The 55,186-nt window shown below is 48.3% G+C and carries 51 protein-coding genes; 10 read left to right on the top strand and 41 right to left on the bottom strand.

Features of this window, described 5'->3' with window-relative positions:
• The 4 genes from ACQY6I_RS19985 to ACQY6I_RS19970 all read right to left on the bottom strand — a co-directional run.
• Window positions 1-5,871: beta-ketoacyl synthase N-terminal-like domain-containing protein (locus ACQY6I_RS19985; RefSeq protein WP_428243276.1), on the bottom strand; the 5,871-nt coding region annotated here is incomplete at its 3' end.
• A gap of 22 nt (window positions 5,872-5,893) precedes the next feature.
• Window positions 5,894-6,286, bottom strand: coding sequence for a hypothetical protein (locus ACQY6I_RS19980; protein WP_428243275.1), 393 nt, complete (start codon window positions 6,284-6,286; stop codon window positions 5,894-5,896).
• 84 nt (window positions 6,287-6,370) lie between these two features.
• A complete protein-coding gene (locus ACQY6I_RS19975) occupies window positions 6,371-7,765 on the bottom strand; it encodes a PfaD family polyunsaturated fatty acid/polyketide biosynthesis protein (protein ID WP_428243274.1) in 1,395 nt (464 codons plus the stop codon).
• Complete coding sequence (locus tag ACQY6I_RS19970) at window positions 7,758-8,690, bottom strand: sterol desaturase family protein (protein ID WP_428243273.1); 933 nt, start codon at window positions 8,688-8,690, stop codon at window positions 7,758-7,760. Before ACQY6I_RS19970 ends, ACQY6I_RS19975 begins: the two co-directional genes overlap by 8 nt.
• Window positions 8,691-9,424: 734 nt before the next feature.
• Here ACQY6I_RS19970 and ACQY6I_RS19965 point away from each other — a divergent pair.
• The gene (locus ACQY6I_RS19965) at window positions 9,425-10,156 is read left to right on the top strand and encodes a sterol desaturase family protein (RefSeq protein ID WP_428243272.1); all 732 of its coding nucleotides are present in this window, start codon (window positions 9,425-9,427) and stop codon (window positions 10,154-10,156) included.
• A gap of 246 nt (window positions 10,157-10,402) precedes the next feature.
• Here ACQY6I_RS19965 and ACQY6I_RS19960 read toward each other — a convergent pair whose 3' ends face one another.
• From ACQY6I_RS19960 to ACQY6I_RS19950, 3 genes are all read right to left on the bottom strand, one after another.
• Window positions 10,403-11,020 carry a hypothetical protein gene (locus ACQY6I_RS19960; protein WP_428243271.1) on the bottom strand — a complete coding sequence of 206 codons (618 nt, stop codon included), beginning with the start codon at window positions 11,018-11,020 and terminating at the stop codon, window positions 10,403-10,405.
• A gap of 1,059 nt (window positions 11,021-12,079) precedes the next feature.
• A complete protein-coding gene (locus ACQY6I_RS19955) occupies window positions 12,080-12,493 on the bottom strand; it encodes a RidA family protein (protein ID WP_428243270.1) in 414 nt (137 codons plus the stop codon).
• Between the two features lie 690 nt (window positions 12,494-13,183).
• On the bottom strand, window positions 13,184-13,735 hold the full coding sequence (locus ACQY6I_RS19950; protein WP_428243269.1) for a GNAT family N-acetyltransferase: 552 nt from the start codon (window positions 13,733-13,735) through the stop codon (window positions 13,184-13,186).
• Window positions 13,736-14,069: 334 nt separating this feature from the next.
• Between ACQY6I_RS19950 and ACQY6I_RS19945 the strand changes: the two genes are divergently transcribed.
• Window positions 14,070-14,312: a hypothetical protein gene (locus ACQY6I_RS19945; protein ID WP_428243268.1), complete on the top strand. Its 243-nt coding sequence runs from the start codon at window positions 14,070-14,072 to the stop codon at window positions 14,310-14,312.
• A 244-nt stretch (window positions 14,313-14,556) separates the two neighbouring features.
• On the opposite strand, the gene ACQY6I_RS19940 is transcribed toward ACQY6I_RS19945, so the two are convergent.
• Window positions 14,557-15,525, bottom strand: coding sequence for a GlxA family transcriptional regulator (locus ACQY6I_RS19940; RefSeq protein ID WP_428243267.1), 969 nt, complete (start codon window positions 15,523-15,525; stop codon window positions 14,557-14,559).
• Window positions 15,526-15,640: 115 nt separating this feature from the next.
• The gene (locus ACQY6I_RS19935; RefSeq protein ID WP_428243266.1) at window positions 15,641-15,928 is read right to left on the bottom strand and encodes a DUF6150 family protein; all 288 of its coding nucleotides are present in this window, start codon (window positions 15,926-15,928) and stop codon (window positions 15,641-15,643) included.
• A 63-nt stretch (window positions 15,929-15,991) separates the two neighbouring features.
• On the opposite strand from ACQY6I_RS19935, the gene ACQY6I_RS19930 reads away from it, so the two are divergent.
• The 6 genes from ACQY6I_RS19930 (at window position 15,992) to ACQY6I_RS19905 (ending at window position 20,149) form a co-directional block, all read left to right on the top strand.
• Entirely contained in the window at window positions 15,992-16,417 is a 426-nt protein-coding gene (locus tag ACQY6I_RS19930; protein WP_428243265.1) for a hypothetical protein, read from the top strand.
• 407 nt (window positions 16,418-16,824) lie between these two features.
• The gene (locus tag ACQY6I_RS19925; protein ID WP_428243264.1) at window positions 16,825-17,109 is read left to right on the top strand and encodes a DUF6968 family protein; all 285 of its coding nucleotides are present in this window, start codon (window positions 16,825-16,827) and stop codon (window positions 17,107-17,109) included.
• Window positions 17,110-17,207: 98 nt separating this feature from the next.
• A complete protein-coding gene (locus ACQY6I_RS19920) occupies window positions 17,208-17,525 on the top strand; it encodes a MazG nucleotide pyrophosphohydrolase domain-containing protein (RefSeq protein WP_428243263.1) in 318 nt (105 codons plus the stop codon).
• Window positions 17,526-17,588: 63 nt separating this feature from the next.
• A complete protein-coding gene (locus ACQY6I_RS19915; RefSeq protein WP_428243262.1) occupies window positions 17,589-18,074 on the top strand; it encodes an ankyrin repeat domain-containing protein in 486 nt (161 codons plus the stop codon).
• A gap of 871 nt (window positions 18,075-18,945) precedes the next feature.
• Window positions 18,946-19,581, top strand: a complete 636-nt coding sequence (locus ACQY6I_RS19910) for a hypothetical protein (protein WP_428243261.1) — start codon at window positions 18,946-18,948, stop codon at window positions 19,579-19,581.
• A 1-nt stretch (window position 19,582) separates the two neighbouring features.
• Window positions 19,583-20,149, top strand: a complete 567-nt coding sequence (locus tag ACQY6I_RS19905; RefSeq protein WP_428243260.1) for an AAA family ATPase — start codon at window positions 19,583-19,585, stop codon at window positions 20,147-20,149.
• Window positions 20,150-20,836: 687 nt separating this feature from the next.
• On the opposite strand, the gene ACQY6I_RS19900 is transcribed toward ACQY6I_RS19905, so the two are convergent.
• The 31 genes from ACQY6I_RS19900 to ACQY6I_RS19750 all read right to left on the bottom strand — a co-directional run bounded on the left by ACQY6I_RS19900 (window position 20,837) and on the right by ACQY6I_RS19750 (window position 52,889).
• Window positions 20,837-21,358, bottom strand: a complete 522-nt coding sequence (locus tag ACQY6I_RS19900; protein WP_428243259.1) for a GNAT family N-acetyltransferase — start codon at window positions 21,356-21,358, stop codon at window positions 20,837-20,839.
• Between the two features lie 122 nt (window positions 21,359-21,480).
• Window positions 21,481-21,954 carry a hypothetical protein gene (locus tag ACQY6I_RS19895; protein ID WP_428243258.1) on the bottom strand — a complete coding sequence of 158 codons (474 nt, stop codon included), beginning with the start codon at window positions 21,952-21,954 and terminating at the stop codon, window positions 21,481-21,483.
• Between the two features lie 82 nt (window positions 21,955-22,036).
• Window positions 22,037-22,396 (bottom strand): hypothetical protein, encoded by a 360-nt coding sequence (locus ACQY6I_RS19890; protein ID WP_428243257.1) that lies wholly within the window; start codon window positions 22,394-22,396, stop codon window positions 22,037-22,039.
• A gap of 108 nt (window positions 22,397-22,504) precedes the next feature.
• Window positions 22,505-22,768, bottom strand: a complete 264-nt coding sequence (locus tag ACQY6I_RS19885) for a hypothetical protein (RefSeq protein WP_428243256.1) — start codon at window positions 22,766-22,768, stop codon at window positions 22,505-22,507.
• Between the two features lie 276 nt (window positions 22,769-23,044).
• Window positions 23,045-23,389, bottom strand: coding sequence for a cupin domain-containing protein (locus ACQY6I_RS19880; protein WP_428243255.1), 345 nt, complete (start codon window positions 23,387-23,389; stop codon window positions 23,045-23,047).
• Window positions 23,390-23,491: 102 nt separating this feature from the next.
• A complete protein-coding gene (locus ACQY6I_RS19875) occupies window positions 23,492-23,815 on the bottom strand; it encodes a hypothetical protein (RefSeq protein WP_428243254.1) in 324 nt (107 codons plus the stop codon).
• Between the two features lie 109 nt (window positions 23,816-23,924).
• Entirely contained in the window at window positions 23,925-24,128 is a 204-nt protein-coding gene (locus tag ACQY6I_RS19870) for a cold-shock protein (protein WP_428243253.1), read from the bottom strand.
• 506 nt (window positions 24,129-24,634) lie between these two features.
• The gene (locus ACQY6I_RS19865; protein WP_428243252.1) at window positions 24,635-25,402 is read right to left on the bottom strand and encodes a hypothetical protein; all 768 of its coding nucleotides are present in this window, start codon (window positions 25,400-25,402) and stop codon (window positions 24,635-24,637) included.
• Between the two features lie 90 nt (window positions 25,403-25,492).
• On the bottom strand, window positions 25,493-25,639 hold the full coding sequence (locus ACQY6I_RS19860; RefSeq protein ID WP_428243251.1) for a hypothetical protein: 147 nt from the start codon (window positions 25,637-25,639) through the stop codon (window positions 25,493-25,495).
• 9 nt (window positions 25,640-25,648) lie between these two features.
• Window positions 25,649-26,140, bottom strand: coding sequence for a hypothetical protein (locus ACQY6I_RS19855; RefSeq protein ID WP_428243250.1), 492 nt, complete (start codon window positions 26,138-26,140; stop codon window positions 25,649-25,651).
• 461 nt (window positions 26,141-26,601) lie between these two features.
• Window positions 26,602-27,438, bottom strand: coding sequence for a hypothetical protein (locus ACQY6I_RS19850; protein WP_428243249.1), 837 nt, complete (start codon window positions 27,436-27,438; stop codon window positions 26,602-26,604).
• A gap of 372 nt (window positions 27,439-27,810) precedes the next feature.
• A complete protein-coding gene (locus tag ACQY6I_RS19845) occupies window positions 27,811-28,698 on the bottom strand; it encodes a hypothetical protein (RefSeq protein WP_428243248.1) in 888 nt (295 codons plus the stop codon).
• Window positions 28,699-28,729: 31 nt separating this feature from the next.
• Window positions 28,730-29,680, bottom strand: coding sequence for a hypothetical protein (locus ACQY6I_RS19840; RefSeq protein WP_428243247.1), 951 nt, complete (start codon window positions 29,678-29,680; stop codon window positions 28,730-28,732).
• 25 nt (window positions 29,681-29,705) lie between these two features.
• Window positions 29,706-30,746 (bottom strand): GNAT family N-acetyltransferase, encoded by a 1,041-nt coding sequence (locus ACQY6I_RS19835; protein ID WP_428243246.1) that lies wholly within the window; start codon window positions 30,744-30,746, stop codon window positions 29,706-29,708.
• A gap of 100 nt (window positions 30,747-30,846) precedes the next feature.
• Window positions 30,847-31,587, bottom strand: a complete 741-nt coding sequence (locus ACQY6I_RS19830) for a hypothetical protein (RefSeq protein WP_428243245.1) — start codon at window positions 31,585-31,587, stop codon at window positions 30,847-30,849.
• A 48-nt stretch (window positions 31,588-31,635) separates the two neighbouring features.
• The gene (gene tssA, locus ACQY6I_RS19825; protein ID WP_428243244.1) at window positions 31,636-32,745 is read right to left on the bottom strand and encodes a type VI secretion system protein TssA; all 1,110 of its coding nucleotides are present in this window, start codon (window positions 32,743-32,745) and stop codon (window positions 31,636-31,638) included.
• Window positions 32,746-32,754: 9 nt separating this feature from the next.
• Window positions 32,755-36,570, bottom strand: coding sequence for a type VI secretion system protein (locus ACQY6I_RS19820; RefSeq protein ID WP_428243243.1), 3,816 nt, complete (start codon window positions 36,568-36,570; stop codon window positions 32,755-32,757).
• A 2-nt stretch (window positions 36,571-36,572) separates the two neighbouring features.
• A complete protein-coding gene (locus ACQY6I_RS19815) occupies window positions 36,573-37,289 on the bottom strand; it encodes a DotU family type IV/VI secretion system protein (protein ID WP_428243242.1) in 717 nt (238 codons plus the stop codon).
• Complete coding sequence (gene tssK, locus ACQY6I_RS19810; protein WP_428243241.1) at window positions 37,286-38,638, bottom strand: type VI secretion system baseplate subunit TssK; 1,353 nt, start codon at window positions 38,636-38,638, stop codon at window positions 37,286-37,288. The genes ACQY6I_RS19815 and tssK overlap by 4 nt, the downstream gene beginning before the upstream one ends.
• Window positions 38,635-39,111, bottom strand: coding sequence for a hypothetical protein (locus ACQY6I_RS19805; RefSeq protein WP_428243240.1), 477 nt, complete (start codon window positions 39,109-39,111; stop codon window positions 38,635-38,637). Before ACQY6I_RS19805 ends, tssK begins: the two co-directional genes overlap by 4 nt.
• A 4-nt stretch (window positions 39,112-39,115) precedes the next feature.
• Window positions 39,116-39,508, bottom strand: coding sequence for a DUF4150 domain-containing protein (locus ACQY6I_RS19800; protein WP_428243239.1), 393 nt, complete (start codon window positions 39,506-39,508; stop codon window positions 39,116-39,118).
• 3 nt (window positions 39,509-39,511) lie between these two features.
• On the bottom strand, window positions 39,512-40,057 hold the full coding sequence (locus ACQY6I_RS19795) for a DUF3540 domain-containing protein (protein WP_428243238.1): 546 nt from the start codon (window positions 40,055-40,057) through the stop codon (window positions 39,512-39,514).
• The gene (locus tag ACQY6I_RS19790) at window positions 40,054-41,124 is read right to left on the bottom strand and encodes a pentapeptide repeat-containing protein (RefSeq protein WP_428243237.1); all 1,071 of its coding nucleotides are present in this window, start codon (window positions 41,122-41,124) and stop codon (window positions 40,054-40,056) included. The genes ACQY6I_RS19795 and ACQY6I_RS19790 overlap by 4 nt, the downstream gene beginning before the upstream one ends.
• Window positions 41,121-43,676 carry a DUF2169 family type VI secretion system accessory protein gene (locus tag ACQY6I_RS19785; protein WP_428243236.1) on the bottom strand — a complete coding sequence of 852 codons (2,556 nt, stop codon included), beginning with the start codon at window positions 43,674-43,676 and terminating at the stop codon, window positions 41,121-41,123. The genes ACQY6I_RS19790 and ACQY6I_RS19785 overlap by 4 nt, the downstream gene beginning before the upstream one ends.
• A 1-nt stretch (window position 43,677) precedes the next feature.
• Window positions 43,678-46,386 carry a contractile injection system protein, VgrG/Pvc8 family gene (locus ACQY6I_RS19780; RefSeq protein ID WP_428243235.1) on the bottom strand — a complete coding sequence of 903 codons (2,709 nt, stop codon included), beginning with the start codon at window positions 46,384-46,386 and terminating at the stop codon, window positions 43,678-43,680.
• Complete coding sequence (gene tssG / locus ACQY6I_RS19775) at window positions 46,373-47,386, bottom strand: type VI secretion system baseplate subunit TssG (protein ID WP_428243234.1); 1,014 nt, start codon at window positions 47,384-47,386, stop codon at window positions 46,373-46,375. Before tssG ends, ACQY6I_RS19780 begins: the two co-directional genes overlap by 14 nt.
• Window positions 47,374-49,158, bottom strand: coding sequence for a type VI secretion system baseplate subunit TssF (gene tssF, locus ACQY6I_RS19770; protein WP_428243233.1), 1,785 nt, complete (start codon window positions 49,156-49,158; stop codon window positions 47,374-47,376). The genes tssG and tssF overlap by 13 nt, the downstream gene beginning before the upstream one ends.
• Before the next feature lie 73 nt (window positions 49,159-49,231).
• Complete coding sequence (locus tag ACQY6I_RS19765) at window positions 49,232-49,564, bottom strand: GPW/gp25 family protein (RefSeq protein ID WP_428243232.1); 333 nt, start codon at window positions 49,562-49,564, stop codon at window positions 49,232-49,234.
• A 4-nt stretch (window positions 49,565-49,568) separates the two neighbouring features.
• Window positions 49,569-50,135: an Hcp family type VI secretion system effector gene (locus tag ACQY6I_RS19760; protein WP_044619247.1), complete on the bottom strand. Its 567-nt coding sequence runs from the start codon at window positions 50,133-50,135 to the stop codon at window positions 49,569-49,571.
• 18 nt (window positions 50,136-50,153) lie between these two features.
• On the bottom strand, window positions 50,154-52,604 hold the full coding sequence (gene tssC, locus ACQY6I_RS19755) for a type VI secretion system contractile sheath large subunit (RefSeq protein ID WP_428243231.1): 2,451 nt from the start codon (window positions 52,602-52,604) through the stop codon (window positions 50,154-50,156).
• Window positions 52,605-52,619: 15 nt separating this feature from the next.
• Window positions 52,620-52,889 (bottom strand): hypothetical protein, encoded by a 270-nt coding sequence (locus ACQY6I_RS19750; protein ID WP_428243230.1) that lies wholly within the window; start codon window positions 52,887-52,889, stop codon window positions 52,620-52,622.
• Between the two features lie 555 nt (window positions 52,890-53,444).
• Between ACQY6I_RS19750 and ACQY6I_RS19745 the strand changes: the two genes are divergently transcribed.
• Both ACQY6I_RS19745 and ACQY6I_RS19740 read left to right on the top strand, forming a co-directional pair.
• A complete protein-coding gene (locus tag ACQY6I_RS19745; protein ID WP_428243229.1) occupies window positions 53,445-53,945 on the top strand; it encodes a hypothetical protein in 501 nt (166 codons plus the stop codon).
• 63 nt (window positions 53,946-54,008) lie between these two features.
• Complete coding sequence (locus ACQY6I_RS19740) at window positions 54,009-54,722, top strand: hypothetical protein (protein WP_428243228.1); 714 nt, start codon at window positions 54,009-54,011, stop codon at window positions 54,720-54,722.
• A 275-nt stretch (window positions 54,723-54,997) separates the two neighbouring features.
• Here the strand turns inward: ACQY6I_RS19740 and ACQY6I_RS19735 are convergent.
• Window positions 54,998-55,186: hypothetical protein (locus tag ACQY6I_RS19735; RefSeq protein ID WP_428243227.1), on the bottom strand; the 189-nt coding region annotated here is incomplete at its 5' end.

Here is a 55,186-nt window from a genome sequence, read left to right as displayed (position 1 = left end):
GTCGGTAGCTTTACAACGACCGGTCAGAATCTCCGGCAGAGCCTGCAAAGTGGCTTCCACCAGTTCAATCCGGGCGCGCTGGTTGGGATCGGCCAGCCAGTGCTCACGCTGAGCACGCCATTGCGACCAGCAGTCTTCCAGACTTAGCGGTTGCAGTTCAGCGCGACGGGCCTGCAACTGACGCAGACTTTCCGCCAGCCAGCGGTCATAGTATCCCGACAGGCTGCCGGTGATGCGCAGTTCACTGCCGGCAGTATCGTCTGCAGGCGCGATCACACCCAGCTGGCGGACAGTGGCCCAGAGAAATTGCAGCAGGATCGGTTCGATCTCGTGTTCCTGCCGATAGATCTGGCTGATGTCCGTGGGTAATTGGCGGGCTGTCGGCACCCCGACAGAGGAATGCTGGTGAGCATCGGCAACCCGCGTTTCAGCGTGTGCCTCAGAATCACTCACTGCCGATATCCAGTAGTGCCCACGGGCAAATGGGTAACCCGGTAATGTCAGTCGCCGGGGCAGATATTGCTGCCAGCCCAATGTCCAGTCTATTTCGCCGCCACTGACCCAGTAATGCGCCAGCTTGTCCAGGTCCCGCTGGATGAACCAGCGTTTCATCAACAGTGCTGCGTCTGCAGCATCGTCTACAATCGACCCCAACCGGTCTTTGTCCCGTCTGGTCTGGCCAGTGAACCAAGGCTGTGAGTCGTGCGTCTCCGTGCTCTGCACGTATTGCTGCAACCGCTCGCAAGCTTGTTCCAGCGTCTCTGCCGTGAACGCGAGCCGGTAATTCATCGGCTCGCGTGCAATCTGCAAGGTGTAGGCAAGCTCGATCAGCTGCAGCTCGTTGCCGGCTCGTAAAAAAGCCAGCAGATGTTCGGCACGTTGATGCAATTGGGTTTCGGTTTTGGCCGACAATACCAACAGCTGAGGGGCTGTCTTCAGCTCATCTGGCAATGCATTTTCGGTGTTTGCTGGCGCTGAATACTGTTCTAAAACAACATGTGCATTGGCACCGCCAAAACCGAATGAACTGACGCCGGCCCGACGCGGGTGTTGCCCTGGTGGCCAACTGCCTGACTGGTTGACTATGAAGAAAGGTGTCTGTTGTGCCCAGGGGATATGTGCGTTGCGGGTGTTAAAGTTGAAATTGGCAGGTAATTTGCCGTGTTTCAGACACAACATGGCTTTGATGACCCCGGCAATACCGGCGGCACCTTCGAGATGGCCGATAGTCGATTTCACTGAACCCAGGCCGCACCAGGACGACTGCGGCTGCGCTTCACCCTGTTGCTCCAGCAGCTGATTGAAGGCCCGTTGTAAACCGTCGATCTCAATCGGGTCACCCAACGCGGTACCGGTACCGTGAGCCTCAATATAACCCACGGACAATGGCGATACCTTTGCATTTTGATAAGCCTTCACCAGCAAATTCGCCTGGGCCTGGGGGGATGGCGCCGTCAATGAACTCGCCTGGCCGCCGTGATTGACCGCCGAGCCGCGAATCACAGAGTGAATGTTATCACCGTCCTGCTGTGCCTGGGCCAGCGGTTTCAGCACCAGCATGGCGGCGCCTTCGCCACGCACAAAACCATTGGCCTGTTGATCAAACACCTTACAGCGACCATCTTGGGAAAGCATACCGGCCTGATAAAACGCCACCGTATTGGTGGGACTGCACATCAAATTAACGCCGCCCACCAGGGCGACTGAACACTCTCCACTGCGCAACGCTGCCAGCGCCTGATGGATGGCCACCAGGGAGCTGGAACAGGCGGTATCCACGGTGACGCTGGGACCGTGAAAATCATAAAAATAGGACACCCGGTTGGCCAGCAGTGCAGCATGGGAACTGGTGGTGAGCATGGGATCATTTTTGGGTGCGTGTTTCTCAAGCAGTTCGCGATAGTCGAAATGGCAGGCGCCGACAAACACGCCAGCATCGCTGCCGGACAGACTGGACGGACGATAGCCGGCATGTTCCAGCGCCTGCCAGCTCAGCTCTAGCAGCAACCGTTGTTGTGGATCGAGCAATTCCGCTTCTGCTGGGGTCATCCGGAAAAAAGCCGGATCAAAGGTATCGATATGATCGAGGAAACCGCCGAAATCAATGCCTTTATGGCGATCGTTGACATCGATGTGCTCCGGCCAGCGCCAGCGTCCAGGTGGCATCCGGGTTATGGCCGACGTGGATGAGGTCAGCAATGACCAGAACTGTTCTTCGGTCTGGCAGCCACCGGGAAAATTCAACGCCAGCCCGGTGATGGCGATAAGCTGATCATCCGGTGTTTCGGGTTCTGCTGTCTGCACCGGCCGGGGATCAGGACCCACTTTTGAATCGCCCGTTTGCGTGACGGTGACCGCCTCCGGCGCGTGGTTTTCCGTCGGCGTATCACGGTTGATGACACTGGCAAAATAACGTTGAACTTTGGCTTTGGTATTGTGCTCGAACAGAAATGGCGCGCTCAGTTCGTGTCCGGTTTGGCGTGCTAACAATGTGCGGATTTCCAGCAATTCAATGGAGTCGATACCGGCCGCCATAAACGGTGTATCTTCATCGATTGCCTGGGCGCGGCTTTCACCTAAAATTTTGCTCATCACCGACTCGATGATGTGGGCCATGTTCGGCTTGTTTGATGCAGTCATAGGATAACTCTTCACTGACGAATTGGATGACATTGAGGTGGCCATCACCTCTTGTTCAGGATCGATGTTTGGATGTTGCAGACGCGCGCTGTGTACCGGCTTAAATGCCACCACCAGACTCTGACGAAAGGCCTGCGCCTGGTCGATAAATGGCAGGCCGTAGAGTGCTGTGCGGCTGAAGCCGGCTTTATCAAATACCTGTCGCCATCCTGGCGCACTGATTAAACAACTGTTCGGCAGCCGGTTGTGCTCATCGGCATAAATGAGAAAACCATGCAGAAAGCCACCGGTGTAATTCAGGTAGTCTTTCACGGCGGTAAATTCATTGAGTACGGCAATTCCGCCGGGTTTTAATAACTGTTTGACCCGTACCAAAGTATCGACGATATAACGGGTGTCATGGAGGACATTTCCGGCACATACAATATCGAACTGCTGAGGCTCAAAGCCCTGCTCTTCCAATGCCTGTTCAATGTTCAACCGTTGAAATTCGACAAACTCATACTCACCGCCAAAACGGCTTTCGCCATAACGGGTAAACGCGCTGGAGATATCGCTGTAGCAGTAATGCACGTGAGACCGGAACGGTGCCAGTCGCGGCAGGATGGCCTGGGTGGAGCCACCGGTACCAGCACCGATTTCGAGAATAGTGATGTGGGCATCACCGTCCTTGTCTAACTTTGCACGGGTATATTCCGTAATAGTGGCCGCGGCCAGATCATTGAAATAATCGGCCACGGGATTACCCAGAAAAATACCGGAAAACGTCGACATATCACCATCGGGAAACATCACATCGTTAATAGCGACCTTACCCTGCAACAATTCCGGCATGAGTTGTAAGCTGGGGAAAACAAAATCGATACAACTCTGATACGCTGGAAAGCGTGAACCAAAACGATAGCGAAAATACACTCTGGCCTGATCAAAATCTTCTGGAATCTGCTTTTGACTATTCGGGTTAATACGATAACCATTGTGGTCAGGAATGATGAGTTCGTGAGCGACCAGCATTTCGATGAAATAACCGAACAGGCGATGATATTTAGGGATAATATCGAGTTGTCCGATCAGGGCCTCGACATTTGGATATTTCTTTGTTTGATCGACGAATACACCCAGGCGCTGCATATTTTTCATTAACCACAAACAGCAGAAATCATTCAGCTCCTGTTCGACCAGAGCGTCATCATCATGTTCAGTTAACCCGGAATCATTGACGACCTGCTCGACGGCCGAGGTAACTGTATCGAACAGATCACCGTCGGGTTCGATGCTCTGAATGACTGCCGAAACAGAATCGGGGGATTCGTTCTGCAACCCGTCGAGGCAGGCCTGATCACCGACAACAGTTTCCACACCAGCAGCCAGTTCCAGGTAACAGCGCATAAAGCCGACCAGATCACGGGCGATAGCGACGGCTGATGGATCTGTCACAGCGACGCCGATAATTTCGGCCACGCTGCCATCCTGCTGATGTCGCCAGCGAGTCGTAGTATCGTTCGTGTCTGCATAACGTTGACATAACACCGCCGCGACAACCTGACCCTCGTTGACCGCCACCCATTGACCGGTACTGAACTCATCCATGATGCGAGCGATGGATGTCTCCTCAAACAATGCACTCTGATCGTTATCATTCAGTGGCCGGAACGGCATCGTTTCCAGCAACGCCAGATCATCCGGCCCGGCAAGGCGAAAGTGCCAGGACCGACGCCGAAAATAATTCAACGTGATACGTGAAAATGGCTGCACATGCGGGTAGCGTCGTGCAAACGCCGGATCCAAAATAAGCCCGCAATAAGCGGCGGCAGCAATAAAGTCACCGGCTTGCACCAGCAATTGAGATGAGAAGCGATGGTAGGCGTCAAAATGAAGGCTTTCCGTCAACGCGCGATACTGCTGGATCACCCCGGCATCCAGACAGTGGACTTCCAGCAGCAACATGCCATACCGCGAAGGAATGGCAGCCCAGCGCTGCAGATGCTCTAGTAACCCCTGCCAGGCATTAGCCGGGTCAATCATCCGACCATCGGGTCGGGTAAACACACCATGAACATGATCCGCATAATGCTGGGGCGCGTTGACTGGAGCAATCCAGGGTCGGTCATGATCGAGAAAGGAGCGCACATGAAGGATATTTTCCGGGTCATTGATGCCGTTCTCCGCCAACAGTGAAATCATTTGTTCCGGATCACCGATATCGGCTTTGATCACCATGAACGCTTCGTCGTTCAATGTCGCCGCAGTTTCGACCAGGGCTTTATCGTTGTAGTCCAACCCAATCAATAACAAAGGGTATTGCTCAAGCTGTTTGCCACGCAGGGTTTTTTGCTTGATCACCGTGATCAGCTTTAACAGCAATTGACCATCACCACAGCCCATGTCTGCAATATATCGGGGCTGTTCTGCGAGCGGTTGTTGGTTAAAAATCTGGATAATCAATGCCTCCAGATCAGCAAAATATTTCTGATGCTGAAAGCCACTTCCCAGCACATTGAGGGCGCGATCAATGTGAGTCTCGTGGCCCTGTTCGTCGCGCTCGAACACTGGCTCGCAATCGCCGAAAATCACCGATTCAATCTGCGCGAACATCGGCAGATATGAGGCCACAGATGCGACAATAAAAATCCGCCGGGCAATAAATTCACCGGTACCCGTCAGTACCGGAGCTACGCCTTCGGATACCAACCAGCTGCGATTCAAAAACAGCTCCAGCAGTTCATCACCGGCCGCCAGGTGTTGTTGGGTAAAACTTAAGGTTTGTTGTTCCGGGTCGATGGTCAGCAGACCGCGCTGTTGCATGTTCAACAACAACGGTACCAGCAGGCAGCCATCGACATACATGGCCAGCTCTTCGTCAGGCAGTCCCCATCGTTGCGTTAACCGCGAAATCCACGGAGCCAGTGATAACTGTAATGATTCCTGAGTCAGATAATGATCGTAATCAATCGTCAACAATGACAACAGATCTTCAGGCAGGGAAGCGACCGGATGATCCGCGTGATACTGTATTTTGTCTGCCCGAACACCACGGATGTAACCCATCGCTTCGGCCAGCACCAGAGCAGTTTTCAAATGGCCGGGATTGGCACCGGCAAAATCAACCAGCTCATCAAAACAGCAATTCGGATGCTGCTGAAGATAATCGACGATGGCGTGTTTTTTTAGCGCCAGATAAACAGGAACTGCAACCAATCCATGGGCATAATTATTGATTACCGAAAGCATGTCACACCTCTGTTTAAAACACTCATAAATTGCCCAGGCGGAACACTTGCCCGGATATATACCCACTCATGAAACACGTAGCAGTTAGACCCGGCCCCAATTGCGGCCAGGACATCTCCAACCAACCCAAATATGCACCCACATCGAATGCATGAGGAACTTCTGATTTGTCCTGACAACGTGCCGTGACATAGTCAGACAAAGGACAATTTCGTTTCTGCCTGTCGAGATAACTCAAGGCATTGAAGGTATGAATGAAAGACAGCGAATATCGTGTCTGATGCAATTGAAACATGAGCACATAGATACCGAATGGCTCAATGGAACAACACAGCGCGTCATCTGATTCAACAAATGCCTGCCCCATTCCATAACACTGCTCTACCTGGCGGGGACATATATAAACTGGTTTCATCTTTCACCTCATTGATAGAGATAGAATTCGCTGTTTATGTCAGCAGAGCACGTAGTACTGTCAGCCCGGCATTAGTGTTGCCGGCTAATAACCTGAAGAGAATTGCCGGAATCTTTTTGACAAAAGGCGCGCGGCACCGTTCATCAGATACTCACACAACCAGACCACACTCCGGTTCTGCCAATGTTCCTGAGCAGTCCCCTGCAATAACTGATTGAGTGCGCCCAGTGCAGGTCCACAATGAACCTGATAGTCAACCTTGTTGTGTTCATCACCACGCAGAGCAAGTCGGGTTGTTTGGATAAAATACCAACGGAAAACAGCTGCCATTTTTTTTCTTGGATTGGTTTCGATTAACTTCAGCTGGGCAGGTCGGCTGTTTTGCATATAGGTGCGGGTTTGCTGCCAGATTTCATCAATGCTGCATTTGAACAGGCTACGTTCCAGTTGCCGGATAACATCCTCGGGCATGTCATCAAGAGATTGATACTGATTGTATAAACGATAGAGTTTATTGGCTCTGGACGGAAAAAAAACACCTTTCTTTAAGACCTGAACTGTCGCACCGGTTTCAAACATGTCACCAGCAGGCGCATAACCGGTGTCTTTGATATTTATGGTTTGAAGCAGGTCCTTAACAGCGGAACTGGTGGCGGCTTCCACAGAACATTGGTTGATGGAACCGGTCGTAATAAAATCCGCCCCCAGAAAGAATGCGGTCATGACGGCTTCCGGAGTACCGATGCCACCAGCCAGCCCAACACGAACAGGTTGCCCATATTGCTGTTGAGCCTGTAACTGCTCCTTTAAATGCATGATGGCGGGCAATAATACGTAGGCGTTCCCACGGTCAGTATGACCTCCCGAATCCGCCTCAACACAAATATCCTGTGCTAATGGAACCTGCGAGGCCAGCTCAGCCTGTTCCGCTGTGACCAATCCCTGCGATAACAATTTATTAACCATGGAAGTCGGTGCTGGCCGCATGAATATCTCTGCGACGTCCGAGTGAGACACTTTTGCCATCACAGTATTGCTACATTGAACCTCGCCGCGTTCATTCCGGTGGAGCCCCTGTAATCGGTAACGCACGACAGCTGGCGTCAATTCTATATAGGCCGCGGCTTCAACATAACGCACATTGTGCCGAAGCAGAATATCCACCCGCTTCATTTCTTTTTCGGGTGTTGCGTAGTCCGGTAGTAAATTGACCCCAAATGTCTCACCTTCAGTCAACGCCGCCTGAATATCCACAATGGCCTGTTCGAGCACAGTGTTGGATAAGCCTCCCGCACCCAAAAAACTCATGAGTCCGGCTTTCGCCATTGCCACCACCATTTCAACCGAAGCAATTCCTTTATACATGGCTCCAGCGACATAAGCGTATTTCACCCGATAGTCCCGTTTGAACATTTCATTACCAAACTTATCGGCTGAAAAAGCGCCATCGTGTCCATGCATATTCGATGCTTCAATCATGGTCACCCGATACCTTTGACGCAACTGTATCGTCGCTGGAGTACGCCAACCGCTTCCAGGTAAACGGTGCCAGCACCTGGCCAATATAGTTTTGCGGATATTCGCGAATCGCTCCGCCAATACCGAGTTCCGCCGGACCCTTTCGATCTGGCAGGTAATATGAACCAAACACGATGTCCCAGATGATCAGGTTATCGCCATAATTAAGCGCTTCCTTGACGATCTTGGAATGATGCCAGCGATGCAGATCTGAAGTACTGAACACCCGATTAAAGACACCATAGTGAATATCGATATTGCAATGTTGCAGCAGGCTCGTTACCCCAATAAAGCAGGTGAACATGGCCATGAGCTCTACAGGAGCACCCAATAGCACCATCGGTGCTGTTTGCGCGACATAAAACAGTATTGTTTCGAATGGATGAACCCGGACAGAGTTGAACGAATACAGGCGACTCACTGAGTGATGCACGGAATGGATACGCCATAGAAAATCAATGGTGTGCATGAACCGATGCACCCAATAGGTAAAAAAGTCGACCAGAATAACCATCAGCACAAACTGAATCAGCAGCGGCCATTTTGCCGGCCACAACGAAAATGGAATAACTGAAGATATATAGCTCGCCAACATAAACAGCGGCATATATAACAAAACCCTAATTAAGGAAACCGTCACGCCCGCTGAAAAAAAGAAATGTGCAATATCGGTTATGACATCCTTATGAGGTTTGACCCAGTCGCGGTTAACCGGCATCCACCACTCCAACGCCAGAATGACACCACAGGACGCAAAAAAGAATAAAATGACCGTTGTCGCTTCTGGGAATCCAGAAACAATCATGGCATACGAACCCAAGACGGTTAGCAGCAGCCAGAATGGATAAAAGAATCGTGAAACTGCACTTTTCATAACTTGAACCATTCGGCTTTCCTCATCGATCTCTGAAAAAAAATGGGGGCTTACGTCATCTGTACAAAAATAGATTGGGACGTCGAAGACGCACAACTAGCATCCATCTTAGAAAAACCACACAAGACATAAACGAAACCAACAAATATCTATTTAGTTTTTTATTTTTCGAGATCCTATATTACGGAAATATACGAATCAACAAATACTATTTGTCCTTACTAAAAACCATCAAAATCATGAACAAAATTTACTGACGAATTTTTAAAAAAAAATCAGCTGTCATACTTTAGTATGGATTTAAATTTTTACAGACCTACATATAAGTGGCTGAATTCATAGAGCTTTCATTCTAATATAAGGCAAAAAACCGTATTTCTACTACTAAAAATCGGATTGATATATTTTTTAACTAATGATATTCAACAAAAAAATAAACAATAATATTCGGACAATATAGAAACTGATCAGAGCTGAAATATTTGTGTCATATAAAGATAGAAAATATGTATTTCATAAATCACTGGAATAATGCCGGTATTAAATTTTATGAACATTTAAAAATTTATTTATTTAGAGTTTTCTAAAACAGAATTAGCTTAATAAGTATTCTGAAAATAGAAATAATTTTGGTGCAGAGAAGAAGGCACCACTCCGATGGGAGCTGACAACATCCTGCGCGAAAATAGGCCAGTTGTCAGAGGTTCCTTAGAGGCTCTCTGAGCGTATCAATAGAGGCAGTCATAATGTATGTAAGTTTTTTTGTTTTCCTGGCGTTTTTAATTATTCTTGAGCGGTTTCATAAAGCCAGAAATTATCCAGCTTTGCCCTGGTGGAAAACCCGGGCAATCTGCGTAACACTATTCACCCTCACTTGTGCGCAGCTGTTTTCCATGTGGTTTGACAAAGCCATTCCCAATGTAATGCTGGTGAATACATCAGCATACCTGCCAGCCCCCCTAGCAGGTCTTGTGGGTTTCATGTGGGCCACACTGGCCGTCTATTGGTGGCACCTTGCCATGCATAAGAGCGATCTTTTGTGGAGACTTTTTCATCAGCTTCATCACAGCCCACAACGTATAGAGCTGCTCGCAACCTTTTATACCCACCCATTCAATTCCATCTCGGTAACATTCTTTGGCAGCATCATGGTGCATATCATTGGTCTGAATGCCGAAGCTGTCGGTTGGTATGCGATCATTTATTCCATGGTGTCGATATTTACTCATGTCAACATCAGCGTGCCTCGGTGGATCGGCTATTTTATCCAGACACCGGACATGCATCGGGTTCATCACGAATACCAAAGACATCGAAATAACTACGCTGAGTTTCCTCTATGGGATATGTTGTTTGGCACTTACCGCAACCCCGAGAAAGCGCCTGAGCGGTGTGGTTTTGATACCGACAAAGAATTAAAAATCTTTTCTATGTTGATGCTGAAGGACGTGCATAAACGTGCCAAGGCACCCGAATAAATGGACAAAGTCGTGTCATTACGCCGCCGGTAGTCAGGCGGCAACACTGTGACCGCACAGGTTCGCGGGTTCACTGATTTTCGACGATGTACTCAAAGACTCGCAGACCTTGCCACTGAGTCAGATGACAACCTGGATAATAGAGTCAATCACTGCATCAGGACTCAAAGTAAAAATCTGAAGGAATCGTACTATTGATAGTTTTTCAGATTCCAGTGAGTGAAGCGCACATTTTTCAATATTCTGTTAAGTATCTTGATGCATCGGAAACTTCAACATGAAATTTTCAATTTGTGGTTTAGCATTTATTGTTTCCGGGTATGTGGCTCTATATTTAAATATCCAACTACCTATATGAAAAAGATACAGCTGAGAGTTCAGTGACTGGTATTTCCCTGCAAAGTCTTCAACGTAACTGAATTCTGCGAAAAGGCCGTTATCGCGGTAGCCGCTTTGATGCAACGTGTAGTTTAGCCGGGTTACAAGCTTTGAATTTTGATGTGACAGTAAAATTTCGCGGACGGATCGTTCAAACTCATTTTCGAAGACTCTTTGCTCAGCCAAATCAATCACGTCTTTCGGAGAACCAAATGACAATACTTTCGGCTCAGGATAGATATAAAGAGTTAAGGCAATTGGCATCTCTTTGTGGTTATAGCCCACACCAATATCGTTTTCTCGTTCATCGAATTTCGTAATTGAAACGCGATAGAAACCTTCAAATTCCTCTGGAAAATTCGATCCTGAGGGTTGATGGGTATACATGCCTGTAGCGTTGACCTGCTGAGGTTGATATCGCGCAACCGAACCGAAACATCCTGATAGGACTAGGGCGAATACCATAATGAAAATTCGAAGTTTCATATTTCTCCTGAATAACAATTAGCGTCGCAGTGACCGCCAGAGCGTAGTTGGTTAAAGGGTACTATTAAGATGCAATTTAACCAACACAGCGGAGTTCCAGCCTGCCAGCACTAGTAGATTTGCATGGTTATATATTCGGTGGATATATGGATGTGAACTTATAGTTAAATACGGGTTTTCCCTCGCTAAAGCATTCGGTAGCAGTGGTTAAACGAAACTCGTTCCTGTTACCGCTGGTTTGCAGAACAGAATATTGTGGATTCACGAAATATCCCTTGCTCTTATCGAGTGTAAACGTGAATGAACCACTACTTCTAGTATGATCACTTTGTGATTGCAGATTTATTTGAGACGCAGGCTCAGACCTTGTGTAATGACAGGTAATTTCCTGGCCGACCTTTGCATTACTATAATCAAATGAAAATCCATACCAAGTGCACTTCATTATTTCGCTTTGTGATTGACATGAGCTTTGACCCGTAACATATATATCTTCGGATTCGAAGCAAACCCAACCCATATCATCTTTATTAATTCCGCACATGAGGCCAGATTTAAAGTCAGATATTTCCAGCCCCAAAACGTTTGCGCTTAACAATACGATTAAACTCATAACAATATTCCGCACAATGCCTCCTCATAAGTATGGCCATACAACGCTGCCAACAATGACCGATCTCAACAAACTCCAACACATACAGCACGCAATGCCACCGGATCTAGTGAGTATATTAAAATTCCATATATTTCGGTAGTGGGATCACAGGGTGACACTAAGGCTTCCTACACTTGAATTACCTTATCCCTGACCAACACACGTTTGTTATCGCTCCAACGGTTAACATGTTTAATAATCCAGCAGTATCGGGCAGTGGAGTTTTGTTAGTTTAACTGCGACTGGTAAAATAAGGTGATTGAAAGCACTATTAACTTGCCCAGTACTGTGCTGCTGTGATTGCAGTTAATTGCCAATTTTCCAGGTTGCTTAACGACCACAATCAGAAGAATACGATGGCCTTACTGCTGTGGAACATAATTGTTCGCAGCATAACACTTGCTTCAACTGCTCTTTTGATTAGAAATGGCAGCAATTGCCTCAATCTCCAATAGAAAGTCTGGATTCGCCAAACCGGCTACAAACAGCATAGTGACAAGTGGTGGATTAGGACGACTTCCCCATACACGCTGAAACACCTCAAAAGCCGGCTGCGGTGGTTGCCCATGGACAACATAGACAGTCCATTTAATAACGTTCTCAAGTCGCGCTCCTGCTGCAGAAAGCGCGATTTCGAGATTCTTGAAAGTCTGCTCTGCTTGCAGGGCCATGTTGCCTTTCCCAACAACTTCACCAGACGAGTTAGCCGCATTCTGACCACCGACGTAGACAGTGAATACTTCCCCCCGGGTTACAACCACTTGAGAGAAAGCGGGGTTCTTGTGCAACCCATCCGGGCTTAAGTATTCGATGTTCATTCGCTCTCCTTCTTTGCCTTGCTCTTTCTTGATGGAGTGTGGTCCATATAATTGTAAATATCACCCGTCTCAAGCATCTGGAAAAGTCGTTTTTCTTTCGTCCTCTGGAGTTTGGCTCTGGTGATCCATCCGATATAGTCATTCTGTTGATATGCCGGGCGTGCTTGGTATTCAGCCATAAAACGACGCTCTTCCAGAGTCTGCTTAACTTAGTATGGCATGGAATGTCTGGGACGTTTCAAACCCGAACTCTTTTGATCGATCTTGCTCAGACATTTCTTACGGAAGTTCGCGATTCTGTCCACGCAAAGCAGTGCGGTATTAATACACAACAGGCTTATTCGTACTGGGTTATGTGTTTGTTCGATTCCACAAGCTTCAACATCTGCAGAATCTCTACTGTCAGCGCCCCACATTCATTCCCTCTTCTGAGCGGTAAAGGCTTCTCTACGATACAGAGAAGGCCTTTAGCAATACTTTGCGTCGTTTTCAGTGTTTTAATGTCAGATTTTGGTCGTCGGTAAGAAGTTTTTGAATGTGGGTGGAAATGATCTCAAATGCGCATTCAGTATAGGAAACCAAGACGTATAGACAACGACACTTCAGGTTCAGTGTTTTCAGGACAGCCCTAACCGAATCACAGGAATGCTATTCAACACTCCACCAGGCGATCAGTTTTCACCCTCAGGACTAGTCTTCAAATACATAGGCATTGAGAATATGGTCCTGCCATTCACCATTTATTTTCAGATAGGATTCTGCATAGCCTTCACGAACAAATCCGAGTCTTTTTAGCAGATTTGAGCTTCTTTTGTTGGTAACCAGGTGATTGGCCATTACCCGGTGTAGTCCATAGCGGGTTTTGATGTATTGCATGGCATCGGTTAAGGCTTCGCGCATGATGCCTTTACCTTCCATATCGCCGTCAACCGAGAACCCCAGATGACAAGCCTGGAATACGCCTAATACAAAATTGCTGAAGTTGATACTTCCAATAATGGTACTGGCGTTTTTCTCGGTAACAATGAACGATATGCCTCGCTGGTTGGCTTCGTCTGCCATCATCGATTGTATGCGTTGTTGGATACTGTCCAGTTCATAGTAGTCATCCCCTCGTAGAGGTTCGAAAGGTGCCAGCCGTTCTTTATTACGGAGTAAAAAACTCTGAAGCTCCTCAGCCATGTCCATTGTTACGCTATACACATCCAGACGTGCTGTACTGAATATTTTGTTTTGATACATTCAAATCCTCCAAAAAATTTCAATCGACCTTACGTTTATTGTTTAAACCATCAAGTTTCTCAGTATCACAGAACATCGGCAGGATAAATTAATCTTCAACACTTCCATTCATTATCTACAGACGACTTAAGTATTCGCTACCAGAGTCGTTAGCTGTTTCCAGCAAACACGCTGGATATGTTTTTGAAATTATACTGAAGATTTCATGCTGCTTTTTAAAAAAAGGGCGCGGATAGTAGTGAAATGAAAATCGGAAATCAAACCGAAATGCCGTGTCAGATAACGTTTTTCATGGCCATGTCGTATAACACCGGTGTTGATGTCGCAAACGTCTATGAATCACCACATTTGTTCCAAAAAAACAGATCGTTTTCAAGCGGATCCCCTGGTATTTTCCTATCACGCCAAGGTATTGGTTTTGCTGTCGAAGGTTTGTCAGGTTGTTGAAATGGGTAGAGAGAATCTCATCCGGCATAACGCGATACTCAGCGTCAGCTACTCTACGGGCATTTTTAAGGGACAGGTAACCGATAAGCCCGGTTTGGCTTATGCATTCACCTCCTCTGGCATAATGTGAATGGGAAATACCATTCAGTCAGATGCCAATCACAGGCCATTATCGCTCGATGTCGGCGCGGTGAGAATATTAGGGGCCTCTGAAAAATAGGAATAGTGGTGATGCAGGCGAGCAAGCACCACTCGCAACACCGCAATTTACGGGCGTCAATGAGGATGTGAGACGGGAGCTGACAATGTCCTGCGCGAAAATAGGCTATTTTTCAGAGGTTCCTTAGGCCTCGAGCTTCTAAGCTGCACAGATATTATCCGTTAATAGGATACTCCCGGCCCTGAAATGTTCTGCGCCAATCCTGCGGGGAAACCTGGAACTGTTTTTTAAACTGTTGACGATAGGTCACCGCGGAGTTGAATCCGGCCATTCCGGCGATGATTTCGATAGAGTGACTCGTGGTTTCCAGCAACCGCTGGCTAAACTGTAAACGTTCGGCATTCAGCCAGTCATTCACACTCATGCCGGTGGCACGTAAAAAATGGCGAGTGAAACTCCGCCGACTCATACAAACGTGTTCCGCCAGAGAGTCGATGGTATGAGGGTCTTGCAGATGACGGCGCAGATGATCAAGCAGGCCGTTGATGAGACTATCTCGGGTGGTAACGGGTATTGGCTGCTCAATAAACTGCGCCTGCCCGCCTTCACGGTAGGGTGGAACGACCATGCTGCGGGCAATTCCATTAGCCACCTGCGAACCGTAATAGCGCCGCACCAAATGCAGACAACAATCAAGGGCGGCAGCGGTACCGGCGGAGGTTACAAGATTGTCACCTTCGACGTACAACGCATGGGTGTCCAGTTGAATGGTTGGAAAACGCCGACTGAAATCCGCTTCGAACTCCCAATGGGTGGCCGCTTTATGACCGTCCAATAATCCACTATAGGCCAACACATACGTGCCCAGACATAAGCCAACGATCATTGCCCCACGTTGATGGGCGCTCCGCAACGCATCCTGCATCCGTTGTGAGGGCAACTGATCCGGATCCGGCCAGTAAGGGACGATAATCATATCGGCATCGGCGAGCCCTTCCAGCCCATGCTCCGTGTACACGGAGAAGCCACTGTCAGATGCCACCTGCCCTGCCACTTCGGCACACAACCGCAGGCGAAAACGGCCAGCCGCATAACGTTCATGACCAAAGATGATGCTCGGTATCGATAAGTGAAACGGGCTGAACTTGGGGGTAACGACAACAGCAACAGCGACTTCCGGCATGAATAAGACTCCAGAGCTTAACAGCCCGATATTGATAACTCAGCAAGCAGTATAAAAAGGTCACGATGCTTAAAACAGTGGCCCGTGGCAATAAAACGATTATATCGGGCCAAAGTTACCCTAATCGCGAGAAGGTAGCGCGACAGTGATGGCGGGTCAGCCAGCCGGCCTGACCACGGTCAGAGACAAAACAGACCTTAAACTGGGCGATGCCGATCGAACCAAAATACAGCCAGAGATTGGCATCCTGCTTATGACGGGTGATGTACCAGAGCCCATCACCATGGGCCTCACCCCAACTGCTCACCCGGTAAACAGCGAGATCCGCCTGGCCGGGATGATCAACAATGGCCACCCGAAAATGAGCCTCTCCCATCACGGTGGTTTGAAAAATGCGCGCCATATTCTTGTGAACCTCGGTGTAAGGGTTAATACTGAAACTACCAGTATTGCTCAGGATTCAGCCATGAACTTTCATCTCGGTCTCCGCTACAACCGCCATCAGGTCTCGCTCATGAAGCAGGCAGACCGTAGTCGTGAGGTACTCGGTGTAGCCTATCCTGAAGAGAGTGACCGTCGTGCCCGGATTCTGGAACAATGGGGACGCTCTCCCTGGTCTCCCCGGCATCAGTCCGCCGCCACTATCGACATGCCACTGTCGAGCCGGGCACAGGCTATTTTATCCTATCAACTGGCCGGCGATGTTCGTACCCGCCTGAACGGTGGCATGGAGCCGCAGATACAATCGCGTCATCAACTCGAACCCGGCATACAGCAACGCATGCACCTAGGCAGCCAGGGCGCGCGATTCGATCTACAACCGATGCACGCCTCCCGGCCCAAGGACATATCTGCCACCCCAGACAGGCGTGCCAGTCATTCCTCCGGTTAACGTCACTTTAATTTCTTCTTCCCCCTCGTGTCCATCAATGACGGACTGGTGGTAGCTCTGTAGTTATTGATTCCGTAGTCAACCTGATTCAGCCGAAATTTTCTTGAAAACCGACACCTATGTGATCATGACAAAATCACCTGCAGTTACCTCTTACTACCAAAAATAAACGCGAAACAGAGCCTCAACTTTACTTGAACTGAGGACTACCCAAAAAATACCAAACTACCCGCTATAAATTACTGGTGGAAAATTGGCGCTAGGGAATGAAAATTTTCAAGATTAACGAAACGACCAGAGTTTATAAAAATGAGTGTTGATAATAAAAAAAGAATGTCTCGACTTTACTCAATTTATATCTACTTAAAAGTCACTACTTTGAGCATTATGTATAAGGATCGTTTCTGGTGATTCCTAAAATTGAAAAGATAGAAGAAGTTATCGCGACAAGAAATCTGGTATATATTTCGGATTCAGGACAACGTGAACAAGCAGCAGTTGAAATTGGAAAGCCTTTTAGACTTGCGAATGAGACATTTATCTGCCCATACCGAGTAGCATCTTCCAGCTACGAAAAACTGTTCGGGATAGTTGGTATAGTTGAATTACAGGCTTTATCGTTAACATTGAAAACCATCGAATCTGAGCTCATCTACTGGAAACGGAAGAAAGGTGGTTCATTCGAGTTTTAAGTGAACCCGGAACCGGACTAGAGAGCAACACATAACAAATGCGGGTACAGAACTTGTTTTTCGCCCGCGCTACAAACGATATGGATTAAGGGATGCAAATGCCAATACTTAAAGAAAATGCCCGACTAAGTGATTTTCAAGAATATGTCGCCGAATTAGAAGTCGAACGAGGTTTCTCTGAGCAAAGCGCAAAAGATAAATGCCTGTTGCTTGGTGAAGAAGTTGGTGAACTCTTCAAGTCAGTTCGAAAAGCAGAAGGACTTGGAGTAGACCGCAACTCTAAGATCGGAGAGATCAACGGTGAACTAGCAGATGTATTCATATATTTATGTGCCATCGCAAATCGGTATGATGTTGATCTGGAATCTGCCTTCTTAGAGAAAGAAGAGAAAAATAAGCAGCGGCAATGGTCATAAACCATACAGACTCCTTCACGAGCCTATACACTCACCCGAGAACAAAAACGTTACGAATGACCTATGAATATAGAAATTGAGTTTCTTAAAGCCTGTGAAAGAGGAGATTTAGAAAAAGCAAAAGCTTTAGCGAACGGAACTCTCATTGATACTTCAGCTTTTGATAATGGTTGGACTCCCTTGATGCGTGCTTGTTCTTTCGGCTGTCATCCAGAACTCGTGAAATACTTGATCTCCTTAGGTGTATTGGTTGATGAGCTTGAACCAGAAGATGGTTCTACGGCATTGTTCGAAGCTGCATCGGAAGGGCAACCGGAGATTATTGAAATTCTCCTTGAAAATGGTGCGAACATTAACCATCAAGATTTCGAAGGTTATACGGCAATCATGTATGCGGTGATTTCACCAGAGCCAAAATCTATTGATTGTCTGCTACGGAATAATGCTAATACTGAATTGTTAACTAAAGATGGTCAGAAATTTATCGATATCGCTAGAGGATTTGATAACGAGAGAATACTGAGTGTTCTGTCTAAGTTTAATTTGTAACAAGCGATAAAAAAGCCCACATCTCTGCTGGCTTGGTTTTATTCAAGGTATGAACTGGAATTGAATTGCCCCAGTGACACGTAGCTTTTAAATACAATGTTTTTCGAAGACGATGAAAGGCTTTCAGAGTTGTAGCCAAAGCATCAACTCGCGGTTCCTATTAAGGCCTGCTCCATAATAATTAGAGTTCTCGAATGACGAGCAATATTTCAACCAATCCAAAATGCAGCTCTGGAACGGGTTTGGATAAGTACCTCCCGGACGAAAAAATCACTCAGGGAGAGACCGAAGCCTAACATGCTCTTGACGCGCAAATTGTTATCCGCCCTGCTCATGAAACCGGGGCCTCGTGCCTGCCGTGGCATAGCCACTTTTGGTATTGATCGTGTTCATCGAGAATGTCAAACGGATGAAGCCTGGGCAAGCGCCAACGTGCGCGAGGACTCTTTCTATTTAACACATGACGATAGCACAATAACCAGAATAAAATGGATAAACAACTGCGCGAAATGATGAAGAACTACATCAACGGATTTCCCAAACGAATTGAAACGGTTAACCGCAAAATGGCGACGGCATTCGGGATTGACGGTTAGTTATCAGACCATAACAGAATATCCATAAAGCTCATCAACAGCATGTATAAAAAACACCTGTTTTGTGTAGTAAATGCTACAAAACATCGATCTTTTAAGACTCAGTATCCTGATATTTGATGTGCGAAATTGACAGAAATCGACTGTTTGCCTATGTTGATATGGATTGAGGACACTGAGTGAGTTTGGCAGCTCAGGAAAAAGCGTCTGCTGGGTATTTTATCTGGTGATGTGGGATAACTGTTAGGTCTAGTGGTCAGTAAAAAGGAGTTGGCGTGAGTAATACTATCAAAAGTCAGGACTACATATATATTGAAAACTTCCTCGACGATGAAAGTTGTGATGAAATTATTCGACAATTCAAAAATGCAGAGCAAGGCGGATTGCCAAAAAGCAGTGCAGGCCTTAATGACAGTACAGATGAATTTAATGAAGTGTATGTGTCTTCTAGGTCGCCTCTGAGATATTGTTACGTTAAAACAGATAGGACTCAGCGAATAAGTTCTAATGGAATCGATCAATTAAATAGACTAACAGGCCTAGACTGGTCGGGAAACATAAACGATGTTTGCTTTCCTGTCTTTGAATATGGTGAAGATGGATATATTGAAACGCACCGCGGCAGAAATGTTGGTTATGGAGCAAATGACTACGTTGCCGTACTAATGCTTACCAAATATGGTAGTGATTTTCTCGGTGGCGATTTCTATTTAAATACGGATGCAAAAGCATCTGAAGATGGAAAAGTCATATATAATGAAAACGAAAGCTCAAGAGTATTCATCAGGCAGAAAAAAGGGAGTCTTTTGATATTCAATAATAGAATCCATGTTCATGGAACTACGCCTGTAAAAAAATCAGATAAGGGTTCTTCAATTAGGATGACTACATCTTGGAGGATGACAGAATAAAATGAAAATAGCAATTGTTGGAGCACATGGTTCCGGAAAATCCACCATTTTGTCTTCAGTTTACTCTGAGCTAAAAAAGAACAATATTAGAGTATCACTCGCACCAGAAGTCGCCCGATCCAGTTTATTTTTGGCTGCACACGAAAATATTCCCAAAATGCAAATGGATTTATTTGGCAGGCAGATTTCCAGTGAAATGACCAATAGTCGAAATTGCGATGTTTTACTTTGTGATAGAAGCCTTTTTGATATCCTAATGTATACGAGAATGTTTTTTAATAATAATAATGAAGCAATGAATTTTGCACATTCAATGGAAAGCTTCTGCAAACATTATGCACATACATATAACCACATATTTTTGACAACAAAACTTTATAATCCATCTATTGTTAAAGATGACATAAGACCTATAAACGTTGAAGAACAAAAAAAAGCAAGTGTAGAGTTAAAGAAATTGCTTGATAATCTTTCTATTGGATATACGGCGTTAGGAACCGATCCAGTTAATGAAATAGCGAACTGGATAAAGGCAGACTTAACAAATGCGGGCACGGCGATTCGTTGACGCTCGCGCGTGCTACAGGCGTTATGCCACACAAGTAGTAAGTGTGTACCAATGTCATCGAGAGATGGAATTCAAAAATCAAAGAGGGTAGAAAAATGGTTCAAAAACGATGTGTCCCCTATGGAAGTGATGTTTCTGCTGGCACCTATAAGTGCGGAGACTGCGGTTATGAATACTCCAATCAGTCGAAAACTTCTTTGCCTCCATGCCCTAAGCGTAATCAGTCTACTCACGTCAAAAACTGCTGGCATATTTTGAGCGGACAAGGTGATGACCCGAAAGATCCGTATCCCAACCGTTAAGAGGCATAACACCCCAAGCAGCGGATGCTTCGCACCGCTGCTTGGGGTGTTATGTAATGAATGGAATTTCGGAGGTTCATGGATAAAACCCGTTTCAAAAAGGCTGGAAATTACGCTCTGATAATTCTAGGGTAACTCTGAAAAATACAAAAAATCTGCGATAATCCAGCCATGATCGATCCATAGAGGAATGCATGATGTCCCAACCCAGTTTTTCAGATGCGGAAGGCCAAGCGAAACGTAAACAGACCCGACGTGAAAAGTTTCTGGCTGATATGGACACATTTTATCGATGTTTTTTTATTATTCTACAGCTTGAACGCCCTTATTCAATGGCGAGAGGCTGTTTCCGAGTCCATTGCAATGGATTGTTAACATTACTAACTTAACCGTGAACATGATTTTCTTTGTTTAATCGCATGATGAGTATTTCTCTATAGGGGTCTTCAGCCTCATCATCGATAATTTGATCTACCAGATTGAATCCTAGCTTAGAGTACAAAGCAATTCCCCTTTCATTGAATGGAAATACTTCCAATTCAACTACCTCTAGATCAAGATCACCAAAAGCAAAATCTAACAGAATTTTGGTTGCTGAGAATCCAATACCACCTGAGAAATTTCTCTTATTAAATATAGCTATTCGAAAATGACAGTTTTTTCCATTTATGTCCGATAGTACCGCCTCACCAACTATTTCATCCCCTTCAGAAATCAGAAAATCATATCGAGTTGTATCCTCCGAAATTTTGAGGATATATGACTCAATCTGCCCTTTAGTGAATTGCTCTGTCGTACCTGTAAAGTATCTTGTTTCTTCTGAGATATCATTGAAACCAAAATAGTAGTAGGAGTCTAAATCCTTAGGTTGAATAAGCTTCATTTGATAATTTTTAAATTTAAACATGCAATTCAAATTTCCTACCTTGCTGAGGTTAACGTCGTTGTAAATTGCAGTTTTGGAGGAGCCCGTTTGTGCTATTATGCGCAAAAAGGAGCGACGGAAAGACTGTCAATTTGACAACCTTGTTATGGCTGGCCGCCGAGTACTTGTTGCAATAGTTCATATTTTCTGCCAACCGCTTTACCTATTGAGTTTATGGATGCCAAGAAATCCCCATGTTTCTTTAGGTATTCCTTGAATTCAGAATTCACGACTTTTTCATCAATGAACTCTCCACCTGAATTCGTGTTGATGCCACAATAGAATGAAATACAATACATTGCTTCGAATGCTAACTCAGGATTTTTTGATTGCGCCATTTCAAGAATGATATCCTGAGCAATTCTGCCATATGCTGGATACAAAATACTAACTAGGCAGCTTTGCCATTGTGCAGTTTTTTCTCGCCAGCACGCCCTCAGTTGCAACCAATCGTTTTCATTAAAATCAGCAAGATAGCCTTCAGCAACTTCATATTCTCCACCATCACACCAATCCATTGATTCGTGATCATTAACAGAAAGAAAACTATCCAGACTGTTGAATATGCTCAAATTCATTCAGATCTCATTGGGCCATAACGTTCACATATGGAGCGTCCCGGTGAGGGATGGCGAACAACTTGATGTGCTTATCAATGCGTTACCTCAACAACGCTCCAACCGCACTATAATTGAGACAAACCCACTCGCCAGTGGTTGTATCATTCTTGAGCGAGATCGTGCAACTTACACCCTCAGTAAATAGGCTACTAGCCACCTCTATTGAAGCGTCCATCCAAACCTTCTCCTCTTCCCACCACCATTTGTCATGCTCTGTAATTTTGGTAAAGGGAACTGACTCAAGAGTACAAAGCACAACTTGTGTTGTCGTAAATTTCGGTATTTCCCTAACAGCATTATTGATCTGATAAACGTGATAATGGAACAGCGCCACGTACACTGCAAAGCAAGCAAAAACCAAAGAAACAAGTGTAAGGGTAAATCTCTTTACTTTACTCATGATCGATATATTTAACGCCTTGCACACGGGCCGGAGTAAGCGAAGCTTACGAAAGTCCGAGCCGCGTAGCGGCGATTTGCGTGCTGTAATTTGTTAGGTGCTTTCAATCTAAGGCCCAACCTTTTTCTTTAAACTAATCGCTTTTTCAAATGCTTTTGCTCTTAACTCATAATTTTCACAAGCATAGGCGTCGATTTTCTTATATAAATTGTAAGCCTCAGAATTTTCACCGACACTTTCTTTGTCCAGAGCTGAGTTGAATGTAATTTCGGCTTCTTGCTCTGACATGCAATCATTCTTTTTATATATTCCATATGCTACTAAAAGCAGTAGAGGAATCAAACAGATCAGCACAATGGTTTCGTTCTTCATCGATCTACTTCTTACACCTTACGAGGCTGCAGAAAAATTCTGAGATTTTCACATCCTCTAAAATGGATCAAAATACGACCATCCAAATGCGCTTCTACGTGAATTCTGCATAGTTTCATCCTTAACTTTCTTCGAAATTTTATGTACAGCGCGGTCAGAAAAATGCGCTGAGGTTTTCCTACAACCTGAACGCCCGGTTAAACGGCCAAATCGGTCTGGCAGCAGTTTTTCGATAGTACATTGATGACAGGTTGCTTGGTTCGCTGCAACTTCATGTTATGTGCGTTTCTCTTCGAAGTGGATGTCGAAAGGCTTATTGGTGATGAACAAGAAGATGGCGTCATTGTCATCAGTAGCACCGTGGAACATTCGCTCTCCTTCTGGGAACCACACAAATTCACCAGGCCCGAACTGCCCCTTGCTAGTGTTGAGGATTCCATCAAGAACGTACATTCCGTGAGCGCAGCTATGAGTGTGCCAGGTGTTAGTAAACCCTGCTTCGTACTTCATTTTGAGCACAGTCATTCCTGTCTCCGGATCATCGTGAAGCGGCTTTACAGGGAGTTGGTGCTCAAGTTCTGGGATGGGTATGTGAATCCACGGCATTTCATTCGTGTTCATACGCTTCTCCTTCGAGGTTTGGCGCAAGGCTCTAACGCCCTAAGCTGCGGTGTCGAAGCCGTCCAGCCCACAGGGCGACGCTGCCTTTGTTTGTTATGTATTTCACTCGGCTTTACCCATTTTATCCAGAGTATCTTTTAGTTGCTCACGAGTAAGACCGATATGGGTTTGAAAACCCCAGTCGTCTAGTGGGAAACCCGACCAAGTTACGTTTACAGCATTCTTTATTGCCGAAAACTCTTCCTGTGTTAGCAGATTTGGAGAAACCGCTTGCACAGCCCGATTTATTTTCGAAGCGACTTGCGATCGCATTGTTGTGGCAACAACTATATCGCCTGATTCTTCTAGCTCATTTAGGGCTTGAACAATTGCTTGTTCTACAACTAATTTTCCATGGTTTCTATTTACACATAACGCCAGTAGCACCAGTCCCGCTGAGGAACTTGAACTTGTGCAATAATAAGCGAAAGCGCATGCACAAGTTCAAGCGCAGCAGCCGTGGATCTGATGGCTACTTTGGTTATGTGCCTTACTCCTACAAGGCTTTTACATTTGTAGCACACGGACCTTTTTGACCCTGACCTACAACAAACTCTACTTTCTGCCCTTCATCAAGTGATTTATAGCCACCCATTTGTATTTCTGAATGGTGCACAAATAAATCCTTTCCCCCATCATCCGGAGTAATAAAACCGAACCCTTTATCTCCGTTAAACCACTTTACAATTCCTGTACTCATACTATTTCTCTCTTTAGGTGAATTGTGTTTCCTATCTACGTCCTCACCAAAACGTAAATAGTGTTTTAATCATCGTAGACACATAACGAGGCTGTAGAAAAACTCTGAGATTTTCACACCCTCTAAAATTGATCAAAATACGACCTTCCAAATGCGCTGAGGTTTTCCTACAGCCTGAACGCCTTGCTCTGGGACAAACCGGAGCGCAGCTTTGCATTATTGGAATTGGCATGACCGGGAAACTGCTGAAATTCAAATCACAATTGCCACTGGACTGAGCCAATTCCTGATTACCTGGCACCCAACTACGAAATTGAATGCCATCTGATTTTACTATTGCACTGTACCGGATTTGTCGGTGCCACAGAATGCTCACTTACAAAGTGAGGAAACAATTCTAACGCCGCTATTACCGGCGAATTGTAGTTTATTGGATTTTTGTGCTATTCATGCACAAAAACCAAGCGACGGAAATGGAGTCCGCTAGATAGCTTTGTCAAATGCGTCTAGCACGCTACTACCGATAGCGCGGAACCTAACGCATTAGCTATGCCGTTTATTATCTCTGTAGTAATTCGAGCTTTATTTAGAGCTATATCCATTAATGCAGCAAATATAATTGAGAGGTAGCCCAAATACCCAAACCCCATATAGTCATTGTACAAAATGGTATAAAACCAATCTTGGCCATATATGTAGATGCCTGAGGATATTATTGTTGCCGTAAGCAAAAGCAGTCCGGGCAAGAATAAATGCACCATGGCCTTGGGCTTCACGAAAGATACGGCCAACAGAATAAGAAACATAGTAAAATTTGACCCTAGAAATATCCGAAGATCAAATTTTAGCTTGCCCACAATTTCTATGTATTTCCCTTTTATTAAGGAGCCTAGCGTATTTTGAGCAACACTAATGCTTTTTAACCGATCCATGTAACCGGACGTAATTGACTGAGCCAATACTTTCTTACGTTCGCAATCATAGCCACACATCGCAGCAACGACACTTGCAATCTTTTCTGGCAGGTTATTATCTAAATCTTCTTGAATTTTCTCGGACTCAACCCCAAGAGTTTTGGCAATAGAAAGCGCTTTACTCGCAACGCTGGAATCCATTATAGCCTGCTGCTTTTCCTCAATTTCCTTCTCTATCTGATACTTCACAAACCCTTTTGCTGAATCTTCAATCACATGAGGAGACACAAAGGTAATTGCAAAAAGAACACCAAAAACTAGTATTCCAATTATTCCGATTGATCTTAGTGTAATACTCATAGCTTCCTTAGCATTTAACGCCGCCAACACACGCGGCTTTGTAGTGAAGGCGAAGCCGCAACGAAAAAGCCATCGCTTTGCTTGGCATTGTTAGTTCTTTTTCTCTGCCGCAGGCGCTTTTACCTTAGGCATTTCTGGTACATTCTTTGGCGGCTGTAGACCTTTTTCATCATTAACACGGAGTGTTTTGTTTTCGTTCCCGTTGGAATTACTATTATTGCCATTGCCGTTTGTCATATGGTTTTCCTATGCTGGGTAAAAGGTATTAAAGTAAGACATTGCTGAATCTTCAGCTATACCCTGAAGTTTGTTGTCAGTGGGTATTGTCGTGCGAATGTTCTTCTTCAATGCCTTTTGCTTACTTGAACGAATATCAAATCTTGCCTTATTTATCTCGCTTTCCATCATCCGCCCATCTGCTATAGCATGCCATTTAAATTCACCTTGAATCATTATTTCCTCAAGCTCATTGAGGAGCGACGAATAGGCCTTAATTCTGTTCTTATACGGCAGGTACTGAATAATAGCGTTGACGACTTGAGAGCCAGCAATTATTGCCCCCCAAACCCAAGAAAGATGGGTCCAGATTACCCAAGCGCCGATGCTAGAGCTCGACGCAATAGCCAAGAAGATCTTAAGGCCGCGATCAACTCTTTCTGAACGCTCGAGCAAGAGCTCTATAAAGGCTATGTGAACCTTTAACTGATATATCTCTTTCCAATACTGCAATTGGATCATTGCGACTATTTCTATTGAACTAACATTATTCTACATCCACTGACAAAATATCCAGAAGAGGCTTTTTCCTGAGCCGCCAAACTCACTCAGGCTCATCAAATCCCGTCAACATAGGCAAACCGCCCATTTCTGTCAATTTCACTCGCTGGATATCCGGTCTGGAGACGCAGTATCCAGAAAAGTCGGTCGCCTGCAGGCCACTGAATTCATGGCTTTATAGAATATCCATGATACTTAACCAATCAGACAAGTATCGTATTTTCAGTTCATTATTCCGGCCATAGACTGGAGCTCAGGTCGGTTCTTTGGTCGCCTGAGGTTATAAAGGCGTTTTTTATTTATTGCCATTGAAAGATCAGTACCTTTATGCCGGATGTGCTGACGCGAAACGGCACGCAGTGCACGATGAATTTAACTAGTCGTATTCTGTCATCCCCCAACTATATGTTCATGTTGTTGTGTTAATGATTCGAGGTCGTCTTACTGGCGACGTTGCGACGTTTATAAGAACTCTGCAGAACCTGCCATCCGCCCTTTGATGTCGGCTGAGCCGAGAACAGCGTGCTGGCTTCATAGGTGTCGTGACGGAATACAAAACCTCCGGTCTTTTTCGATGCCTGTTGTTCATGAAACGTATCCACCACCTGATTTCCCTGAGTCGGTGCATGCACCGTATGGCCAGGCAAACCGGTAAACTGAAAAGGGTCCTGGTGGGCCTGTTCATAACGGGAGCCTGGCAGTTCTTCTCCAGTATCCCTGGGATGGGGGCTGCGTGGTCGCGGTGTATCCGAGGGTGTGCGGGTAAATGAATTTTTGCCCTGATTCACTGTAATGGTCAGGTCGCGACCACTGCGAAAGCCATCCTTACGACCTCTGTTGGTCACTTGAAAAGTGCCGGATGAACTGTTTTGAGCGCGTTGATACATGGTGGCAAGTTCTGTGGGCAAACGTGCGTCGGATAGAGAACTCACCGTGACCTCGCTCTGTTTAACACGTTTCCGAATTTCGCTGCGGGCCTGACTCGATACATAACCACGGCCATCGGCGCCAGGGTCCAGCGGCCGCATGAATGAAGGTGTAACATCAACGTTTGAATGTCCGGAAGGTATCGTTCCTGCCTGTGCGCTCAAGTTATCCATTTCCCGCTGCCGCTTTTTCTGCAGTCGCGACGACGTTCTGGGTGCGCTGGATAAAGGCTGCAACTGTGTTCTTGGCCTCGGACTTTTTCGGGCCTTGTGAATAGTTTTTTTGACTTTAGGCACAGATGATGTCTGTTGCTTTGAAACTGATCTGCCCATTCTGCGCTCCATAAAATGATATTTTATCGGTTCTGGTGATATGCCTTGTCAGTCCCTACCCCACCAGAAAACAGTGGTGCTGTCTCTTTGCACCGTGGTACCGCTACGCCCGAGCAAACCATCAGACAAACAGTTACCACCAAAACAGTTAAAAGGAGTGCTCATAATTTCCGTTCCGGTAGTATGGCTGACTCCCCACAACCTTCGATCTTTGCGGATTTTTCCGGGTCAGGGGGCCTCTGAAAAATAGGAATAGTGTTGATGCAGGCGAGGAAGCACCACTCGCAACACCGCAGTTTACTGGCGTAAATGAGATGAGAGACTGGGGCTGACAACGTCCTGCGCGAAAATAAGCCATTTTTCAGAGGCTCCTTAGGTTTTTATACCACTGCCACCACCTACACCGCCCGGCCCGGGTCCACGGCCAGGCCCATAGCCATGGTTCATACGCTCCTCAGTTGAACAACCACCCGAGCGCCAGGTAAATGGAACAGCTTTCGCTTTTGGCTTTGCCACACGCTTCCAGTTGAGCTGGGCGGAAAACTCATCGGATGGTTTGTCGTATAAATCACGTACCTGTTCAGGGGACAGTTCAACATGTTCCATATGTCGCGAAGAAATAACTCTGCCCAGTGATCTGTAGTCCTGATCCTTACCCTGTACGTCGCGGACAAATCCGCCAGTTCCTGCTCTCGGCACTCTGATGATATGCGCCCCTTCATCCATAAAGGACTGACTGGCCAGATAATCCTGAGAACTGCCGATATCGGAACTCATGTAGAGGTTTTCCGGATTCAGTCCCTCATGCGCCGTGCGTTGCAAATTCTGTTGCAGATTGCGCTGAATCATCTGATGCAGTTCCGGAGGTTTATCACCTAAAAAATCAAGCTGTTGATCCAGTCGGGCGGCTGAAAGCCGGTCAGCGAGATCCTTGATTTCATGTCCCCAATCGGACTGGTGATTACGACCGGTTGACTCATCCAGGCCCATACCCCGCCGGGGTTGCAGGTTCCTGGGAATCAAACCGCCACTTTGCTGAATTAACTCAAAATTGGCGGGCGTGGTGACGTGGTACCAATAATTTCCACCACGCACCCGTGGCTCGTATGGCCGCAGCATCGGCAGCACTCTGCCGCCATGTTGGGGAGGCAATGGCATGGAATTTCTACGCCGTGAAGAAGGTTGAGCATGTTCATTCACAACCTGACTGAATTCAGTTTTCCTGGTTCTTCGGTGTACTCCAGAATCATCTTTAGACATAAAGCCCTCCTGATAAGTTATCCTCAGAAACTTAATTCTGTTGTTTTCTCGACATACTTGCCTTCTGCATCGCCACCAGATCAGCAAAATCGTTACCATGGGATGACGACTGATTTGACTGACTGCGTAGCTGCTGGTTTGGAACAAGCTGGTGACTGGGATTCAGCCCGCTTCCCTGCATTAAATGAGCAAAAGGGTCCTGATAGCTGTTTTGCTGAGGTGCCGTACTGGATGGACTCTGTTGAGGTTGTGGTTGAACAGAAGGTAGCACCGGTTGTGGTTGAGCTTGCAACGGCTGTGGCTGTAGCGGTGGAGCAAAAATATCATCGAGGGGCAGATGCTGAGATGGCACGGGTGCACTCATCAGCTCATCCATAATATTGACCGGCGGCTGCGGCGCCCACGGGTGCTCCTGTGGATGGGTCAGTGCATCCACCATGGAGTTACGTCGTTGCTGCGCCCATTGCTGCGCCTCCGCTTTCACAGTCGGATTGCTTTCATCACTGATATGAGTGTTCTGGTCCTTAAGCCATTCATTGGCAAATGCGGTTCTCTGAGCAGGATTTTGCAATTGATTAAACGTGCTTCGGCTATGCTGTAAATAGGCGGCCCGGCCCGTGCTGCGATACATCTGTTCATGATCATGATCGGCGGACGTCTCCGGTTGGCTTAGACTTTTATTGGTCAAATCCGGCAATGCGTGCAATGACATTTCATGAACCAGAGTGGCGGCCAGCTTTCCACGCTTGGTATCGATATTGCCGGTATGTTGATTCACATCCACCGCTATCGACTCGTGATGGCCGATTTGACTGGACTCGGCATAACTGCCCTGAATGGCTTTTTGTCGAATTTTAATTTTATGGTGACCATCCGGAAACACATTACCCATACCAGTACTGACCGCATTCGTCGCACGCTTCACATCCTCAGAAACTGCGCCGGTAAATGTCACACTTGCTTTGCGTGTTGATGAACTCATGCTGCTATTTTTCCCGCTGACAGATTTATAACACTATTTCTGAATCCATAATTCGCAGTAACTCGCTTAACTCAGCCCGTAACGCCAACTCACCTTGCGCCGGACCAAGATAAAACAGCATTTCAGCCGCGAATGGTGGTTGCGGCCGAAATGGCAAAGGCTGAAAAGCGAGCTTGTTCAAGGCCGAAATTGAGGCGCGATTGTCGTCAAATACTTTGGCATAGCAGCACCTTAAGCCGGCGTGCTTTTGCGCATGAGCGAGCAACATATTGACTGCCATCGGGCCAAATCCGTTACCCTGAAAATCCGGTCCTATCCAATAATAAAAAAAGCCGATATCGCGGTATTGCGTCAGGCTAACAACACCGATAAATCCCCAGGTACGATGCAGTACTGCGAAAGTACGGACATTAGGCTGCAGTTGTCGGTCATACCACTGATACCAGTGTTCCAGGTTACGTATATCTGGCAAACAACAACGTTGTGGAATATCGCTGTCGAGGTATTGCCATAAAAAACTCTCAGCATGCTGTTCATGCAAAGGTTCCAGCAACAGCTGCTCATATTCGAGCGATTCGTAACCACCTAGACACATTTCCAAACTGAAATGCATATGCTGATGTAAAGTCTGGAGCATTTGTTCGCCCCAATGACGGTCAGGATTGGCTAACAGCTCACGCACACATTTATCGCGTACCTGTTGATAATCGGTTGCGAGCCAGCAGGCACGAATATATTGCTGCAAAAACATATCGTGATATTTATTAGCATAAGACAAAGCAGCCTGGCTCACTTGAGACAACAATGCCCAGTCGCAGAAATATTCCGCCATGTCGGCCAGCTGCAGGTACTGCTCATGATTCAGAACCCGACCATAATCCTGCCAGTACTCCCTCAGGCTCAGCATGGTTTGAAAACGCCGTGCAGGCGACACCAGAGGATATCGAACACATAAGCGCGACAACCATTCGTGAGCCTCTTGTTCAATCCTTCGGGATGCACGGGATAAATCCGGCAATTGAACGGATGACAATTGTGACCGCGGGGCCTCTACAGCAGCATTCATAGTCTCTCTCCTCAATCATGTTCGTCCGGCCTCAATAACCACTCGACCAATGACAATTCTCAGGAACCTTTGAAAAATGGCCTATTTTTCAGAGACTCCCTCAATATTTTTGTACCCACTTACTGCGCTTGTGGGTGATCCAGTCGTCGAAACTTTTGTCTTGCCATTTCGGTTTCTGGGATGCCACTTCATCGAAATGTGTTCTCAGGCTGTCGAGATGAAATGCTTTATCAAGGGTATCAATCTGGCGTAATCGTTCGGCTCCGCCTTTCCCGGCACCCGCGAACCCCACTTTGGGGTCCAGAAACTGATCTGCCGTCATACGCCCGTGCTTTGCCAGATACATGGCACTCATGGCATTCAACAATGCCCCTTCCCCACCTCGACCCACCTCTGAGATACCTATTTCATGGCCTAGCAAAACGGCACCCTGGGCCTGACTTTCCGTGCCTTCCAAGGTTTTATTAAGGGACGACGTGCCCTTAACAACACGCATAGTATTTTGTGCCCAGTTTGGGCCAGAAGCATTGATCAGTTTGTCGTGTTTGAATGCCCCCTGATCTTCTCCTTGAGTGGAAATATTCGGATTGGGTCCCGACTGTTCATTGAACGCATGACCAAAATTGCCATGAGCATGAAAGCTGGTCATCCAACCAATATTGAAGTTACCTGGCTTACCAGATGGATGGGGTCTGAGGTAGTGACTGGTGACTGCGGTAGCGTGAGATTTAAACGTTGCCGCCGTCAGATCCTGCCATCGTTGCCCTGTCGCAGAAAGTTGTTGTACATCTCCCCTTGGAGGTGGCCGTAATGGCTGAGACTTACTTCCTGTATCAGACATTATTCACCTCCGAAGAGGCTGTCATTGGGATTGCTGGAACCGTCAACCTCATCGCGATTCCCCTTCAGCAATTCCCAGCAACTCAAAAATATTCAGCTGCCCCTGACACTGAATAAACAGCTGATGATACAACTCACCGGTGCTCATATTGCCCCACTCCACTGCGCGCCTTAGCAACGCCGGCACCGGGCTGTGGGGCTCCACATGGCTCAGGTAATCAGCAATCGCCGCGAGCTGTTGATATGCTTCCGCCCGGCCATAACCATCACCACCCTGTCCACCTGAGCCGCCACCACCGCCGAGATTGGCAGGGGGCTCCGCTGCGTCATCGGCAGCATCTTCTTCACCGTTATCGTTATCCTGCAAACGATAACCGCGCTTGCGCAGTTCACTGTCGGTAAGCTGTTGGATATTCGCCAGCAAACCGGTTAAGCCGGACAGGGACGGTGCTTCATCGCCACACAAACCCGCCAGGGTCATGCTCAATTGGTCAAAGGATGCCAGTGCCGCTTCCAACAACTGATGCTGATATTGCAGAAAGCCACTTGGGGTAGCCGCCAGAGCCGTGTGTATATCGCTGATCATCGGGCCTTCGATAGTGGCTTCTTTGCCGAGCTGGGCCTTGATGTGTTCGTTGCGATGCGCCACTTCCCAGTCTGACCAGCAATAATCCTTGCGGTTGTTTTGAGTCAGTGGGATCAGCTTGATGGCCGTGGGCAACTTTTCGTTGGCCCAGCGAAAGATATTGATCCGGTATTCCAGATCTTCATTAACGATTTTGGGAAACAGATCCGGCCAGAACTTCTCACACAATTGCTGGATCAAAAATATCGACGGCGCAATCCCTTCAAACCCCCAACGATAAATCTGCGCTTCCAACAACCACATGGCCAGTTGCAGATCCTTGGATTTTTGTTGCAGGGCCACAGTGGCGATTTCCACCACCTGATGCCAGTCAGCTTGTTTCAGGTCATGTTCCCACTGGCCCATCGGTAACGTCGGATCGTCTGCCTGACGAGCCAGTTGAATGGCATTGAACACACCGTTGCCACGTACATTGACACCGGCCGGTTGTTCGTCGCTAACGGCTTTGAGCAACGCGGCCAGCGTCACGCCGGTCTGTTGTTCCAGTTGTTCAGACAACTGCATAGTGTCCATGCTAACCTCCTAAATGGCCGGCGCCCGGCTCGGAAAAACCGCCGGCCAGCTCAGTGGAATCCAGGTTTGTTTGCCAATATCCTGAACCTGAAATGCCATGCTTAAACGCAATATGCTGTTTTGCAAATCACTGGTTTGAGTGTCGTCTGTGGCTTTTACAGGCACTGAAAAACTTAACGCCAGGCGACTACTGACCGGTGAACTGCTGTCCAGGTACTGACGAACAAAACGGATCAGCGCCCAGTTACCTTCCTGGCGAAAACTGGCGCTACGACCACTGACCGTCAGGTCAGTCTGATGGCTGTCGAACTGTGGCTGCACCGGTGAACGTTCCGCCCAGCGTGCGGTAAACTGCAAGGGTTCGCCGGACAACCAGGCGAGTTCGCTACCACCATTGGGATAGAAAATCTGTTCGGAACCATTACTGAACTGCCAACGTACAATCTGCTCACTACCAGGGCTGCGTGCCGCTGCATAACGGAACGACAACTGCAGATTAAGCGGTTTGATCTGACCATCCACCAACAAATGGTTCATCATGGTTGCCACCTGATCGATATCGCTCAGAAATTCACGTACCTGCACATTGTTCTGGCTGTCGGCCCAGGTCAGCAATCCATCACGTTCGATTTGATAACGGCTGAAAAATGCTTCGACGTCGATCGGGTCAGCATCGACCGCGCTGGCATCCGAAAACGGAAAATATCCGGCCAGGGTACGATTGAACTGCTCTTTCAAAGCCAGATAAACACTCTGACTGCCGGCTTCAATATGGCTCTGACACTGCGCTTTGGCCTGCCGGACCAGGCCCACCTGACGGGCCGCAAATAAATTAACTTCGGCAGTATCCGATGCTTGTTCTGCCAAGGTTGAGTGGCAGTGCTCATAGTCCAACGGTAACGCAACCTGATTCAGGAAATCATCCAGCTGCTGCGCCTGGCCGGTTTTATCCTTCAACGCCACCAGCCGGTTCAATTCATCTATGGTGCTGTACCAAAAACGTCTGGGATCATCTCCGGAATCGGACACTGTCGCGCCAAACCACGCGCTGTATGGAGAGGCCAGATCACTGAGCCATTGCACCCGGCTGAGTTCAGACTGAAAATAGGAGGCCGTGGTCGGGGCATCTTTCAAGCTGGGAAACAACCGTTCCTGAGCCCCCTGCCCCGCGCTGAGCTGAAAGGTTTCCCGAGCGAGACTTTTGAGTACCGTCAGGCGCTGATCGGCATAGTCATCGACACAACTAATCCAGGCAACGTGTTCATCGTTGTCGATCAATTGATAATACAGCGAACGCACCAGAATCAGATTATCCACCGCACGGTTAAACGCATAACTCTGTGGTGCCAGTTCCTGTTGCTGTAACAGGAATTTATCTGCGTCGGGCAGGGCCTGGTCCACCAACGTATCCATCAGCCGTTGAATTTGTTTATGACCTACTTTGACATACAGGGGATCGATATCGGTCAGACCTGCGGTACTGGCCAGCGCCTGTTGTTGTTGCAGAAAACTCTGATACTCACTGAGATAGACAAGTGCGGATTTGACCGGTTGATCATTCCAGCTGCTGAGTAGCTTGTCGGAGCAGTTAAAGTTGCGACGGGTTTCAACCATCATGAATTTTTTCTCAGACAGGCTTTTCAACGCTTCAAGCTCAAAGCGGAAATGATCGCTCCAGGCAACGACCTGCCGGTTGCCTTTCAGTTTGATGATAGGATCACCATTCCAGACCACCTGTAGCAGTTTACCCTGTATTGGCCGATAGCAATTCTGAGTGGAAAAAGAGGGTTCCAGCGCGGCGCTGTCCAGCTGTGGCCATTCCCTGATCAGTGTCTGTAACTTCAGTTGCAGATCGAGGCAATGGTTATCCTGATCATTTCCTCCCAGCCAGGTTGAGAAAATGTAGTCGTGCCAGCGGCGGAAAGCGCGCACTTCTTTTCTGGCAGCCTGTTCGCTGGCAAGACCGGCCAGTACCGTGACACCTGCGGCGCTCATATTGATATGCAGGGTTACCAGTTCTTCAGTACGCTGAGCCAACAACTGAGGTAAATGTTCAGTGATGATTCTGGGCATGACCAACTGATTATCACGATAATCAACCTCAAGGAGCGCGTGATAGAGCGCCCACTCGGAAGACAGATAGCGGCTTTCCAGAGAACGGTCATAAATGTACTTCACCAATGCATCAAACGCACTGACAGTTTTCATACCAATCTGATCATTCAGTGTCTGCGCCTTGTTCTTCACTGCGCGCTTCCGTAATCCCTCTGCCTGTGCAACCGGTCGGGATAATAATTCAAAGTTACTTTTTTGCACGGCAAAACCAGTCAACTGGTCCACCATATCAGACCATTGCTGTTCGGCTTGCTGGGGAGGCATCGTCAGTGTCTGAGGTAGATTACTGCTGATTTCAGCGATGCGGTGTTCGAGCTGACATTTGATGGCTGGCATGATGACTTTTTCAATCGCGCCGTTGGCCACATATCCGGCAGACAATTTGGCCGGACTACTGCTGGTGTTGAAAATGGGATAGGAATACGGAATATTCCAGTACCAATCAGATGCGCGAATCTCACCAATGAACCGCACCAGACTGAAAAACTGATCCGCTGACAGACATTCCCCCGTTGACGATGATGCCATCTGATCGCTGTGAGGATCGACGATCTGGTTGATATGCCGCAACGCCTGAGTCTGCGTCCACATGTTTTGCTTGAGAACCCAGCTGGTGCCCAGCAGAGACAAAAACAACATGGCAAAACCCGCCAGTGTGACTTTCTGGATACGCCGGATCAGTTGATTGCGTGAAAACTTTGCCTGACGGATGGGGCGGCCAATATTGCGTTCCGGGTAGATTTTGCGGCTGATCAGTTCGGTCAGGAAAATCGGTGGTGAGTTGTGATCAATACGGCCGCAGAAATAAAGGCCACGAACAGTGGCACCGGTTTTATAAACCGTTTCATGAAATAAAATGGCGGACAGAGTTTTGAGGTTACGACGCAACTGATCAAAGTGTTTGGGAAACAACACAAACCCATCGGCATCTCCCACCTGACAACCGTGAGCAATAAACTGACTTTGCAACTGGTATAGCTGCTGTTGTAGTTCATCAAACGCGGTATCGATCCAGGCCGGTAAGAAACGCGCTTCTTCGGAATCCGGGCTGGACCAGCCAAACATCTGATCATGATAACGGGTCTGGGCAGACCAGAAACTGGCAAAGCCCGGCACCTCTTCTGTCTGGGTGATCAGCAGGTAAATAGGGGTAATAAACTCCAAATGTTTTTGTAATGACCACAACTGTGTATACATGCGTCTGGCAAGAGTCTGGAGTCGGGCCGGCTCAGCTTCCAACAGGGTGGTCGCGGAAATCATCAGTACGAGGGAATCGATCGGTCGTTCCGGACGCCAGTTGTTCAGCTCAATCAAAGCATCCTGCCAGCTCTGTTTATCGCTGAGTTCGAGGTCAAGCAAGATGCCCTGGTCGTGCAGATTAACCGATTGGGATTTGAACGAGCGTCCGATGTCACGCTCCAGCAATCGCACTTTCTGACCTTTGACCATGGCCTTGACGACATCTTTTTTGCCACTGCCAGGTTCGCCGATCACCATGATCCATGGAATGCCATAACGGGCATTCGAGTGGGTGCGCAATTGCCTCAGCAGACTTTTAAGACCATCCCAACGCCGTATACCGGCACGAATGTTCAGACGCTTAGGCCATTTCAACGGCAACTGGGGCAAACGGGCACGAAATACCACTCTGATCAGGATTAACAGCAATACCAGAGCCAGCGCGGCGAGCAGATAAAACATCAGCGTCATCGTTATACCTCGGTCAGACTTCTGAAGTCATTCAACAGCCCGAGCCAGACCGCCAGGGATGCCAACAGATAAACACCGGTCAACAGCACAATGCGGGTTATCCAGCGACTCAATGGCGCCAACCGCTGCTGGCTTCCGGGTTCAATGTTTTGTAGATAAGCCTGTTCAAAGGCCTGCTCCAGAACCGCCGGTGGTACACCATCGGTCTGGCCATCAACCAGGTCCTGGAGTTTGTCAAAATAAGGTTGTAACCGCTCCTCTTCATCACGCAGCTCACCACGAAAACCAAGCTGCAAAACCATCAGGTAAATCAGCGCCAACACGGCTCTGTAGGGCAAGCCCGAATCCCTTTTTATCAATCGGTCTATGTCCCGGAACAGTTCCCAACCTGCCAGAGAGGTACTGTAAACATGCTCCTCCAGAAGATTGTTCACCCAGCTGTTTTTGCCAGCCCAATCGGTGGTACAAATCAATTGTTCATCCACCAGTGCTACCAGCGCATAGCGAACGCGTTGCAACGCGACAAGCAGATTTTCGTCGTTATCCTGGCTCTGCAGTGCACTATCGATTTCCAGCTTCAAGTTTTGACAGACACCAAGGGCGGAAGTGTCCGGGTCGTAATCCTCCTGTTGCAGCAATGTCATCCGGATACCGGTGATGGCCTCATAAGCATCCAGAAAACGATCCAGTAGTTCGAATTCTTTATCCTGAAAATTCATCCTCTACTCCCGATGTGATTACGCACATACAAAATAATTGCCGCCGGCGTAGCACCGTGAGACTCACCAATAATCTGTAGGGGTTGATCCGGCTGAAGCACATGAATATCTTTCTGATCGATCTGCAGGGTCCGGTTGTAAATGCGAAACATCATCGCACTACCGCTCTGGTTGTAGTGGAAGCGTTCGGTATCAGATAAACGTTCGGCTCTGGCTCCCGGGGAACGACGGTCTTTCAGAGCGGACAAAACCGGCACCGAACCGATGCGTGCTTTATCGAGCCATTGTTCAATATCAGCAAAGGTCTGTCCGCTGCCCGGCACCACTTCAATAACCAGTTCTTCCTGCAGCCAATCTGATTTGATTTGCAGCTCAAAGGTTTGTTCACGAAGGTAGGTGAATTCCTTATAACGGAATTTAATGACGATATCGGCAATCAGTTGTCGCAGCAAACTCAATAACGGAAAAAAACATTTAGCGGGATTATCATGGTCATAGGCGGCAATCTGCGGTGGAATGGGAGACTCTGTCAGAGCGGATGCATGTCCCAGCAACTGGGCCAGAGCCTGGTACAGGGCAAACGGATGGGTTCCGGGTGCCTGAACCAGTACTTCCAGCGGTGGCAGAGAAGAAGTCAGCGCGTACAAAAACTGTCGGCTGTGGCTGTTTGTACGCGACAGCTGTCCAGCTTTTTCCCGTATTATGGCCGCCAGTTGACGCACACAATAACGCAGTGAGCGTTGCTGCTGAAAATCAGCACCGCACAGATGCAGCAGCGGTGGATGATAACCGGTAATGCCGTACTTCTTCTTATCGATGCCCTTACGAACCACCATCAACAACAGACAATAATGGTTGCTGAGCTTCTCAAAGCTGAGACGGATGTTAGGACGCATACGAATTACAGGTACCCGCCCCTGCCCGGAGGCCTCATCCACCACTTCACCACCATCCATCTGGATAAACCGCTGCACCATCCCCTGGGAACTGGCTGCGCCTTCCAGACGATACGGCACACACAGATAGATACCCGTGGGCTTGTTGTTCTTTAACGCCTGACTGTCATCCAGATTACAGCTCAGCGCACTCGGTACGGTTTCCTCGTTCACGATAATGTGACTGCCATCCGTCATAACGGCATGCAGATTACTGATCTCTACCAACCCCTTATCAACCAGCGCCTGATTGAGATCCATGGATATCACTCCCCAATAGTAGGGCTGAACCTGAGCAATGGCCTGACACAGCTGATGCTGCCAGTAGATATCGTTTTGTTGAAAATGTTGTGGTGCCAACAGCATACCTTCATGCCAAAGCAGCGGATTCTGTTGCAGTACTGAAATGGTCATTTTTTAAATAACCTCCTGAAAAGGCTGGTGCCGGTTTCAATCACCTGAATCTTGTCCGGTTGCAGAACGATCTGCGGTATCGTAAATGCGCTGACATTAATGGGCTGTTGAGCGGCCACATTCAGATAGTTGGCATAAAGCAGTACTGCTTTGGCTTTTTTTTGCTTTCCTTTCAGTTTGGTCCTGGGAATCAGATCACCGGGCGGAATTTCAATGGACACCACATCCATTTGAGTATCGAATTTGCCTTCAATCACCGCACGATTCAAAAACCATTGCGGAGCATTATCAGGCAACTGCGCCAGTAGTTCTTTGCGGTAAATAAGCACGATATCCAGCGCGGTCGCGGTATCCTGATTGGCCTTCGGCTGGCTCACCACCTCATACCCATTCACACCGGCACGACCGGAAAATACCGAACAGGCCGGAACACTCAAGACCATGATCCACAGCAGCAGATATTTGCCCATCATATGGTTACCCCAACAGAATTACGGTATTGATACTGGGTACCAGCACCATACCCACTATGTTGTAAGAGTTGTTGGTTGTCATGCTGGTCTGTCGTGATGCCGGAGAAACACCATGAAAAACCTTGAAGCTGCCCAGAAGATACTGATCCGGACCAATGATGACGTTGGAAACCACCCCCATGGCAACGCCAGCTTCATCACCGTTGCTGATGGTGCCGAACGTCAGCAGATTATGAACCATGCCTCCGCCGATGTAGTGGTTGTAGACATTGGGAATATGCATGCTGGCCATCGCCATATTCGGAAATGGCAGCATGATAACGGCCACACCAACGATAACCTTGCAGACATCCGGAAACGCAAAACTCATAGCAATCAATTGTGTCGTTGCGAACATGGCTTACCCCATATGAATAATGTCACTGTCAACTTTGATCTCTTTTTTGGCCGTAATCAGTTGCCGCAATGCCTGCAACCGTAACAAGTGCGAAGCGCTCAGACTCAGGTCACCAAATTGGCCGATCGCGGTTTTTGCGGTCTGCACCAGTGTCCCCGCCACGCTCATAAGTACCTGAGAGGCATTGATTTTCAGACTCTGTAAGGCATTGAATTCAAGTTCACCAGCGGAGCCAATGACTGTTTTACGGCGACTGATAAGGCTGATCTGTTCGGCTTGAATATTCAGCGCCTGTCCCTGCGGCAAACGCAGATGCACTTCTCCGGTATTGGAGCGGGCCAGAATCTGAATCACCTGACAACCGGATTCACCGGCATGGCAGACCAGTACCAGGTCATCAATCATCGGCTCTATCAGACATGAAAGCGCCAGAGAGGCCGTCATGCCATTATTGAGCCGAATGGAGGTATGATTTATCTCGGTCACTCTGGCAGTCAGCAGATAGGCCTGAGTCGTCGAGGTTGGAAATGGATGGATGTTTGGGTTCATGCGGCTTGCTCCCGTTGCCGGACCGCTGCTTCGGCAGCGGCTTTGGATGAATGGGTAGTGAAGGCCCGGCGTAACCGGGCACCGCGCAACTGGGCACGACTGATATCGGCACAGTGCAGACTGGCACGGCAAAAATCCGCGCGTTTGAAACGACAATCGATCGCAGTGACATAACTCAGATCCGCCAGCAAAAAGTCCACTCGGGCAAAATCGCAATTCTGCAACTGTGCCTCACGCCAATAACTTTTCTCCAGCCGACTGCCGTAAAATTCACAGTACTGCAACTGCGCCAGCTGCCAGATGGTGTTTTCGAGGCTAGCCTCGTGCCATTGGCATTCGCTCAGTTGGGCCTGCAAAAACAGCGTATTGTGGGCGCTGACCTGATCGAATCTGCACCTCAGTAATCGCGCTTTGGCAAAACTGCTTTCATCGAGTAGTGCCTGGCTGAAATCCACCCGCTCAAAACGACAATCAGTAAATGAACAGCGACGCAGGCTGATACCGGTAAGGTTCTGATCACTAAGACAGCATTTGGGAAACATCCCCTGAGTGACGACCAGAGCCGTCATATCCACCGTGGACAGATCGGTTTCCAGACAGGCGATGTTATGCAGACGCGCATGCCGCCAGCTGGCGTGTTGCAATGTGCACTGACTCCAAACACAACTGTCTGCATAGACGCCGGCCAGCTGACAGGTACTCATGTTGCAATCCATGAACTGACAATGCGTGAGCCGGGTATCGGTAAAGTTTGCCTGACTGAGATTACACGAAACCCAACTGCAACCATCGAGCTGTGGATGATGATCAAAACGGCTGGCAGCCATACGGCAATTGACAAACTGACAGCCTTCCAGCATGGCATCCTGAAACTCGGCATTGATGAGTGTGCAATCAGAAAACACGCAATAGCTGAAGGTTGCCTGGGCAAAATGACAGGCATCAAACACACAGTTTGAAAACACCAGGTTTCTCAGCACTATGGTAGAAAAATTAAACTGCTGGAATGTCTGTTTATTAAATGGCTGAGCACTTTCAACCTGATTAAGAAACTGTTGCCGGTTCATGCGGCTTTCCTCTTGATGGCCGGTTCACAATCGCGAATATGACAGTCCTGCCAGTCAACACCGGCCAGCTCCACCCCATGCAATTGCACCCCCTGCATGGTGGCCCGTTGCAGGATCATCTTGCGCGCCAGGCTCTGATACCAGTTGCTATCGGTAAAATCGGATTCTGAAGCATCAGCACTCATGAGCAGACAACGCTGTAAAAAAGCCGACCGAAAACTGCAACGCCGCAATTCGGTCATCCCAAAATCTGACTCCCTGAAGTAACAGTTATCAAAACAGGCATCGGACAAATCCGAATACCGCCAACCCGTCTGATTACCCTCACAATGTTTAAAGCTGGCCTGATTCAATACTGATTCACCGCTAACCAGAAACCGATTAAGTCGGGCTTGATCAAACACAACTGCAGTGGCGTGGGCATTGAGCCAGGCACATTGAGTCAAACCGGCACGGGTAAAATCAGCCTGTTGCAAGTGACACTCAAGCCAGCTGCTCTGCTCACCCTTAATGCCCTGCCAGCTACTGTTCTGTAATGGACACTTGACCCAGTTGACCTGCCGAATAGTTGCCGAGGCAAAATCACTGCTGCGGAAATCCGCTTTCAGCATCATAGCCTGATCAAACACGCAGTGATCAAAGCGGCAGTCATTGGCAACACTGTGATGCCATTGGCTCTGTTGCAGGTGACTGCGAGTCAGGGTGACATCGTGAAGTTCGGCATGGCTCCAGTTGGTTTCCTGTAACCGGCTGTTGATAAAAGTACAGCGCTGAAAGCGTGCCTGAATAAAGCAGCTGCCGGTCATGTCCGAACTATCAAAACAGCAGTCAGTAAATTCCGCCAGATCCCACACCATGTCGCGCAGATCGAGACCACTGAGATTCACCTTATTCAGGCGGATACCGGCGAGGCAAAGTCCATTTAATGGCAGGGATTGCTGTCGCGCCTTGGTCAACCATTGCGCCAATGCAGCTGCAGCACTGTCACTGATCGGCTGGCAATCGGATTCCGCCGCCAGTTTCCGGCTCTGCCGTTGCTGCCGGACAATCAGGGGCACGCTGTTGAGAATTTGTTGGCGCTGCTCAGCATCGTTGCAACTGTCAGCCAGTTTCGAGAGCTGTTCAAGTTGTTGCCGGGGTACATAAATACGTTCCAGCGCCTGTGCGGTATCAAGTGTCGGATTGGCCTCGTCACCCAGCTGCTTCATCATATCGTCGAGTTGTTTCAGGGCCCGTTTACGTTCCTGATTCAGTGTGTCCGCCTTGCGTTTGGCGGCAGTCATTATTTCAGTCAGATCAAACTGTCCGGCGTCAATTTCTGCCTGACTCAGCCCTGGAAAGGTTTCCACGTCAGCCATCGCTTCAGCCAGTTGTGCATCAGATACAGGCAGTTGCTGGCTTAACTGTGTCAATAACGCGGGTGCGGATTGCGCACCTTGGGATACAGCTGGCGGCGGCGTATCGCCTGTCAACTGGGTTTCATTAAAGGCATGCATGACAGCCGTCTGGGGATCACTGCGCAGAGCCAGCACCTGCTGGTAATGTTGATGCGTTTTTGGCCGCAGTGGATGCTCCCAGGCCAACATAATGGCCTCGACATCGAGTCCATCACTGTCGCTGATGGGTATGCTGCCATGAGCGATGAGCAGACCAAGATCATGATCCGGAAACAACCACAGGGTGTCCCAATGCAGTGTCACTTCTGTCAGTGATTGCGTTTGCAGCCGCACAAAAGCTTTAGGAACAATGGTTGGCAAAATGCCTTTCAAACAGGCCTGTTGAGGATGCAGATTGTCCAGTTGATAGGCTTCGCCACCGGTAAAAAATCCATCAATCCATTGGTCTGCAGCAGCGGTATTGAAAAATTCCGGATCCAGCGATGACGGTAAACCGGGGTATTCCCGCTGTAACCAGCGTTTGTTATAACGCCCGGCTTTTTTCCGTCGCTGTGACCAGTTCTGACCCAACGCACCAAACCCGGCGGGTTGTGGTGGTCGCGTACCGAGTTTCAACTGCTCACCCGGATAACTAAGATTGGGCAGGCGGCCGTGATTGGCTTGCTGACCGAACAGCAGAGACAGCAGACGCCCATCTCCACAGCCCTCCGGATTCAGGGCGTATTTTTCGCCGCCATAGGCACGGCTGTAATCGAGAGGAACAGCGGTGATGGGTTTAGGGCGACTCTGCCGGATTAACGGCAGCCAACCCATGGACCAATGTCGGTCACCACTCACCGCCAGAGTCTTATCCACCTGGGCAATCTGCAACCGCACCTGCATTTGGGTCACCGGTTGTGGCTGATGGGGATACCCATGGCCGGCCAGTAATACTTCACCGTGAGTCTTGGGCATGGCTTCGTCGAGTATTCGGCCACTGCCAAGTGACTGACTCACTTTTGCCCACTGCCGATGCTCCGACAGTAATACCGGCTGTTCACCCAGACGGAAAAATGCCAGTGATGAGACGGATAAAAAGTGATCTCGGGCAATTGAGTACGGCTTGTGCAACAGTCCCAGCGTCATGGGTTTAACGATTTTCAGCGTCTTTTTCATGTTAGAGCACCAGTTTGATCAGTGACTGAATGGCAACATTGAGATCTTCTACCTTGGCCTCTATGCGGTTATCCACGATGCATTTAACGCCGCTGCCATTGACATCCACCATCATTGACTCCCCAGTTACACTGATGTTGGTTGATAAACCGGTGACGTTGATACTGGTGCTCTCACCAACGACGCCAATGGCACTGTGCATCCCGGTGACTGACAAACCGGAACTGACCCCCGTGATCGACATATTGCTCTGCACACCAGTCATGGATGCACCTGTGTCTATCCCGGTCATGGAACCACGGGTGCTCATACCGGTCACCGATGCCTGGGTTTGCGACAGGACTGAGTTGACAGAGGTGGAATCGGTCATGCTGGAACTGGAAACCTGCGAGCCAACCTGAGTATTACTGGAAACTGAGCTGCCCAATTGCAGTGAGCTGGATAACGAACTGCCCATATGCACAGCGCTGGAGGTGGTTGAGCCGATATTGGTATTTACCGACGTGGTCGGGCTGATAGTGGTATTGCTGTTCATCACCGGTGCCATATTCATGGAAACACCTGTGATCGGGCCAAGATTGATACCCAAAGAGGTGGAACTGCCCTGGGCGATATTCTGGTTTTCCGTTCTGTTAACCAGACTTTGACTGTAACTGAGTCCGAGAGCCTGATGATAGTTACGGCTGTCGCCGGTGATGGTGGAATGACTTTCGCTCTCACCGATGGTGGATTTACTGTAGGTCTTACCACTGATACGGGAATAACTTTCAGTATTCTGGTTATAGGATTCCGTACGGGCATGGTCGTAATCGGAATAACTCCAGACCTCAGCCCCTTCTGAGTGACTGTAGTTACAGCCGTAGGATTCACTTTGACCCAATAAGCCCGAACGCCCCGATTCCGACGTCGAATAACTGTAACCGGCACCTTGGGAATAACTGACATCCTTGAATGTCTGTCCATTGCATTGCTGGCTGCCGCTGAAATCAGACTGCCGGTGCCCCTGCTGATAATGTTGTTCCACCATCGAGACTGCAGCATTGAGATCGGCCTTAGAAAACAAACCGAAACGGATACTTTTACTGTCGCCATAACTGGTGGAGTGACTGCTGCCGACATTTGTATTGGCAGTCCAACGTGACGGCGTTATGGTGCGGTTGCCATTTGCCTGAACGATGCTCTGAATTTCCGGCAGCTCGGAATCGTCATTAGAACGCGAGACCCAGACCATCACCCCCACTTCAGGTACAGTCTGCATGTGCGGCGCGAGTTTGACCCAGACCTTATCTGACTCACCCTGATCGGTGGAAAAGCGCACATACACACCTTTGAGCCGGTGTGACTGCCGGGCCTCGTAACCATCCACCATTTCATTCTGGGGATCGAAATTGTCCTTGTCATAGTAACGCCAGTCATCCGGTTTCACCTGTTCCTCAACTCGCGCCAGGATCGATCCCTGGTGGGTGTCCTGTAAATTGAATGGGGTTACAAGGCCATCGGATTCTGTCGCCTTGAAGGAATTCTGATACTGACCATCCAGACTGCACTGATGCTGTACCTGAGTCAGCACAAACGAACAGCCGTCCAGAGACGGACGGACCACTTGTGGGTTCTGCTGGCTGCCAAGATCGGCACTCAGGGTAAACTGATAACCACAATGAAACAGCGGACAGTGACTGGAACCGGACAAATCCGTCGCCGAGGTATTCAGACGCTCACGCTGGGCATTCACGTGGGTGTCCACTTCTTCCCGGTTGACGCCGTACTGGTAAATTCGATACAGATTGAATGGCAAGGTGCCACCAGTTCCCTGAGTCGAAGGAGGATAACTCTGAAAATCAGCCACCGCGTCCTGCTCCCAGGCGTTTTCCTGACGCACGAAAACCCCGGTCACACTGGAGCTGCTGAGGCTCTGTTTATATTGGTATTGGGTGATGGTGCGTTCCTGATCCAGCCCCTGGGTCTCGATATTGGTCTGGCAATAACGCAGGGTTTCACCCTGCGGATAAACCTGCGGATACCCGGACTGATTCGCCAGCACCAGGATATGACTGTGACCGGTGTGCACGAAGTAGTAAAACAGATAAGCCTTGCTCATCAACCGGGTGATAAAATCAAGATCCGACTCCCCGGCCTGCAACCAGTCCTGTACTCGCGCCACCGCCGGATTATCCGGATGGTTCAGCGAGGCTACGGAATAATCAATACCATGTTCTTTCAATACCCCGGCAATTGCATCGCGGATGTTGCAGTGTTTGTGAATATGATAACGATTCGTCAGCGAAAGACGCCATAATGCCGGTTTTAACGTCGCGTGATAAACACCGGGTTCGGACATACCGAAATCGGCGATAATGCCATTGAAGCAACTGAGATCGACAGCCGGGGCTCCCTCAATAGTCTGGTCGAACCGCTGCTGCCCTTGATCTTCGGCACTGGCCAGATTAATGGCCGCAGTCGCCGGCCGGCCGATAAACTGTTCAAACGTGAAACGGTTCTGGCTGTCAGGATCCGTATTACCGCGTAACTGCAATTGGAATTCAAATGGCGAGGAAATCGCTTCCTGCCCCTGCAGCTGGTGCAGGCGAAAATAATCGCGTCCCACCTGCCGGCCATCGGCCAGCCAGATATTAAGATGCAGATAAAGGTTATCAGGATCACGATTCGCCAATCGGGTGAGACCGACACTATTAAAATCACCAGGCTTCATACTGACCTCCCGGTTGAGCCGGAATGCGCAGTCTGATGGTCCACTGCGGCGCTGTATCCCGGTCTTCATATTGCAGCCAACTGCTATAAGCCAGACGAATACCATCGCTACCCAAGCGCCGGCTGCGCCATGAGTGCGGAAACAGAAAACAGACTTCGATATCATGGCGACAATAAGTCAGCATACGCAATAACTGGCTCAGCCACTCATGACGCTTACCATCCGGCAGATAATCCACACAGGCATCCGGGTGCTCCATCCAGACCCGCAATCGCAATCCAAGGTGCTGATCCCAGACCCGGCTGCCCAACTGCGTAGTATGAGCTGCGCGCATACTCAGAGTGGAATTGCGTCGTCCCAGAGCCACCTGCTGAGCGGAATCGACGTTCAACCAGCCCCCCCGGAAACCATCTACCTGCAACCGCCAGTTCAGAATACGCTGCAGGATCAACTGCAGCAGACTGAGACTGCGTGGCGCGTAGATCAATAGACCAGCCAGTCCCAACAACAAACGACCGGTCACAGGTGAGTCCTCAACAACAGTGCGACGCTGGTCGATCATACCGGCATAGGCTGATAACAGCTTGCCAGGCACAGAGTGCTCCGGACGCAAAGGTGACAGTCCCGGCTGGCGTCGCGCCCGACTGAGATAACGCAGGGCATTGATCCGATGGGTAAACATGTCAAAAAATGCCGCCATGGCAAAATCACCAGCCCGTACCCGCTCATAACACCACTGGAAATAAGGTTCCGGTAGAGGTCCCATCAAACCGGACACCGCAAACCGGTTGAGATAAACCTGTACCGGCTGTGTACGGGTATCCACTTTGGCCACTTCGTGATAAGGATGCTCAAATCCCAGGTAACCACGAAACCGTACATGCTCGCCGAGGGTATCCAGCACCTGTTGGGTGGTGCTTACGGTTTTCGGCAGACAGTCGCGAACCAACTGATAGAGATCCACCGGAGTCGTGCCGGAAGAACGGACTATTGCTGCCATAAAGCCCCCTGGCTCACCGACCAGCAGTGCAGGGTTTCGCCACTTCCAGCATCAATGATGGCAAGTTCCGAGAAACTGTTGAGGGCAACACGATGCTTAAGGGTTTCATTCAACACTCTGGCAAATACCAACGGACTGACGCTTCCAAAACGGTCAAGATCGATACTCACCTGCCATTGCAATCCGTGACAATGGCCACGCCACAGATCATCACCTACCCGACGGGTAATACGACGGGTATCCAGACGTTCAATGGCGTCGATCTGAGCGATCATTTCCGCTTCTGCGGTTCCCAGATGCTGTTTCAGCAGATTGCGTAGCATGTTAACGCCAACCTCACCATTCTCGAATGGTTGAAAGTGGCTGCTGAGCTGACCGACCAATAACTGAGAGCGATCACCCGATAAATCCGGTGTCTGATGCCGACTGGGTTTGCGCAACAGAGAACCGGTCTGCACCGCCCCTGCACCTTCCAGATTCAGACGGGAACCACTGCTGAGTTTCTCGGCCAATCGCCGGTTACAGCACCAGGCCCGGCCGGTCACTCTGGCAGTCTGCAACCCTGCCGGTCGCAGCTGGGTATCCACAAAACGCAGAAACAATTCTGTTCCTGGAACAGTGTTGGTTTGGCTAAGTTCACGCCGGGCCAACCAATACCCGTCATCGATATCCGTTGTGCTGCCGTATAATGGCGGCACCTGTATGACCCGGCCATCGATGCCCTGCAATTGCAGTTGTTCCAGCGCCAGAATTTCGGTGACTGGATGACGAAACTGATCGGCAGTCAATTGATATTCCAAACGCCCGGCCTGAATGGAAAAAGGTTCCAGGGCCTGACGAAACAGATTGATGATCGGCACCGCATTCAGGCGCAAACAATCAGCATCAATCTGCAGACAAGGTCGGGTCAACAGGAAGCGCAACTCCAGTTCCTGATCAAACCCGCTGAGGTCCAACCCGTTCAGATTAAAAAACAGAAAGTGCTCAGGAAAAGCAAAATACTCACGGATATTCACCAGTCCCGGATGCACGGTGCTGAGACCCGGTAAGATAGCATTCAGATTCAGGTCTTCGATAAACTCACAACAGTCGCCATCCAAACTCGCGACTATTTCGTGGCTTTGAGGGTCAGCCAGTTCAATACCATGCAAACAACTAAACAACAGATCATGTACCCGGAAGCGATCGATGCCATCCAGACAAAACTGCAACCGCGTAATCGGCATGGTGCGAAAACTATACTGCCCTCTTACCTTCAAAGACACTTTAATACAACTGACCACTTCAGCCTGCTCATGGCCGCCGCGTGATTGTACCTGCACATCACGTATAACAAGAGGCCAGATATCCGCAGCACGGGTGGTTCGAAACCGACAGGCCAGCTGTTCATCGTTCCAGGATAATGGCGCAGTAAATACCGACTCTGCCGGTAGCACATTGAGCTTGTCGAAACTCGCGCCGTCCGGATCGACATCCAATTGAATAATGGAGCGTGGCGCCCAGGGAATTTCCAAATGTGGATTTAAGGCTGCCAATAACTGATTCGGCAGTTCGGCGTCATCCATGGCCATCTGGTATCTTAGTTGTCCGCTCAAATAAGCAAACGACTGTAACAGCAACTCCACCTGAGGATCATCACTGCGCTCCTGATTCAATGCCAGCTCTTGCGCGACCTGCGGATACTCGCGGGCAAATCGTACTGAATCCTTACGCAGATACTCCATCTCACGCAAAAAGTATTGTTTCAGAGTATCGTTGGATAATGTGCTCATAATGATCCTGCCATGTTCAGTCTCGTATCACATTCATGCAATCCGAATGGTGATGGTCGGATGAGGGCGTGGTTTACAACCACCAGCGGGTCGGTTCGTCGCTATCGGGTAGTGTTCCAACCACTACCAGACGGCCACGTTCGATCACCACATCAACATCTTTGATACGCGGTTCGAACTGCTGAATCCGCTCTTTCAATAACGCAGCAAATTGCCGTAAATCACCTCCCCCAATACCCAGATCACAAATACTGGGCATACCAAAATTCAGAATCCCTGGTACCAACTGACCATCACGCACATGTTGGGTGGTGGTCAGTTGCTGGATGGAGCGGGAAACAGATTCTTTAACCGATACCCCGGGTTCCCGCCCTAACCGCTCAAACAGCAATCTGCCGACGCTCATAACATCAATCCGTAAACTGACCGATCGGACGGTTACGGGATATGGACCAGCCGGATGATTTTTTCCCGGCGCGACTGGTATCGGCATTCTGTACGGTGAAGTCCCAGAGTATCTCGGTGAAATTCAGCTTGAACTGCTCAGTCGGCATGTCGTCAGGATGCGACTGAAACTGAATCTCACTGATGATGGCGTCACGCAATGAGAAGGTCATGATGTTGGCAGTCTTGTCACCGGAATTACGGCAAATGTAAATCTTGGTGGGCTCGTCCTTGCCCTTACCCAGCGGTTCTGCACGCAGACAATATTCAAAGAACTTCACGGATGTCTTATCGACATATTTCACGCAGGTAAACTCAGTAATGATCGGCCGTCCGGATGTACGGGCGGAATTACTGACATCAGTAGTGACTTGCTGCTTCATGCCCTGATGCACAGACACCAGTTCCAGACACTGCCCAAAATCCAGTATTTCGTCACGCCACTCGGTATCGATCAAACTGCCACCATCTGCCCAGCCGTTTGGACCACCGAATATTTCTGCATTTCCGGGTTGTAAAAGTATGAGATCCATAATGCTTGACTCCTCGGGTTACGCCGGTAATTCCGCTACCAGGCGGATGGATGTAGTCAGCTCTTCCAGCTGGAAGTGCGGTTTTAAGAACATGGTGGCGTTGTACGCACCAGGCTTACCGGGAATTTCCGTCACTTGAATCTTGGCGGCTCTGAGTGGATAGGAGGCTTTGACATCCTGTGTGGCTTCATCATCCAGCAGAATATATTGCGATACCCAGTCATTCAGAAAGGTCTCCACATTAGCCCGGGTCAGGAAGCTGCCAACTTTGTCGCGCATGATCACTTTTACGTAATGAGCAAACCGTGAAGCAGCCAATACGTATGGCAACATGGCCGATATGGCAGCATTGCTGTTGGCGGCATCCGATAAATATTTCTTCGGTAGATTGGTGGTCTGGCCACCGAAAAAAGCAGCCTGGTTCGTACCCTTACAATGACACAGGGAAATAAAGCCAAGATCATTGAGCTCTTTCTCACGGCGGTCGGTAATGGCCACCTGAGTCGGACACAGGAGATTAATATCACCGGAATCAGTTCGATACGTATAGTTGGGAAGATCCTGTACCAGGCCACCGCTTTCAACACCACGGATCGCAGCCGTCCAGCCATATAAAGTAAATGCCCGGGTTATCCTTTCTGCCAGAATAAATGCCGGGTTGCCCCACAAGCAGTGGTTATAATCAACCGACCCGGTATCTGTAGCCGGCTTACCAGATGATTCCAACACCTGTTCTTCATAACGCATACCTTCAACCGCCATGGATTTTTCACCATAGGGCAACCGCAGCAAGATTCTCGGTAACGTCAACGCAACATATCGGGAGTCTTCTTTTTCCCGGAACGAGCGCCATTCGTTAAGCTCGACACTCTCGAAAATCTTGCCAAGATCCCTCGGTTTCGCAAGTTTTTCGAAATTCTCCAGGCCAAACATATTCGGCTCTACCGACGCCAAAAACGGAGCATGGGCAGAAGCAGCCACTTCGGATACTTTGTTGAGCAGATGAATACTTTCGCTGTCCCGACCGAAATAATAGTCACCTACCAGCAGACTGTAAGGATCGCCGCCGTAGGTGCCGTATTCGGCTTCATAGATCATTTTGAACACCAGGCTTTGATCAAACTCAACCGCCTTATCAAGATCATCCCGTAATTCAGAACGGGACACATTCAACACCCTGAGTTTGAGCATCTTACCGGTCTCAGATCGTGAAACCAGGTAATGCAGTCCTCGCCAGGTTGCCTCCAGGCTGCGAAAGCCTTCACTATGCATAATGGCATTCAAGGTAAAACCGATTTGATCATCCAATTCGGCTACCTGAAAATCGATCAGTTTGGAAAGATTCAGAGAGGGTACTTTTTGCCGTTCATTAATGGCAACACGATTGCAAATGACCCAGCCAATCAAATGGTTAACATAGGGCTTAAATTCATCGGCAACGGAGGCCAGATCAGTCGGTGCTTTGTCGCCAAGAATGGTGGCAAAATCATCACCGCGCCATAACCGCATACGGTCCAAAGAGCAGACCTTACGAACAGTGGTCAGCCATTCGACTACAGCCGCATCCTGATCGGCCGGCGCTTTTTGCTCTTCTTCCAAAGCCGCTGCAGCGGCCGCCGACAAATCGATAAACCACTGCTCGAGTCCTTCGACATCCTGGATATGCTGACGATAGACATCCATAAATGCCTGATTCCGGGCTTTCAAATTTTCATCGGCATCCTGATAAGAAGTACAGATATTATCCAACTCAGAATGTATGACACCTTCCCGGAAAAAACGACTCAGCAGACTATCGGCCACCAGTCCCAATCCCTGGTTGATATCACCCAGCACCTTTTCCACTGCGATCTGGTTAAGCAGTTTCTGATCGGCTTCAAACTGAGCTGTTATGACCTCATCGGTACCATCATAACTTAATGTAATGGTGGGCACGTTCCAGCTTTCCGGCTTATCGCCAGGGTAGCCGGCAACCAGAGCATCACGATATTGTTTACCGGTTTTATCACAACTCAGTATCCTAAAAAACAATTCTTCCATGCCGTCGTGACTCTCCACTCTGGCCTGAACGTCACGGATGTGACCGCGACGGGTATAAACCTCGCTCAAGGGAGTGAATCGTTTAACAACCTGCAACGGAGAAAAATGCTCCAGGCGATTAAAACCCAAAGCACCGGTCTTCTCATCACCAGGTTGACCACTGGCATCCAGTAATTGATATTTGAATTTAATGCCGGGCGTATAAGATGCCATGACAGCGTCAAATGTTTCGGCGTCGATTTCAACCATGGCCCGCTCCTTCAGCGGCGGTTTGGCCGAGACAGGATTGGGACCGGACAAGTCAGAAAAAATACCGACAATAAACGGCAACTCCTTTTTCTCAATAGCGCCACCTGTTTCTACATCGTATGTGATTTTGACCCTCGGAGGGCGACGACGGGTCAGAACTTTCTGGATACTTTCGGACATGGGGGAATCCTAACCTCACTGATTATCGTTAAAATGTGAAGCGTTGAATTGCTTTTTCCGATATAGAACCTGACCATCGGTAATGCTCATTTTTTCCACTTCACCCTGTTTTTCCAGATAATCCAGCGCCTGTTGTACCAGTCGGACTGAATCATCATAACGTTGTCTTGCCAACCACCACTTGGCAACTCCCTCGACGGTTTCAGCAGCTTCTGGACGCTGCGCCAAATAACGCAGAATGGCATCAGCCGCCGATTGATAAGGTTGCGCATCCAAGTCTGGCACTGTGCTGCTCCTGAAAAGTGGTTTAACACGGGTGGGTAATCGCAAGAGTAATGCCATAACAGGACAAGAAATTTATCCCCCAGAAATCAGCGTTTTATGACTCACTCTGGATACCAGCGGTTGAAATCAGGGGTCATTTCACCCCGCTTAGATTGTTTTGACAGGGGCCTAAAAAACCCCAGTGGGGTAATCACACCCTTCCGATTCTCAGTAAAAACAACTACACATTCCGACCAGCACCTACCATGGGACACCCACTCAACGCTTTAGTGGACATCCACTCAATCCTTAGCTCATGAGTATCCGTCACCCACCATGGGACACTCATTTTGGTCATGAGACACCCACCTGAGTCTCAATACCCCAGATGGGACACTTTCATGGACACCCACCTGACCCTCAACGAAGGAAAACAACCGATAACGATCAGTATTTGTCTATCAGGCCATGTGGTTCATCCCCCAAAGACGCTTTTAGGCATGAGTTTCGCATTGATTGTTTATATTACATTTTAAGAAGGAGTCTTTTATGTCCGCATGGGACAAACCCCTGGAAATGGCACCGGAAGTTGCAAAGAAAGTAAAAACGCTGGCAGAAGTAAAAGCAGAAGCTGAAACCTATGCGCAAACATATGCTGATAAGCAACGTGCCAAACGTGCCGGTACCATCAAAGCCGCTCTCCTGCCGTTTTTTCAGGGAAAGGAAGACAGTGGACATCGGGATAAAAGTGGAAACATGAATCTGACGGGGGATACTGTACCTGCTCTACAGAGACGCTACAGCGTTGCCACACTTGATACTTTTGAGAAATTAATACCAAAGGAGAGCCATATGTTACGCGGCCATGAAAATGACATCACCGGCAAACCCGGATTTAAAGGGAATACACATGGCCCTTATCTCAACGCCATATTTGATCGCTCAACAACATCAACACGGCCAGGCATCAATGCCCACCTAAACATAGGAGAAAGCCAGCATCACAGTAACTATTTAAATGCCTACAGCAATTACATGGTCAAAAATGCGCCGAAAGAAGCACCACAACATAAATAAAAGGACATTCAACATAACATGACATGCGTTAAGCATTGTCAGCTCTATTCAAGAGGAAACTTTATGTCATCCAACGAACCACCTCGTAGCAAATCCACTCAGAGAGTGATCAGAATCGAAAACCCGGATTTGCTCAGACAACAAAACCATAATGTCGGCCGCAAAAGCACCTTTAGCCAAGACCAGGAAATGTTTTCACCCAGTAAGGCCTTATCAACCGTGACCGAAGTCGACCGGCAGTTACAGGGTCTTTCCGGCATGCCGAAAGGTATGCTTCAAAGAGAGACTCCAAAACTACTGGAACAGCGGAACGCAGCACAGAGCGAAGTGGATATAGCAATGGGTCGCAAGGGTTCAGATTCGCAACGACTGTCCCAAATGACCGACCACAAAGGCAGTAGCAAAGACAGTGCTTACGTTTCTTCCACCCCTAACTGGACGACAGGGCAAGGCAGTCAGGATGAGTGGGGACTTAAAAGGCTCAAAAACTCGGACAGCTTTGGCGCTAATGTAACGATCGCAGATGTCGATAGTCGGCGTGTGCATCTGAATCCTACCAATACCGAAGAAGACGAAATGCTGGTGGCCGGCGGTATTAAGCGTTCGGAAGTTCGATATTCCTTTTGGGCTTATCCTGATGAAAGCCGACAGGATGGCGCAAACATGACCGCAGTACTTTACGACCATAAAAAAGATCATATGACATTTGATAACGAAGCATTACAAGGTTTTATTGATATCACCAACCCCAGGGAAATGACCGGGAAAAAAGAGTAAATTATAAAATGATCTTAGAGGACACCCACTTATGTATAGGATTCTATATGGACACCCACTTATAGAATTTACAAGACACCCATTGTTACTAAACCGTTTTTTTTATTTATATACTCGGCGGGAAAGCATTGAAAAATCGTTCTGTTATACAAATTGAATAACTAAATTTCGAAATTATTTATAGGAGCAAAGAAAAAAATCTATGGAGGAATTGAACGTTTGGACCCTTACTTAAAAGGCCTTAGTATTCGACTTTTTAGATTGGCTTTAAAAAACTAACCTGCCAACAAGTTAGGCGGCATTCGATTCAACCTGAAACAGTCTTTGATTCTTTCAAACGATGACTTCTGACCGGCAAAACATTTGAACTGTTTTTCAAATTTTCGGGTGAGACGATGCCATTGTGTGTCTGAGAGATTGATACGTTCGAGTATCGATGGTTGCTCTGCTGCGATATAACCGGG

Source organism: Gynuella sp. (assembly GCF_050297175.1).
Lineage (GTDB): Bacteria > Pseudomonadota > Gammaproteobacteria > Pseudomonadales > Natronospirillaceae > Gynuella.
Note: the sequence above shows the minus strand (reverse complement) of the source record. Positions and strands in the feature narration are given on the sequence as shown.

Excerpts from the sequence above, each read along its gene's own strand:
- ACQY6I_RS19950 (WP_428243269.1), bottom strand. The coding sequence starts at position 13,735 with ATGTATCAAAACAAAATATTCAGTACAGCACGTCTGGATGTGTATAGC.
- ACQY6I_RS19885 (WP_428243256.1), bottom strand. The coding sequence starts at position 22,768 with ATGAAGAACGAAACCATTGTGCTGATCTGTTTGATTCCTCTACTGCTT.
- ACQY6I_RS19905 (WP_428243260.1), top strand. The coding sequence starts at position 19,583 with ATGAAAATAGCAATTGTTGGAGCACATGGTTCCGGAAAATCCACCATT.
- ACQY6I_RS19860 (WP_428243251.1), bottom strand. The coding sequence starts at position 25,639 with ATGACAAACGGCAATGGCAATAATAGTAATTCCAACGGGAACGAAAAC.
- ACQY6I_RS19895 (WP_428243258.1), bottom strand. The coding sequence starts at position 21,954 with ATGAATTTGAGCATATTCAACAGTCTGGATAGTTTTCTTTCTGTTAAT.
- ACQY6I_RS19835 (WP_428243246.1), bottom strand. The coding sequence starts at position 30,746 with ATGAATGCTGCTGTAGAGGCCCCGCGGTCACAATTGTCATCCGTTCAA.
- ACQY6I_RS19865 (WP_428243252.1), bottom strand. The coding sequence starts at position 25,402 with ATGAGTATTACACTAAGATCAATCGGAATAATTGGAATACTAGTTTTT.
- ACQY6I_RS19900 (WP_428243259.1), bottom strand. The coding sequence starts at position 21,358 with ATGTTTAAATTTAAAAATTATCAAATGAAGCTTATTCAACCTAAGGAT.
- ACQY6I_RS19855 (WP_428243250.1), bottom strand. The coding sequence starts at position 26,140 with ATGATCCAATTGCAGTATTGGAAAGAGATATATCAGTTAAAGGTTCAC.
- ACQY6I_RS19960 (WP_428243271.1), bottom strand. The coding sequence starts at position 11,020 with ATGAAACTTCGAATTTTCATTATGGTATTCGCCCTAGTCCTATCAGGA.
- ACQY6I_RS19780 (WP_428243235.1), bottom strand. The coding sequence starts at position 46,386 with ATGAAGCCTGGTGATTTTAATAGTGTCGGTCTCACCCGATTGGCGAAT.
- ACQY6I_RS19845 (WP_428243248.1), bottom strand. The coding sequence starts at position 28,698 with ATGTCTAAAGATGATTCTGGAGTACACCGAAGAACCAGGAAAACTGAA.
- ACQY6I_RS19800 (WP_428243239.1), bottom strand. The coding sequence starts at position 39,508 with ATGTTCGCAACGACACAATTGATTGCTATGAGTTTTGCGTTTCCGGAT.
- ACQY6I_RS19745 (WP_428243229.1), top strand. The coding sequence starts at position 53,445 with ATGGCACCGGAAGTTGCAAAGAAAGTAAAAACGCTGGCAGAAGTAAAA.
- ACQY6I_RS19955 (WP_428243270.1), bottom strand. The coding sequence starts at position 12,493 with ATGAACATCGAATACTTAAGCCCGGATGGGTTGCACAAGAACCCCGCT.
- ACQY6I_RS19740 (WP_428243228.1), top strand. The coding sequence starts at position 54,009 with ATGTCATCCAACGAACCACCTCGTAGCAAATCCACTCAGAGAGTGATC.
- ACQY6I_RS19760 (WP_044619247.1), bottom strand. The coding sequence starts at position 50,135 with ATGGATCTCATACTTTTACAACCCGGAAATGCAGAAATATTCGGTGGT.
- tssA (WP_428243244.1), bottom strand. The coding sequence starts at position 32,745 with ATGGACACTATGCAGTTGTCTGAACAACTGGAACAACAGACCGGCGTG.
- ACQY6I_RS19930 (WP_428243265.1), top strand. The coding sequence starts at position 15,992 with ATGAACTTTCATCTCGGTCTCCGCTACAACCGCCATCAGGTCTCGCTC.
- ACQY6I_RS19920 (WP_428243263.1), top strand. The coding sequence starts at position 17,208 with ATGCCAATACTTAAAGAAAATGCCCGACTAAGTGATTTTCAAGAATAT.
- ACQY6I_RS19915 (WP_428243262.1), top strand. The coding sequence starts at position 17,589 with ATGAATATAGAAATTGAGTTTCTTAAAGCCTGTGAAAGAGGAGATTTA.
- ACQY6I_RS19935 (WP_428243266.1), bottom strand. The coding sequence starts at position 15,928 with ATGGCGCGCATTTTTCAAACCACCGTGATGGGAGAGGCTCATTTTCGG.
- ACQY6I_RS19870 (WP_428243253.1), bottom strand. The coding sequence starts at position 24,128 with ATGAGTACAGGAATTGTAAAGTGGTTTAACGGAGATAAAGGGTTCGGT.
- tssG (WP_428243234.1), bottom strand. The coding sequence starts at position 47,386 with ATGGCAGCAATAGTCCGTTCTTCCGGCACGACTCCGGTGGATCTCTAT.
- tssC (WP_428243231.1), bottom strand. The coding sequence starts at position 52,604 with ATGTCCGAAAGTATCCAGAAAGTTCTGACCCGTCGTCGCCCTCCGAGG.
- ACQY6I_RS19880 (WP_428243255.1), bottom strand. The coding sequence starts at position 23,389 with ATGAACACGAATGAAATGCCGTGGATTCACATACCCATCCCAGAACTT.
- ACQY6I_RS19840 (WP_428243247.1), bottom strand. The coding sequence starts at position 29,680 with ATGAGTTCATCAACACGCAAAGCAAGTGTGACATTTACCGGCGCAGTT.
- ACQY6I_RS19795 (WP_428243238.1), bottom strand. The coding sequence starts at position 40,057 with ATGAACCCAAACATCCATCCATTTCCAACCTCGACGACTCAGGCCTAT.
- ACQY6I_RS19965 (WP_428243272.1), top strand. The coding sequence starts at position 9,425 with ATGTATGTAAGTTTTTTTGTTTTCCTGGCGTTTTTAATTATTCTTGAG.
- ACQY6I_RS19975 (WP_428243274.1), bottom strand. The coding sequence starts at position 7,765 with ATGATTGAAGCATCGAATATGCATGGACACGATGGCGCTTTTTCAGCC.
- ACQY6I_RS19940 (WP_428243267.1), bottom strand. The coding sequence starts at position 15,525 with ATGCCGGAAGTCGCTGTTGCTGTTGTCGTTACCCCCAAGTTCAGCCCG.
- ACQY6I_RS19945 (WP_428243268.1), top strand. The coding sequence starts at position 14,070 with ATGAATCACCACATTTGTTCCAAAAAAACAGATCGTTTTCAAGCGGAT.
- ACQY6I_RS19970 (WP_428243273.1), bottom strand. The coding sequence starts at position 8,690 with ATGGTTCAAGTTATGAAAAGTGCAGTTTCACGATTCTTTTATCCATTC.
- ACQY6I_RS19805 (WP_428243240.1), bottom strand. The coding sequence starts at position 39,111 with ATGATGGGCAAATATCTGCTGCTGTGGATCATGGTCTTGAGTGTTCCG.
- ACQY6I_RS19850 (WP_428243249.1), bottom strand. The coding sequence starts at position 27,438 with ATGGGCAGATCAGTTTCAAAGCAACAGACATCATCTGTGCCTAAAGTC.
- tssK (WP_428243241.1), bottom strand. The coding sequence starts at position 38,638 with ATGACCATTTCAGTACTGCAACAGAATCCGCTGCTTTGGCATGAAGGT.
- ACQY6I_RS19820 (WP_428243243.1), bottom strand. The coding sequence starts at position 36,570 with ATGACGCTGATGTTTTATCTGCTCGCCGCGCTGGCTCTGGTATTGCTG.
- ACQY6I_RS19890 (WP_428243257.1), bottom strand. The coding sequence starts at position 22,396 with ATGAGTAAAGTAAAGAGATTTACCCTTACACTTGTTTCTTTGGTTTTT.
- ACQY6I_RS19765 (WP_428243232.1), bottom strand. The coding sequence starts at position 49,564 with ATGAGCGTCGGCAGATTGCTGTTTGAGCGGTTAGGGCGGGAACCCGGG.
- tssF (WP_428243233.1), bottom strand. The coding sequence starts at position 49,158 with ATGAGCACATTATCCAACGATACTCTGAAACAATACTTTTTGCGTGAG.
- ACQY6I_RS19815 (WP_428243242.1), bottom strand. The coding sequence starts at position 37,289 with ATGAATTTTCAGGATAAAGAATTCGAACTACTGGATCGTTTTCTGGAT.
- ACQY6I_RS19980 (WP_428243275.1), bottom strand. The coding sequence starts at position 6,286 with ATGAAACCAGTTTATATATGTCCCCGCCAGGTAGAGCAGTGTTATGGA.
- ACQY6I_RS19830 (WP_428243245.1), bottom strand. The coding sequence starts at position 31,587 with ATGTCTGATACAGGAAGTAAGTCTCAGCCATTACGGCCACCTCCAAGG.
- ACQY6I_RS19790 (WP_428243237.1), bottom strand. The coding sequence starts at position 41,124 with ATGAACCGGCAACAGTTTCTTAATCAGGTTGAAAGTGCTCAGCCATTT.
- ACQY6I_RS19785 (WP_428243236.1), bottom strand. The coding sequence starts at position 43,676 with ATGAAAAAGACGCTGAAAATCGTTAAACCCATGACGCTGGGACTGTTG.